The sequence below is a fragment of the Salidesulfovibrio brasiliensis JCM 12178 genome, from assembly GCF_001311825.1.
In the GTDB taxonomy this organism is placed as follows: domain Bacteria; phylum Desulfobacterota; class Desulfovibrionia; order Desulfovibrionales; family Desulfovibrionaceae; genus Pseudodesulfovibrio; species Pseudodesulfovibrio brasiliensis.
Genome location: NZ_BBCB01000006.1, coordinates 1 through 57017 on the forward strand (window position 1 = coordinate 1; position 57017 = coordinate 57017).

General features: G+C 58.3%; 52 protein-coding genes, 3 tRNA genes and 3 pseudogenes (1 of these 58 running past the window's edge). 35 read left to right on the plus strand and 23 right to left on the minus strand.

The window, feature by feature from the left end; all coding sequences use genetic code 11:
• Nucleotides 1-23 precede the first annotated feature (23 nt).
• Both JCM12178_RS03470 and JCM12178_RS03475 read right to left on the minus strand, forming a co-directional pair.
• Nucleotides 24-902, minus strand: a complete 879-nt coding sequence (locus JCM12178_RS03470) for an alpha/beta fold hydrolase (protein ID WP_054648793.1) — start codon at nucleotides 900-902, stop codon at nucleotides 24-26.
• A 602-nt stretch (nucleotides 903-1504) separates the two neighbouring features.
• Nucleotides 1505-1867: a hypothetical protein gene (locus JCM12178_RS03475; protein WP_054648795.1), complete on the minus strand. Its 363-nt coding sequence runs from the start codon at nucleotides 1865-1867 to the stop codon at nucleotides 1505-1507.
• A gap of 267 nt (nucleotides 1868-2134) precedes the next feature.
• Here JCM12178_RS03475 and JCM12178_RS03480 point away from each other — a divergent pair, with 267 nt between their 5' ends.
• Nucleotides 2135-2572 (plus strand): hypothetical protein, encoded by a 438-nt coding sequence (locus JCM12178_RS03480; protein ID WP_245628592.1) that lies wholly within the window; start codon nucleotides 2135-2137, stop codon nucleotides 2570-2572.
• A gap of 57 nt (nucleotides 2573-2629) precedes the next feature.
• Here JCM12178_RS03480 and JCM12178_RS03485 read toward each other — a convergent pair whose 3' ends face one another.
• The gene (locus tag JCM12178_RS03485; protein ID WP_054648797.1) at nucleotides 2630-3997 is read right to left on the minus strand and encodes an amidohydrolase; all 1368 of its coding nucleotides are present in this window, start codon (nucleotides 3995-3997) and stop codon (nucleotides 2630-2632) included.
• Nucleotides 3998-4488: 491 nt separating this feature from the next.
• Between JCM12178_RS03485 and JCM12178_RS03490 the strand changes: the two are divergent.
• Nucleotides 4489-6322, plus strand: a pseudogene (locus JCM12178_RS03490) (UbiD family decarboxylase).
• A 10-nt stretch (nucleotides 6323-6332) separates the two neighbouring features.
• Entirely contained in the window at nucleotides 6333-6833 is a 501-nt protein-coding gene (locus JCM12178_RS03495) for a hypothetical protein (protein ID WP_054648801.1), read from the plus strand.
• A 76-nt stretch (nucleotides 6834-6909) separates the two neighbouring features.
• Here JCM12178_RS03495 and JCM12178_RS03500 read toward each other — a convergent pair whose 3' ends face one another.
• Nucleotides 6910-7305: an Hpt domain-containing protein gene (locus tag JCM12178_RS03500; protein WP_054648804.1), complete on the minus strand. Its 396-nt coding sequence runs from the start codon at nucleotides 7303-7305 to the stop codon at nucleotides 6910-6912.
• Entirely contained in the window at nucleotides 7302-8252 is a 951-nt protein-coding gene (locus tag JCM12178_RS03505; protein WP_054648806.1) for a chemotaxis protein, read from the minus strand. The genes JCM12178_RS03500 and JCM12178_RS03505 overlap by 4 nt, the downstream gene beginning before the upstream one ends.
• Before the next feature lie 214 nt (nucleotides 8253-8466).
• Here JCM12178_RS03505 and JCM12178_RS03510 point away from each other — a divergent pair, with 214 nt between their 5' ends.
• The 26 genes and pseudogenes from JCM12178_RS03510 (at nucleotide 8467) to JCM12178_RS03635 (ending at nucleotide 36566) form a co-directional block, all read left to right on the plus strand.
• Nucleotides 8467-11427: an NAD-glutamate dehydrogenase domain-containing protein gene (locus JCM12178_RS03510; protein ID WP_054648808.1), complete on the plus strand. Its 2961-nt coding sequence runs from the start codon at nucleotides 8467-8469 to the stop codon at nucleotides 11425-11427.
• A 19-nt stretch (nucleotides 11428-11446) separates the two neighbouring features.
• Nucleotides 11447-12532: a hypothetical protein gene (locus JCM12178_RS03515; protein ID WP_054648810.1), complete on the plus strand. Its 1086-nt coding sequence runs from the start codon at nucleotides 11447-11449 to the stop codon at nucleotides 12530-12532.
• A 148-nt stretch (nucleotides 12533-12680) separates the two neighbouring features.
• On the plus strand, nucleotides 12681-13199 hold the full coding sequence (gene tpx / locus JCM12178_RS03520; RefSeq protein WP_054648812.1) for a thiol peroxidase: 519 nt from the start codon (nucleotides 12681-12683) through the stop codon (nucleotides 13197-13199).
• A 103-nt stretch (nucleotides 13200-13302) separates the two neighbouring features.
• Nucleotides 13303-13659, plus strand: coding sequence for an ArsR/SmtB family transcription factor (locus tag JCM12178_RS03525; RefSeq protein WP_054648814.1), 357 nt, complete (start codon nucleotides 13303-13305; stop codon nucleotides 13657-13659).
• Nucleotides 13660-13752: 93 nt separating this feature from the next.
• Nucleotides 13753-14793 carry an SO_0444 family Cu/Zn efflux transporter gene (locus tag JCM12178_RS03530; protein WP_054648816.1) on the plus strand — a complete coding sequence of 347 codons (1041 nt, stop codon included), beginning with the start codon at nucleotides 13753-13755 and terminating at the stop codon, nucleotides 14791-14793.
• A gap of 86 nt (nucleotides 14794-14879) precedes the next feature.
• Entirely contained in the window at nucleotides 14880-15812 is a 933-nt protein-coding gene (locus tag JCM12178_RS03535) for an ABC transporter substrate-binding protein (RefSeq protein WP_054648818.1), read from the plus strand.
• Between the two features lie 2 nt (nucleotides 15813-15814).
• A complete protein-coding gene (locus JCM12178_RS03540; protein WP_054648820.1) occupies nucleotides 15815-16549 on the plus strand; it encodes an ABC transporter ATP-binding protein in 735 nt (244 codons plus the stop codon).
• Entirely contained in the window at nucleotides 16543-17295 is a 753-nt protein-coding gene (locus JCM12178_RS03545; protein ID WP_054648822.1) for an ABC transporter permease, read from the plus strand. The genes JCM12178_RS03540 and JCM12178_RS03545 overlap by 7 nt, the downstream gene beginning before the upstream one ends.
• Nucleotides 17296-17308: 13 nt before the next feature.
• Nucleotides 17309-18274: a PhoH family protein gene (locus tag JCM12178_RS03550; RefSeq protein WP_054648824.1), complete on the plus strand. Its 966-nt coding sequence runs from the start codon at nucleotides 17309-17311 to the stop codon at nucleotides 18272-18274.
• Nucleotides 18274-18708, plus strand: a complete 435-nt coding sequence (gene ybeY, locus JCM12178_RS03555) for an rRNA maturation RNase YbeY (RefSeq protein WP_054648826.1) — start codon at nucleotides 18274-18276, stop codon at nucleotides 18706-18708. Before JCM12178_RS03550 ends, ybeY begins: the two co-directional genes overlap by 1 nt.
• The gene (locus JCM12178_RS03560) at nucleotides 18708-20240 is read left to right on the plus strand and encodes an AlbA family DNA-binding domain-containing protein (protein ID WP_054648827.1); all 1533 of its coding nucleotides are present in this window, start codon (nucleotides 18708-18710) and stop codon (nucleotides 20238-20240) included. Before ybeY ends, JCM12178_RS03560 begins: the two co-directional genes overlap by 1 nt.
• A gap of 250 nt (nucleotides 20241-20490) precedes the next feature.
• Nucleotides 20491-21392: pseudogene (gene argF / locus JCM12178_RS03565) on the plus strand (ornithine carbamoyltransferase).
• 22 nt (nucleotides 21393-21414) lie between these two features.
• Nucleotides 21415-22653: an argininosuccinate synthase gene (locus JCM12178_RS03570; protein ID WP_054648829.1), complete on the plus strand. Its 1239-nt coding sequence runs from the start codon at nucleotides 21415-21417 to the stop codon at nucleotides 22651-22653.
• 2 nt (nucleotides 22654-22655) lie between these two features.
• Complete coding sequence (argH, locus tag JCM12178_RS03575; protein WP_054648831.1) at nucleotides 22656-24041, plus strand: argininosuccinate lyase; 1386 nt, start codon at nucleotides 22656-22658, stop codon at nucleotides 24039-24041.
• A 7-nt stretch (nucleotides 24042-24048) separates the two neighbouring features.
• Nucleotides 24049-24591: a hypothetical protein gene (locus tag JCM12178_RS03580; protein ID WP_054648834.1), complete on the plus strand. Its 543-nt coding sequence runs from the start codon at nucleotides 24049-24051 to the stop codon at nucleotides 24589-24591.
• A 204-nt stretch (nucleotides 24592-24795) separates the two neighbouring features.
• Nucleotides 24796-26799: an ATP-dependent zinc metalloprotease FtsH gene (gene ftsH / locus JCM12178_RS03585; protein ID WP_054648836.1), complete on the plus strand. Its 2004-nt coding sequence runs from the start codon at nucleotides 24796-24798 to the stop codon at nucleotides 26797-26799.
• A gap of 20 nt (nucleotides 26800-26819) precedes the next feature.
• A complete protein-coding gene (folP, locus tag JCM12178_RS03590) occupies nucleotides 26820-27683 on the plus strand; it encodes a dihydropteroate synthase (RefSeq protein ID WP_054648930.1) in 864 nt (287 codons plus the stop codon).
• Nucleotides 27684-27692: 9 nt separating this feature from the next.
• Nucleotides 27693-28448 (plus strand): diadenylate cyclase CdaA, encoded by a 756-nt coding sequence (gene cdaA / locus JCM12178_RS03595; RefSeq protein WP_054648840.1) that lies wholly within the window; start codon nucleotides 27693-27695, stop codon nucleotides 28446-28448.
• Nucleotides 28449-28450: 2 nt separating this feature from the next.
• Nucleotides 28451-29356, plus strand: a complete 906-nt coding sequence (locus tag JCM12178_RS03600) for a CdaR family protein (protein WP_054648844.1) — start codon at nucleotides 28451-28453, stop codon at nucleotides 29354-29356.
• Between the two features lie 13 nt (nucleotides 29357-29369).
• On the plus strand, nucleotides 29370-30722 hold the full coding sequence (gene glmM / locus JCM12178_RS03605; RefSeq protein WP_054648847.1) for a phosphoglucosamine mutase: 1353 nt from the start codon (nucleotides 29370-29372) through the stop codon (nucleotides 30720-30722).
• 8 nt (nucleotides 30723-30730) lie between these two features.
• Nucleotides 30731-31603, plus strand: coding sequence for a UTP--glucose-1-phosphate uridylyltransferase GalU (gene galU, locus JCM12178_RS03610; protein WP_054648851.1), 873 nt, complete (start codon nucleotides 30731-30733; stop codon nucleotides 31601-31603).
• The gene (locus tag JCM12178_RS03615) at nucleotides 31591-32352 is read left to right on the plus strand and encodes a hypothetical protein (protein WP_054648853.1); all 762 of its coding nucleotides are present in this window, start codon (nucleotides 31591-31593) and stop codon (nucleotides 32350-32352) included. Before galU ends, JCM12178_RS03615 begins: the two co-directional genes overlap by 13 nt.
• 2 nt (nucleotides 32353-32354) lie before the next feature.
• Nucleotides 32355-34694 carry a replication restart helicase PriA gene (priA, locus tag JCM12178_RS03620; RefSeq protein ID WP_054648855.1) on the plus strand — a complete coding sequence of 780 codons (2340 nt, stop codon included), beginning with the start codon at nucleotides 32355-32357 and terminating at the stop codon, nucleotides 34692-34694.
• Nucleotides 34695-34770: 76 nt separating this feature from the next.
• Nucleotides 34771-35271, plus strand: a complete 501-nt coding sequence (locus tag JCM12178_RS03625; RefSeq protein ID WP_245628593.1) for an OmpH/Skp family outer membrane protein — start codon at nucleotides 34771-34773, stop codon at nucleotides 35269-35271.
• Between the two features lie 10 nt (nucleotides 35272-35281).
• Complete coding sequence (locus tag JCM12178_RS03630; RefSeq protein ID WP_157054719.1) at nucleotides 35282-36103, plus strand: SH3 domain-containing protein; 822 nt, start codon at nucleotides 35282-35284, stop codon at nucleotides 36101-36103.
• Nucleotides 36104-36122: 19 nt separating this feature from the next.
• Entirely contained in the window at nucleotides 36123-36566 is a 444-nt protein-coding gene (locus JCM12178_RS03635; protein ID WP_054648860.1) for a hypothetical protein, read from the plus strand.
• Nucleotides 36567-37213: 647 nt separating this feature from the next.
• Here the strand turns inward: JCM12178_RS03635 and JCM12178_RS03640 are convergent.
• The 12 genes and pseudogenes from JCM12178_RS03640 to JCM12178_RS03690 form a co-directional block, all read right to left on the minus strand.
• Nucleotides 37214-37977: pseudogene (locus tag JCM12178_RS03640) on the minus strand (amino acid ABC transporter ATP-binding protein).
• Complete coding sequence (locus JCM12178_RS19265; protein WP_245628594.1) at nucleotides 37977-38282, minus strand: ABC transporter permease subunit; 306 nt, start codon at nucleotides 38280-38282, stop codon at nucleotides 37977-37979. Before JCM12178_RS19265 ends, JCM12178_RS03640 begins: the two are co-directional and overlap by 1 nt.
• Entirely contained in the window at nucleotides 38255-39001 is a 747-nt protein-coding gene (locus JCM12178_RS03645) for an ABC transporter permease subunit (RefSeq protein ID WP_245628595.1), read from the minus strand. Before JCM12178_RS03645 ends, JCM12178_RS19265 begins: the two co-directional genes overlap by 28 nt.
• A 9-nt stretch (nucleotides 39002-39010) precedes the next feature.
• Nucleotides 39011-39802 carry an amino acid ABC transporter substrate-binding protein gene (locus tag JCM12178_RS03650; protein ID WP_054648861.1) on the minus strand — a complete coding sequence of 264 codons (792 nt, stop codon included), beginning with the start codon at nucleotides 39800-39802 and terminating at the stop codon, nucleotides 39011-39013.
• 226 nt (nucleotides 39803-40028) lie between these two features.
• On the minus strand, nucleotides 40029-40673 hold the full coding sequence (gene trhA, locus JCM12178_RS03655) for a PAQR family membrane homeostasis protein TrhA (RefSeq protein ID WP_054648862.1): 645 nt from the start codon (nucleotides 40671-40673) through the stop codon (nucleotides 40029-40031).
• Between the two features lie 121 nt (nucleotides 40674-40794).
• Nucleotides 40795-40871 (minus strand) — tRNA-Met (locus JCM12178_RS03660).
• Between the two features lie 149 nt (nucleotides 40872-41020).
• Entirely contained in the window at nucleotides 41021-41536 is a 516-nt protein-coding gene (locus JCM12178_RS03665) for a CD3072 family TudS-related putative desulfidase (protein WP_054648864.1), read from the minus strand.
• Nucleotides 41533-42354 carry an energy-coupling factor ABC transporter ATP-binding protein gene (locus JCM12178_RS03670; protein WP_054648866.1) on the minus strand — a complete coding sequence of 274 codons (822 nt, stop codon included), beginning with the start codon at nucleotides 42352-42354 and terminating at the stop codon, nucleotides 41533-41535. Before JCM12178_RS03670 ends, JCM12178_RS03665 begins: the two co-directional genes overlap by 4 nt.
• Nucleotides 42344-43006: an energy-coupling factor ABC transporter ATP-binding protein gene (locus JCM12178_RS03675; RefSeq protein WP_083465715.1), complete on the minus strand. Its 663-nt coding sequence runs from the start codon at nucleotides 43004-43006 to the stop codon at nucleotides 42344-42346. The genes JCM12178_RS03670 and JCM12178_RS03675 overlap by 11 nt, the downstream gene beginning before the upstream one ends.
• A 186-nt stretch (nucleotides 43007-43192) precedes the next feature.
• Nucleotides 43193-43993: an energy-coupling factor transporter transmembrane component T family protein gene (locus JCM12178_RS03680; protein ID WP_054648870.1), complete on the minus strand. Its 801-nt coding sequence runs from the start codon at nucleotides 43991-43993 to the stop codon at nucleotides 43193-43195.
• Nucleotides 43994-44043: 50 nt separating this feature from the next.
• Nucleotides 44044-44637: an ECF transporter S component gene (locus JCM12178_RS03685; RefSeq protein WP_054648873.1), complete on the minus strand. Its 594-nt coding sequence runs from the start codon at nucleotides 44635-44637 to the stop codon at nucleotides 44044-44046.
• A 259-nt stretch (nucleotides 44638-44896) separates the two neighbouring features.
• A tRNA-Met gene (locus JCM12178_RS03690) sits at nucleotides 44897-44973 on the minus strand.
• Between the two features lie 89 nt (nucleotides 44974-45062).
• Here JCM12178_RS03690 and JCM12178_RS03695 point away from each other — a divergent pair.
• Both JCM12178_RS03695 and JCM12178_RS03705 read left to right on the plus strand, forming a co-directional pair.
• A complete protein-coding gene (locus tag JCM12178_RS03695; protein ID WP_054648875.1) occupies nucleotides 45063-45788 on the plus strand; it encodes a glycosyltransferase family 2 protein in 726 nt (241 codons plus the stop codon).
• Nucleotides 45789-46029: 241 nt separating this feature from the next.
• Nucleotides 46030-46734, plus strand: coding sequence for a TVP38/TMEM64 family protein (locus JCM12178_RS03705; protein ID WP_054648880.1), 705 nt, complete (start codon nucleotides 46030-46032; stop codon nucleotides 46732-46734).
• A 3-nt stretch (nucleotides 46735-46737) separates the two neighbouring features.
• Here JCM12178_RS03705 and JCM12178_RS03710 read toward each other — a convergent pair whose 3' ends face one another.
• From JCM12178_RS03710 to JCM12178_RS03720, 3 genes are all read right to left on the minus strand, one after another.
• Entirely contained in the window at nucleotides 46738-48813 is a 2076-nt protein-coding gene (locus JCM12178_RS03710) for a GGDEF domain-containing protein (protein WP_054648882.1), read from the minus strand.
• A gap of 144 nt (nucleotides 48814-48957) precedes the next feature.
• The gene (locus tag JCM12178_RS03715; RefSeq protein ID WP_054648884.1) at nucleotides 48958-49551 is read right to left on the minus strand and encodes a phosphatase PAP2 family protein; all 594 of its coding nucleotides are present in this window, start codon (nucleotides 49549-49551) and stop codon (nucleotides 48958-48960) included.
• Nucleotides 49552-49564: 13 nt separating this feature from the next.
• Nucleotides 49565-50488, minus strand: a complete 924-nt coding sequence (locus JCM12178_RS03720) for a DUF1848 domain-containing protein (protein ID WP_054648886.1) — start codon at nucleotides 50486-50488, stop codon at nucleotides 49565-49567.
• A 194-nt stretch (nucleotides 50489-50682) separates the two neighbouring features.
• On the opposite strand from JCM12178_RS03720, the gene JCM12178_RS03725 reads away from it, so the two are divergent.
• Both JCM12178_RS03725 and JCM12178_RS03730 read left to right on the plus strand, forming a co-directional pair.
• Nucleotides 50683-51705 carry a glycosyltransferase gene (locus JCM12178_RS03725; protein WP_245628596.1) on the plus strand — a complete coding sequence of 341 codons (1023 nt, stop codon included), beginning with the start codon at nucleotides 50683-50685 and terminating at the stop codon, nucleotides 51703-51705.
• Complete coding sequence (locus JCM12178_RS03730) at nucleotides 51702-52703, plus strand: glycosyltransferase (protein ID WP_083465717.1); 1002 nt, start codon at nucleotides 51702-51704, stop codon at nucleotides 52701-52703. Before JCM12178_RS03725 ends, JCM12178_RS03730 begins: the two co-directional genes overlap by 4 nt.
• Nucleotides 52704-52767: 64 nt before the next feature.
• Here JCM12178_RS03730 and JCM12178_RS03735 read toward each other — a convergent pair whose 3' ends face one another.
• Nucleotides 52768-53721 carry a UDP-glucuronic acid decarboxylase family protein gene (locus tag JCM12178_RS03735; protein ID WP_054648890.1) on the minus strand — a complete coding sequence of 318 codons (954 nt, stop codon included), beginning with the start codon at nucleotides 53719-53721 and terminating at the stop codon, nucleotides 52768-52770.
• A 131-nt stretch (nucleotides 53722-53852) separates the two neighbouring features.
• Here JCM12178_RS03735 and JCM12178_RS03740 point away from each other — a divergent pair, with 131 nt between their 5' ends.
• Nucleotides 53853-54542 carry a 2-phosphosulfolactate phosphatase gene (locus JCM12178_RS03740; RefSeq protein ID WP_054648892.1) on the plus strand — a complete coding sequence of 230 codons (690 nt, stop codon included), beginning with the start codon at nucleotides 53853-53855 and terminating at the stop codon, nucleotides 54540-54542.
• 8 nt (nucleotides 54543-54550) lie between these two features.
• On the plus strand, nucleotides 54551-55876 hold the full coding sequence (locus tag JCM12178_RS03745) for a two-component system response regulator (protein ID WP_054648894.1): 1326 nt from the start codon (nucleotides 54551-54553) through the stop codon (nucleotides 55874-55876).
• A 64-nt stretch (nucleotides 55877-55940) separates the two neighbouring features.
• Here the strand turns inward: JCM12178_RS03745 and JCM12178_RS03750 are convergent.
• Together JCM12178_RS03750 and JCM12178_RS03755 are read right to left on the minus strand one after the other, a co-directional pair.
• Nucleotides 55941-56027 (minus strand) — tRNA-Leu (locus JCM12178_RS03750).
• A gap of 58 nt (nucleotides 56028-56085) precedes the next feature.
• On the minus strand, nucleotides 56086-57017 hold the 3' portion of the coding sequence (locus tag JCM12178_RS03755) for an alpha-hydroxy-acid oxidizing protein (protein WP_054648896.1). Its footprint extends 91 nt past the window's final position; 932 of the gene's 1023 nt are visible here — the last part of the coding sequence; its start codon lies beyond the right edge, outside the window; it ends in the stop codon at nucleotides 56086-56088.

The following is a 57017-nucleotide window of genomic DNA, read 5'->3' on the forward strand; positions in this document are numbered from 1 at the left end:
TGATGAACGACCCCTGTTCGGTTTTACCGGGCAGGGGTCTTTTGCTGCTTGAGCATATCTGCTTCCGTTTGCAGGAAAGCGTGAATGATGGCCGCGATTCGTTCCGGGTGTTGATATTGGAACCAATGTTTGGCGTTGTTGAAACGGATCAGCCACGCGCCCCGGATTGCCGTAGTCAGTTCCAGGCTTAGCTCAGTGGGGAGGATGTCATCCTGATTGCCCACCATGACGAGCGTCTGCTTGTCAATTTGCTTGATCCGGTCGCATGACCCCGGCCAGTTTACCATGGCTTCAGCCTGCATCTGAACTGAATCCGGTTGTGCCGGAATGCTCGGTTGTGGCAATCGTGAAAAGGCATCTGGATTCTGTGTGGTCCATGCGGGCGGGAAGAAGTGTCCCAGCAATTCTTCCGTTGACATTTTCAAGAGCTTTTTGGTGATGGAGCCAATCGGCTCGGCGTCGCAGGCTGTGCCGAGCAGGATGAGCTTGCCCGTCTCGTCAGGGTGGGCAATGGCGAGTTCCTGTGCAACGAGGCCACCCATGGACCAGCCGAGGATGTGTGGTTTCGCAAGGTTCAGGTAACGAATCAGTGCCAAGCAATCCTCTGCCATGCCTTTGATCGAACTGCGTTGCCTGCCTGATTCGGATAATCCCAGCCCGCTATGGTCGAAGGTAACAACCCGATAATGCTCGGAAAGCCTGTCAATAAGCGCTGGTGACCATATATCCATGGTGCCGCCGAACCCCATTATCATGATCAGCGGATCGCCTTTTCCGGCAGTTCGGTAGGCAAGTTGAGTCTCGCCGAGCGATGCGATCCCTGCAGAAGAGGGTTTGCGAGCACTGCATGCCGGGAAAACCAGCGTCAGTATCAGCAAAAGGATGAAGTGTCTTGTGGGCATGAGCACCCCTTTTACATGGTGTAACAGATGCTGGTTGAGGGTGAAAGGCCGCCCTCGGGCGAAAGGCTGACGGAAGCAGATGCCTTGCTCGGCGAGATTTAATGGATGCTTGGAAAAGCCGATGCGATTCTGCTGATAGAGCCAGTCAAGACAGGGATGTGCGGGAAGTCCTGTGCTTCTGCGTCAGAAAGGCCAGCATTTATCGGCTGTCGTTATCGAAATGGGTGGGAAAAAGAGAGCGTTCTCAACTCGACGACCGGCTTTTCAAGCAAGCCAGACCTTGTACGGAAATAGGCCGCGAAGCAAAAAGAAGTGAGGCGAGTCCGGGCACTGGTGACCACTCCAGCGTCGGTCCCGGCTCTGTTTCACGCCGCCACCGGATCATCGCCTCAATTATATTGAATATAGCACTCGCAAAGGCGGCAGACAAGAGGGTCAACGCTTTGTTACGGCGAATTCTAACGCTGCAAGGCTAAGCCCGAAACATCTGCCGCTTGAAATTGTTGAGACCTTTGATGACCAGCCGGAGCATATTCGTGCAAAGGCAATGAAAAAAGGCCGACCCAGAAGGATCGGCCTGGTGGTCTTTGGTTTGTGGTTGCCTAGCCGCCGAACCAGCCCGGGGCGATGACTTCCATTGCCTTGGTGTAATGGACGCGGAGGTCTTCCAGCTTGCCGGTAATGGCCTTTTCCTGATCGCTGAGGCTGGTGGGGCAAATGTCCTGCATTTGGTCCACGATGCCGTCCAGCTCCTTCATGGTGGACTTGATCAGGGTGATCTGGTCCTTCAGGCCCGACGGATTGTCGTATGCCAGCACGTCGTACAGGCGTGCCTTCCAGGCGTTGAGTTCCATTTCGAGACCCTTGCAGTAGTGTGCGACAGCTTCTTTCTTGGAATCTTCGGTGCTGCAGCCGTCTATGCCCGTACAACTCGGGCAGGGTCCGGGATAATCCATGTTAGCCATTATTCGCCTCCAAAATGAGATAAGGGTTTACGATTGAATCTATCGTTAGCACATGCAGGGTTTTTGCGATAGAATTTTTTTAAACAAAAATCACTCCTTTTTTCTGCCGGGAAAAAACTTGTCGTTTGCAGGCTGCGACGATACACATTCCTTCCCGAGAAAACGAAACGCCTTTGGAGATTCCGTAATGAATGAACTGATTCTGACGGTTCAGCTGAGCTTGATGCAGAGAATCACGAAGACGCTTATATTGACTTCATCCTCTCCGTGGACGGGCAGTACCTGCACGAAGATGGCGGAGCATACATCGACCCGGCGGCGCTGGTTGCCAGCGCGGGTGCGCCCGGTGAGCATTTCATATTTACCTGCAACTGCGGGAACCCTGCCTGCCTTGGCATCGACGAGGGAGTTACGGTGACGCACACTGCCACCGAGGTTCAGTGGAAGCTGCGCCAGCCCATTGCATGGCCGGTTGAGGAGAAGCTGCCAGAGTGGGCGCAGGACGTGACCATGGTGTTCGACAAGGAGAGTTATGTCGAAGCCGTGGATCGCGCATTGCTGCATGCAAAAACACTGGCCAAGGGCTGGGATGGCGATGGCATGCTCTGGGTCGGCCCTGCGCTCAGCTTTGAGGAGCTGCTCGCGCTCGAGATTCCCGATTCAGCCATGATCAGCATGCCTGTGGGCAACGGAACCATTCAGTAGGATTTAACGAGTCGAAAAAGAAAGGCCGCCTTTTGAGGCGGCCTTTTTATTTGAGAATTAGCGGGTCCGGACCGGAAAGCGTTCCGGCAGCGCGATGCCCGCTCGTTTGCGAATGTGTTCGGCGCGTTCCTGCGCCTCTTCAAGAATCCCTTGCTCGTCAAGAGTGAGAACCGTGCGGTCTTGCATGACCCATTTTCCGGTGCACATGACCGAGTCCACACAGCTGGAGCGCATGGCGTAGACAAGGTTTGCCACTGCGTCGTGCACTGGCACGGAACCCGGGTGGCGGCGCATGTCGATCATGATGAGGTCTGCGGCCTTGCCCGGCTCCAGCGAACCGGTCACGCCGCCCATGAGCAAGGCTTCGGCACCCTTGATGGTCGCCATTTCCAGCACTCGCTCGGCGGGCACTGCGGTGGGGGCGAGGGTGCGTCCCTTGTGGATCATGGCGGTAAGATACATCTCGTCGAACATGTCCATGCGGTTGTTGCAGGGCGCGCCGTCCGTGCCGATGGACACGCAGATTCCCCGTTCCAGCATTTCAGGAACCGGCGCGAAGCCGAGCACCTTCATGGCCGCGCCGGGGCAGTGCGACACCTTGACGTCGTGCAGCCGGAACAGGTCCATCTCGCGCGGGGTGATCCAGACCGTGTGTACGGCGAGAAGATTCGGGCCGAGCACGCCAAGCCTGTTCAGATGCTCCACGGTGGGGGCACCGCGTTGAGTCTTGGTGTAGTCGATTTCTTCACGGACCTCGGCCACATGCATGTGCATGCCGACGCCTCGTGAGTCGGCCAGCTCCTTGGTGCGGGTCAGCAGCTCATCGGAGTTGTTGAAGATGGTGCGTAGTCCGAACCACACGCTGATGCGACCATCCGCCTTGCCGTGCCAGTTTTCCATGTGTTCGAGCTGGCGGTCGAGGCATTGGTCGGTGGATTCCCGCTCGTTTTCCGGGATTCCCTCGCCGCAGTCCATGGTGGAGCGAGCGAGGATGCCCCGGATTCCGGCCTCTTCAACGGCGCGGCCCATGGTGTCCACATGCTGGCCGCCGGGCTCCGCGAAGCAGGTTACGCCGGAGCGGATCATCTCAAGGCAGCAGGCCTGTGCCGAGACGAGGTTATCCTCGGCGGTGAGGCTGCGTTCATAGGGCCAAGTGCGCTCGTGTAACCAGGTGATGAGGTCCACGTCGTCGCCGAGGCCGCGCCCGAGTTGCTGGGAGAGGTGGACGTGCGTGTTCACCAGTCCCGGCATCACGATTCTGCCGCAGGCGTCCACAACCTCGGCGTCTTCGGGGATGGATTGCGGGTCAAGAAATCCAGCCGCTCGTATCGTACCGTCTTCAATGAGGATGTCGCCGCCGTCGAAAATCTCGCGCTCGGCGTTCATGGTCAGGATGTATGCGTTTTTGATGTGTATTGCTGGCATGTTGGCGTACCGGTTGAAGGTTGCGTGAAGCGACTCCGTACGCCCGGCCCGGCGGGCTGTCAACAGAATCGGGCGGGGCGGTTTATAATGTCCTTCACGTGAATAATCCTGTTGGACTCTATACTGCGTCAACTGTCCACTGAAACGGAGGAGGTTATGAAAAAGTATGTAAAATCAAACGACTGCATTAACTGTGTCTTTTTCAGAAAACGCTGCGTGCTAGGGGTCAGGCGACCCTGGAACCAAATCGCCTGCAGGGAATTCAGGCCGTACTGTCTTGACTGTGCATACTCCGACTATTTCTGTCATACCTGCCCGAATCGAACCAGCCAACAACTCAAGCCCGGCAATTTGATACCCGACCATAGCCAGATTGAAGTGTACACCTGTGTCTGGGGCGGCTGCTAGGCAACCTTTGCGGATTGCCTCTTAACATTGCCGCCCGGAGCGTATAGATTGCCAGCCGTAAGAACAAGGCAGGTAATCAGTACATGGGATACAGGAATACACGCGAGTGCCTTGCCGCGCTTGAGCGGCGGGGCGAGCTCGTGAGAATCGAAAAGGCCGTTGACCCGAATATCGAAGCGGGAGCCATTCAACGGCGTGTTTTCAAGGCCGGCGGACCCGCGCTTCTCTTTACCAACGTGAAGGGAACGCGGTTTCCCATGGCCGCGAATCTGTTCGGGACCAGAGAGAGGATGCATTTCCTCTTTCAGGACACCATGCGCATGGTCGAGCGGCTCATGCGGCTCAAGCTCGACCCCATGGCAGCGCTGAAACAGCCGTGGAAATACCTCGGTGGACCGCGCTCTGCCTGGCATTCGTTGCCCAAGAAGGTCAAGAACGGCCCGATCATGCGCAACGAGTGCCGGGTGAGCGATCTGCCCGAGCTTGTGTCGTGGCCCATGGACGGCGGCGGCTACGTCACGCTTCCCCAGGTCTATTCCGAAGACCCCGGCAACTCCGGTTTTGGCGGCTCCAACCTCGGCATGTACCGTGTCCAGCTTACGGGCAACGAGTACACTGACCGGGAAGTGGGCCTGCATTATCAGATTCACCGGGGCATCGGGCACCATCACGCAGAGGCGCTCAAGCGCGGCGAGAAGCTCAAGGTCAATGTGTTCGTGGGCGGGCCTCCCGCCATGACGCTCGCTGCGGTCATGCCGCTTCCAGAGGGATTCCCGGAGATTCTTTTCGCGGGCATGATGGCCGGACACCGGATTCCCATGGTCTCGCGGCCGGGCGGGCTGCCTGTTCCCGCAGAGGCGGACTTCTGCATTTCGGGCGTGGTGGAGATGCACGAGAAGCCGGAAGGGCCGTTTGGTGACCATCTCGGCTACTACAGCCTGACGCATGACTTCCCGGTGCTGCGCGTGGAGCACGTCTATCACCGCGACGACGCGGTCTGGCCGTTCACCACGGTGGGCCGCCCCCCGCAGGAAGACACCATCTTCGGCGAGTTCATTCATGAGATGACCGGCGCATTGGTGCCCTCGGTGTTTGCCGGGGTGCATGAGGTCCACGCGGTCGATGCCGCAGGTGTGCATCCGCTACTGCTGGCCGTTGGTTCGGAACGCTATGTTCCATACGCAGCCGAACGTCAGCCGCAGGAGCTTATCACCAATGCGCTCTCGCTGCTCGGGACCACGCAGACCTCCCTCTCAAAGTATGTGCTGATAGCCGCGAAGGAAGACAGCCCGGACGTCAGCGCCCACCATATCCCGGAATTCTTCCAGCACATGCTGGAGCGCATCGACCTGACGCGCGATTTTCACTTCATCACCAGAACCACCATCGACACGCTGGACTATTCGGGCATCAGCCTGAATCAGGGTCCAAGGTGATCGTCTCCGTGGCCGGGGCGGTGAAGCGCGGACTCGGCACCGAGTTGCGTCGGGGCTTGATCTGCCTGAAGGCTTTTCGCAGCCGCAGGTCTTTGCGCCGGGAATCATGGTCATGCAGGGGCCGAAGCACGACCTTGGCCGCGATACCGGGGATCCGCGTTTCGACGCCCTCGGCGAGCACCTTGCCCGCGTGAAAGGGATCGAGGCGTTCCCGTTCATCGTGGTGGCAGACGATGCGGCGTTTACCGCAAAAAACTGGGACAATTTCCTCTGGGTGGCCTTTACCCGTTCCGATCCGGCGACGGACATGTACGGGGTGGGGGCTTTTACTCACTGCAAACACTGGGGAGCCGAAAAGGCGGTCATCGTGGACGCCCGGCTCAAGACGTATCATGCCCCGCCGCTGGAGTCTGTGCCGGAGGTGGAACGCATGGTGGACGATCTCGGCGCGCCCGGCGGGCCGTTGCACGGCATAATCTAGGAGAAGGACCATGGATGAGAGAGTAATGGATCACCTGCGCGAAGGCGTGGCCCTCGACCTGTACCAGACCGTCAAGGCGGCAAGAAAGCTGCGTGACCAGAAAGTGTTTCGCCACACGCTCTACGACGAGGACGGCATGACCGTGTTCATCGGGCTGTTTCCCAAGGCCGAGATGGAGCAACTGCCAGAGCTTGACGAGACGTTTCGCAGCAAGCTCAAGGTGTTCAACGCCATCGGCGTTGTCACTGATGGCAAGACCCGGCTTGATATGTACGCGCTGGCGGGCATGAACAAGCCGTTCACCACGCTTTCCGACTACAAGGAACTCATGAAGATCTTTGATGACGGCCCGCTTGCCGGGTTCCTCGAACAGTATTTTGAGGTGCGCGGCGTGAATCTCGACTTCATGAACATGAACTATGAGCAGTTTATGGAGGCGGTGCAGACCGAAGTGTATGAAAAAACGCCCATGGCCGAGCTTTCCCAAATGGATGAACTGCTCAAGAGCTAGTTTTTTCCGAAACAACAAAAAAACGGGCCGTTCCATCTGGGACGGCCCGTTTTCATTGTGTAGGAGAAAAAAGGGATCAGCCGCTGGCTTCCTGCATCTTTCCGGCAGCCATGTCGAGCATGGCAACGTGCAGGCGGATGCTGATGCTTTCGCTTTGTTCCACGTTTTCCAGCAACTCCCGGAGCTTGTCCACGGTTTCCAGCAGGGCGGTGTAGGTTACGTCCGTGGGCTTGCCCTGATGCTTGCGGATCATCTCGAGAATGTTCTCCAGCTTGTGGGCGAGCGTCTCGATGTTGGTCAGCTTCAGGAGGTTCGCCCCGGCCTTGATGGAGTGGGCGTCACGGAAGATGCCGTGGATCAGGGCGTCATCGACATCCTGCATGTCCTGCTCCATCTTGAGCAGGCCGTTTTCCACGGAATTGAGCCGTTCTTCGGTTTCCTCTATGAAGACTTCCAGTACGGGGTCTCTCATTCAGTGCTTCCTTCGATCAGTTCGATGGCTTTCTGTGCGATGCGGTTGAGTTCGGGTTTTGAGACCTGATAGTCGGCGCCGACGGAATCGCCCTTGTGTCTGAGTTCGTCTGTGATGATTGAAGAGTATAGAATAACAGGAAGTTTGCCCAGTACAGGGTCTTCCTTGACGTTCTTGGTCAGGGTGAAACCGTCCATCAGCGGCATTTCGATATCCGAGATGACCACTTCCACAAAGTCGGTGATGTCCCGTTTTTCCTCTTCAGCAACCCGCTTCAGTTCCAGCAGTGCCTGCAGCGCCTCTTCGCCGTTGTTCAAAATCCTGTGACGGAAGTTGGCGGCGTTGAGATTTGTCTCGAGCATCATGCGGATTGTGGCGGAGTCGTCGCACACCAGCGCCTTGTATTCCCTGTCGCCCACGGTCACCTCGGCGGTGTCGTGGTGTTCAAATTCGGAAAGGATGGTTTCGAGGTCGAGCAATTGTATGAATCTGTCGTTCTTGTCAACCATTCCGACGATGGCGTCAGTACTTTTCGAAATCACGCCGCTTGGCGGAATCACTTCTCGCCAGCCCACGCGGTGGATTTCCGTGACGCCGGAGACGAGGAATCCCGTGACCGACTGGCTGAACTCCGTGACAACGACGATGTCCTGCTCGGTCTTTGGCATGTCGATTTCAAGCCAGACGCTCAGATCGAGCACCGGCAGGATGATGTCGCGCAGCGGGATCGTCCCCAAAAAGGAGGGGTGCGGGGCGGACTCGGGCTGCTCAAGGTTCGGAGTCTCGATCACCTGCATTACCTTGGCCACGTTGATGGCAAAGTAGTGGTTTGTCGGCTCTTTGCCTTCCGGTGCGGCCTCGGTAATGAAAAATTCAAGTATCTCGAGTTCGTTTGTGCCCGTCTCCAGCAAAATGCCGGTATCGACTGGGGAGCTTTTCTGGCTCATGGCAGACCTCATGCTGGGGTTCATGAGTTGGATCGAATTGGTTCAACAGTAGTATTATTCGTTTGGCCCGGCGAAAAATCAAGACCATTCTGATTCCGTTTGCGCGCAAGTGGAATGATTTTTTTTTATTTTCTTGACCTTGTTTCCATAGGTATGCACTAGGGGTAATAGTGGATTGGCCTTTTTTCGTTTTTCTTTGAAAATGGAGCGCAAAATGAGCGATTCTGTATCAATCGACGCCAGAGAAGCACTTGGAAAGCTGAAAAACATGCTATCCGAATCTGCGGAAACGCTTGTTCCGTGGTTTTACGTGAACATGCCGGAATACTATTTCCGGACCCATAATGAAGACGAACAACTTAAACACCTGCATGCGATCCTGTCGGGGCAGGTACGCTCGGAGCGGCAGGCCGTGCAGCTCAGAAGTCCCTGTGGAACGCGGGTGACGCACATCTCTCCGGGCGGAGACATGAAAGCGCTGGCCGGGGTTCTGGAGCAATATCGGGATCAGGCTATTCAGGCCGCACGCATTTATTCCAGCAGGGACAACACCTTGCGGCTCGACACCTTGTTGTTGGGGGAACAGAAACAGTGTGCCGTGGACGGCCGCGATTACAAAAACGCGCTGGCCGCGCTCAGGGAAACCAAGCTGCTCATTCCCGAAGAGCAGGATGAATTTGGCAATTTCCTCGCCGGAACCACAGAAGATTACGTAGAAAAGTTCGAAGCTGCCCGGGCAGTCAGGCATTTTGAGACCTGCAAGTGCGTTGAGGGTACCGAGCGTGTCCACGTCAATCTTGAGAAGGATGTTCATCCGGGTTTCGACCGTATCAGCATGGCCATGGCCAATCCGCCTTCCAAGGCGCTCCTTCTGCTGGCTGTGAAGATTCTCGCTCGTGAGGAGGTCCCGGTGGACCGCGCGTATGGCGATCTCTTCGACAGAGATGAAGGTGAGACTGTTTCGGTATTCAGCTTCTATCTCGACCGGAAGCAGGTGGACCTCGATCCCGATTCCGAGCGCTGGCAGCGGCTTGAGCGGCAGCTCAAGGCCATCAAATGGTTCGCCTTCCATGGCCTTGAAGCGCTGGCTGAGGAGGAAGGCTGGGAGATCGGCAAGGTCATGCTCATGCAGGCCGCAGCCGAATTCGCCCACCAGTTCCTGACCAGCAAGGACATCTACGCGTATTCCTCCAGCAGGATCGTGCATACCATGCTGGACCATCGCGACATTCTCGAAATGCTTTTCAGCTACTTCGAGGCGCGCTTCGACCCGAACGTGGGCGGCGGGCGCGATGCGCTGGTGGAGCATCGCCGCACTGAAGTGCGGGCCGCCATCAAGACGGTCTCCGACGACGTGTGCCGGAACATTCTCATCTATATATACCGGTTCTTCCGTTACACGCTTCGCACCAACTACTACATGCCGGACCGCTTCGGGCTGGCGTTCAGGATGGACCCGCTCATTCTCGCGCCACTGCCCAAGGAAGAGCGGCCCTTCGGTTTCTACTGCTTCCACGGCCCGTACTGCTTCGGCTTCCATGTCCGATACCGCGACATGTCGCGCGGCGGCGTGCGGGTGGTGCGAACCTGGAGTCAGGAGCACTTCGAGTTGGAAAGCAACCGTCTCTTCGACGAAGTGACCAAGCTGGCAAGCGCCCAGCAATTCAAGAACAAGGACATTCCCGAAGGCGGCTCCAAGGCCGTGCTTCTGCTAGGCCCCGAGGGCGAAGTGGACGTGGCCATCAAGAGCATGGTGGACTCGCTGCTCGACCTCATCGTGGTCCCCGAGGATGCGGGACCGGGCAAGTGGACGCATCCGGCGGTGGTGGACTACCTCGACCGCGAGGAGATCATCTACCTCGGCCCGGACGAGAACATCACCCCGACCCACGTACAGTGGTTCGTGGACCGAGCCCGTAGACGCGGCTACAAGTGGCCCGCGGCGTTCATGAGCTCCAAGCCCAAGGCGGGCATCGGCCACAAACAGTACGGCGTCACCAGTGAAGGGGTCATCGTCTTTGCCGACGAGCTGCTCAAGTCCATGGGCATCGACCCGGTCAACGAGCCGTTCACCGTGAAGCTCACCGGCGGTCCGGCCGGAGACGTGGCTTCCAACGTCATGAAGTTCCTCATGCGTGAATACGGCGGGAACGCCCGAATCCTCGCCATGTCCGACGGCCACGGCGCGGCTTTCGATCCGGAAGGGCTCGACCACGAAGAGCTCATTCGTCTCGTGGAGGGCAACTACAAGGCTTCGCACTTCGACCCGGAAAAGCTCTCCGGTCCCGATGCTTTCGCCGTATCCACCGATGATGTGGAGGGCAGGACAATTCGCGACAATCTGCACAACGAGGTTGTTGCCGATCTGTTCATCCCTTGCGGCGGCCGTCCGGACACCATCAACATGCAGAATTGGCAGCGGTTCCTGAAGCGCGACGGAAAGCCGTCCGCCCGGGGCATTGTCGAGGGGGCCAATATCTTCATCTCTGCGGATGCACGGACCAAGCTCGAAGAATCCGGCGTCCTCGTGGTCCCCGGTCCCAGCGCCAACAAGACCGGCGTCATCTGCTCGTCCTACGAGATACTTGCAGGACTGGTCCTTTCCGAGGGTGAGTTCATTGATCTCAAGGACCGTTATGTGGATCAGGTGGTGAAGATCCTGCGCAAGCGGGCCCGCGACGAAGCCCGGCTGCTCATGCGCGAATACAAGAGCTGCGGCGGCAAGAGGACTGTCACCGAGCTGGCTTACGAGCTCTCACAGCATATCAACCAGCTTGCGGACCTCGTGGTCGAGATGCTTTCGGAAAACGGCGTCTCCGTGGCGGGCAACCCGATCATGAAGGAACTGGTCTATGATTACTGCCCTGACTCCCTTGTGCAGAATTACGGGGAGCGCATCTTCGAGAGGGTGCCCAAGGCACACCTGCATGCGCTGCTGGGGGCATACATATCCGCAAGAATCATGTATCAGGAAGGTCTGAACTGGGCCGAGCGGCTGGCCGATGTGGCCGGGGTCAAGAACCTCATTATGGCCTATCTCCAGCAGGAGCAGGTGGTTGCCGAATGGGTGCGCGAAGTACGCGAAAGCGGTCTCGGCCACTCCGGTGACATCGCTGACGTTCTGGAGGCGTCCGGTCGCAAGTATCTGACCCTGCGCAGCCTCGGCTACGCATAAGGACGAATACGGAGAGCTGATGACGGATACGTTCCGAAATAACGACTCGAAATTGAAGGCCGAGGTTCGGCGCGTGATGGACTCGCGCGCCGCCTCCGGCCTTGAAGGCATGATCGGCGGCCTTGAGGCCATCGTGATAAACGTGCAGCCGGAACGACAGAAAAGCGCTGTTCAGCAGCTTCTGGAAACAACCGGGCACGGCTACCGGACCGCTTTCGAGCGAGGTGGTGTTCGCACCTGCGTGCTTGGCCTTGAGGGCAGCGCGGATATTCTGGTTACTGCCCGGCAGGAGGGGGACAATCCTTTCCGTCCGTTCAACACCGGGCCCAAGGGTGACGCGCTGCCGGACACCCGTCTTGAGACGCTGGTGTTCAAATGCCCCGAGCTTGAAAAGGTCGTCGAGATCCAGAAGGGCAGGGGCGTGCGGTTCATGACCGACCAACCTGTCCGCACCGATGCGTGGCTGTTCATCCAGACCGAACCTTCGCCCTACACGGGCAACTCCGTGGGCTACATTCAGTGGCTCGGCGATGAGGGGCAGTATGTGTGCGAAGGGGCTAGCGGGCTGTCGTGGACCTTCGACAAACCGGATTGGCCGCATCTGGCCGACATCCGCGAGCTTGACCATGCTGCCACCCGTGTCCGCGCCGAGGAGCGTGACAAGGCCATCATCGAGTTCATGGAGCTGACCAACTACCACTTCGATTTCGCCATCTACGTGGAAGCGCTCAATTCCATCACCAACGTGGCCCGGCTGACCCATGACGATTACGCCATGGTTTTCACTTCGGGGATCGAGCCGTTTCGTTCCGTGGAGGAGTCCGGCCCGACAGAGCTCTTTATCCATAACTACAACACGCGGGTGCATCACCTGGCGTTCAGGACTGAAAACATCGTCGAAACCTTCGAGGCGCTCGGCAGGCATGGCATGAAGTTTCTCGTGGAGCTGGTGGGGTCGCCCGAAGAAGGACTCAGGCAGACCTTTACCGAAGGCTTTGAGGATACCTTCATCGTCAACGAGTATATTCATCGCTACGGCGGGTTCGACGGCTTTTTCACCAAGTCGAACGTAACCATGCTCACCAAGGCCACCGAACGGCAGTAAGGCTTTGCAAAGCAAACCAATACCGGTTCGCTCCGAGCGGGGCGAACCGGTTTTTTGTTTCGTGCGCCTGAAAAATCGTTCAATCCCGGTGTGCGTTTCCTGATTTATCTGATATGGTCCCCGTAAAACTGCATTCAAGGAGAATGATATGACTGAACGCAAAGACGTTATTACGTTTCAGGGCAATCCCCTCACGCTGGTCGGCAACCCTTTGACCGTGGGTGACAAGGCCCCGGATTTCAAGCTGCTCGACAATGGACTCGGTGAAAAGACCATGGCGGACTACAAGGGCAAGACCCTCGTGGTGGTCACGGTGCCTTCGCTCGATACGGCGGTCTGCGACCTCGAAGCCCGCCGCTTCAACAATGAGGCCGGGAATCTCGGCGACGATGTCCGCACTCTTGTTGTCAGCATGGACCTGCCGTTTGCCCAGAAGCGCTGGAGCGATGCCGTGGGCGTGGAGGCTCTGGAAACCCTTTCCGATCATCGCGAGGCGTCTCTCGGTGAAGGCTGGGGGCTTTTGATCAAGGAACTTCGGCTGCTTGCGAGGACCATCTATATTGTGGACGCCGAGGGCGTGGTCCGATATGAGCAGCTGGTTTCCGAGGTTACAGAAGAACCTGACTACGAGGCAGTCCTGAATGCTGTCAGGAAAATCACATCGTAACGGGAATCATCCGTTATAATGCTGTGCCTTTTTCCGGTCGGCATGCTATGGTGGCTGCATAAATCCATCGGTCGGCCGGAAAAAGGACCAAAAAGGGTGAATCATGAGTACGCAAGCCTGTAGCCATACGTCATCGCATCACGATAATGTGGACAAGGTGCACAAGAACATGCTCACGGAGAAGGAGTTCCTTTTCATGGCAGAGCTGTTCAAGGCGCTCGGCGACTACACGCGTGTTCGCATCCTGCATGCACTCTCGGTTTCCGAGCTTTGTGTCTGCGCTCTTGCCGAAGTGCTTGAAATGTCCCAGTCCGCCATTTCCCATCAGCTCAGGTTGCTGCGTGCGGCCCGGTTGGTACGCTACAGGAAGGAAGGGAAGAACGTTTTCTACGCTCTGGACGACGAGCATGTCGAAATGCTTCTCAAACAGGGCTTTGCCCACATTTCCGAGGAGGCCTAGCGGCCTCCTCCCTCTTTTTTTACGCACAACATATTGACGTATGAGCAATCGTTCATATATTCTTAATCCAGACTAAAAAGGAAGGGATATAGAATGATGTTGCAGATACTGGCGGAGTCCTGGCATGTGCTGGTGGAGGCCGCTCCGTATGTTCTTCTCGGCTTTTTCGTTGCCGGGGTTCTCAAGGCGTTTGTCCCGGACAGTTTCATGGCCCGTCATTTGGGCGGTAAGGGTACCACGTCCGTTTTCAAGGCCGCCATGTTCGGTATTCCGCTGCCGCTTTGCTCCTGCGGGGTTCTTCCTGCGGCCATGGGCATGCGCAAGCAGGGGGCCAGCAAAGGTGCGGCAACGGCGTTCATGATCTCCACGCCCGAAACCGGTGTGGATTCCATCGCAGTAACCTATGCGCTTCTCGACCCCATCATGACCGTGGTCAGGCCAGTTTCCGCCTTTGTGACCTCCATGGTCGCAGGGGGTCTGGTCAACATCGGCGACAAGGGGGACGAGCAGGAACCGGCTGCCTCGCCTGATGCCGAGCCAGCGTGCGGGTGCGGCTGCTCCGAGTCGTGCGATATGGGAAGCAATCCGAGCCGCATGGAGCGGTTGCGCTCCGGAATGGACTATGCGTTCGGCGAGATGATCGCCGATATCGGCAAGTGGCTGCTCATAGGCGTTGTCATTGCCGGTCTCATCGGGACGCTCATCCCCGATTCGTTCTTTAGGGAATACGTGGGGCAGGGTTTCATGCCGCTGCTCATCATGCTTGCTGTGGGGCTGCCGCTTTACGTCTGCGCCACGGCATCCACCCCCATTGCGGCCTCGCTGGTGCTCAAGGGGCTTTCCCCGGGGGCGGCGCTGGTCTTTCTGCTGGCCGGTCCCGCAACCAACGGGGCAACGCTCACCGTGATGTTCAAGGTGCTCGGGCAGCGCGCGGCGGTTGCCTATCTTGTCGCCATAGCAGTGTGTTCTGTGGCCCTCGGGTGGCTTACCGACAGGCTTTATGCTGCTCTTGATCTCGACATCACTGCCGTGCTGAGCGGGGCGGAAGAGGCCCTGCCGGAATGGGTCGGCGTGGCTTCGGCGCTGGTACTTCTGGCGCTTATTGTCCGAACGTTTCTAGTTCGGCGAAGCTGAGGATGATTTGGGGCCCCGCAAGGGGCCTTTTCTTTTCTTCCGGGGGCTTTCGTGATAAAGAGTGCGAAACAATTCGGGGGACGAATATGAAATTCCGCTTCTTGCTTCTGGCGCTCACGCTCATGCTGGCTGTTCCTCAGGGAGCCGCAGCCGCAAATTCGAAAATCCGCTTCGGAATTCTGCCTGTTCTGGACACGCTGCCGCTTCAGGTGGCCAAGGCTGAAAAGCTTTTTGAAAAGAACGCCATCGAGGTGGAACTGATTCCCTTCTCGTCCGCGCTGGAACGCGACACCGCGCTCAAGGCCGGGCAGCTCGACGGCTTCTTCGGCGACCTGGTGGCAACCTTCATGCTTATCGACAAGGGTGCGCCCATGCTCATCGCCACCACCAGCTACAGTACCACGCCCGGTCAGCCCATGTTCGGCATCGTCTCCTCCCCGGAAGAGAGCGGCAAAGGGTTGAGCAACCTTGAGGGAGCGTCCATCGCCATTTCCCGCTCTACGATTATCGAATTTCTGCTCGACAAGATCATGGAGCGCAACGAGCTTCCCAAGGATTATTTCAACCGGGTTGAGATCAAGAAGATTCCCATTCGTCTCCAGATGCTGCTTTCAGATGAAATCGATCTCGCATTGTTACCGGAGCCGCTCATGTCCCTGACCCGCTTCAAGGGCGGCTGTATCGTGGTCACGGCCGAAAATCTCGGCATTCCTCTGACCGTGCTGAACCTGCATCGCCGCTATTTTGAAGGCAAAGGCAAGGACTACATGCGTTTCATGTCCGCGTATGTCGAGGCCCTTGAGATGCTGAAGAAGAACCCGGAAACGTATCGTGATCTCATGGCGAAGACCTGCCGTATCCCGCCGCCGTTGGCCAAGGATTTCCCCATCTATTCCTTCCCGATGCCGAGCCTGCCGTCTGCCGAGCAGCTCAACGAGGTGCAGGACTGGATGATCGGGCATGAGCTTTTGGAAAAGCGCATTCCGCGCGACTGGGCCGTTTCGCCCATAGCCCCGTAACCATGCTGCGGGCAGAGGCACTGGAAAAACGGTTCGGCGCTGAAGCCGTCCTGAACAACGTCTCCTTTTCCCTTGGGGAAGAGGAGACGATTGCCGTTGTTGGGCCGTCCGGCTGCGGCAAGACAACGCTTCTCTACATGCTGTGCGGCCTCAGTGCACCGTCCGCCGGGCAGGTCCTGCTCGACGGAAAGCCCGTCAACGGCCCGCGTTCGGATATTTCCATTATTCTGCAGGACTATGGCCTGTTGCCGTGGAAGACGGTGCTGGATAACGTGGCGCTCGGTCTCAAGGTGCAGGGCGTTGGAAGGCGGAAACGGCTTCAGCGGGCCGAGGCTGTGCTTGATGAACTGGGCATCGCCGCCAAGGCTGGTGATTATCCCGGCACGCTCTCGGGCGGACAGCAACAGCGGGTGGCCATAGCCAGAGCCTTTGTGACACGGCCGAGGCTGATGCTGCTTGACGAGCCGTTTTCCTCGCTGGACGCCATGACCCGCGAAAAGATGCAGGGCATCATGCTCAACGTCTGGAGCAGGCGGCGCGTGCCCTCGGTGTTGGTGACCCATAGTCTTGAGGAGGCCGTAACCCTCGGGCGCAAGATTCTTGTTCTCGGCGGCAGTCCCGCCACCCCGGTTGCCTGCTTTGACAATCCCGGCTTCGGCGACCCGGACCTCAAGACCACGGATGCAGGCTTCGCCATGCTCCGCGATATCCGCAAAACGCTGGAGGAACGGTGGTAGCGCTCCTTCGATACGCCGCCGTGATCCTCGTCATCGGCGTTCTCTGGAAAATCGCCTCGGTGGCGCTCGGCAACATGATATTGCCGGACCCGCTCGACGCCATGGGTGCGTTTCTCTCTGCCATGGGCACCGCCGGATTCTGGAAGCATTTTGCGGCGAGTGCGTGGCGGGTTGTGGCAGCCATGGCCCTTGCGTGGGGCATCGCGTTTCCGCTCGGACTGCTCATGGGCAGCGTCAGGCGGCTGGACGCCATGCTCGCACCATTTGTTTTTCTGACGTACCCGATTCCCAAGATCGTGCTGCTGCCGGTGTTTCTACTGATTCTCGGTCTCGGCGACTCCTCAAAGATCGCCATGATCTCCCTGATTCTGGGGTACCAGATACTCGTCACCACCCGCGACGGGGTGCGCGCGATACATCCCAAGTATTTCGACTCCGTTCGTTCGCTGGGCGGCAGCCGGTGGAATCTCGTCACCGAAGTACTGGTTCCGGCAGCCCTGCCGCACGGGTTTACGTCGCTTCGGCTCGGCACAGGGGTGGCCGTCGCAGTGCTTTTTTTCGTGGAATCCTTTGCCACCACCAGCGGACTCGGGTACATCATCATGGACGCATGGGGTGCCATGGACTACATTAGAATGTTTACGGGAATCCTTGGTATGAGCCTGCTCGGCGCGGTACTTTACGAAGCCGCGAATCTGCTGGAAAAACGGCTCTGCCGCTGGATGTTCCTGAGAAAGAAAAGTTGATCGGAGAAATTGATTGACGACCAGAAAACTGGAATTTGACGACAGTCGCAGGGCTTCCATCCTGTTCGGCCCCGAGAATACCCATCTCAAACTGGTGGGCGAACGCTTCAACGTGCGCATCGAGACCCGTGGCAGCATGGCTGTCCTGACAGCCGGGGACGACAACGAGACCGAGGTGGACACTGCGGCTCGGGTGCTGACCCAGCTCTATGGAATGCTGCGACATGGGCGAAAACTGGCTCCGCAGGACGTGGACCTTGCCTGCCGTGTCATCGATCGCGACCCGGCGGCCGAGCTGCATCGCGTCTTCCGCAAGGAAGTGGACGCCGGTTCGCCGCGCAAGCCCGTCACGCCCAAGACCATCAACCAGCGGGCTTATCTTGATGCCATACGCAACAATGACCTGACCTTCGGCATCGGCCCCGCCGGGACCGGCAAGACCTATCTGGCCGTTGCCATGGCTGTGGGGGCGCTCTTGCGGCGCGAGGTCAAGCGCATCGTGTTGACCCGCCCTGCGGTGGAGGCCGGAGAGAAACTCGGGTTCCTTCCCGGCGACCTTGCCGAAAAGATCAACCCGTACCTCCGCCCGCTCTACGACGCGCTTCATGACATGCTGGACTTTGAAAAGGTGCAGGACCACATGGAGACCGGCGTGATCGAGGTCGCGCCGCTGGCCTTCATGCGTGGACGTACGCTCAACGACGCCTTCATCATTCTCGACGAAGCCCAGAACACCACGCCGGAGCAGATGAAAATGTTCCTGACCCGGCTCGGGTTCGGCTCCCGCGCAGTGGTGACGGGCGACGTCACCCAGATCGACCTGCCGCGGGAAAGCAGCTCCGGGCTGCTTAACGCCCGCAGGGTGCTTGCCGGGGTGGAGGGCATCGCTTTTACCGAGTTCGACGACCGCGATGTCATCCGCCATCCGTTGGTGGCCCGTATTGTTGGTGCCTATGACCGCACCGGGGAGGGCGACTGATGCCCGCGCATATCGTGCGAAACACCGTAGCCGATCCGGCGTTTCCGCTCGGTAACGGCGAGCTGCACGACATCTGCGACGATATTCTCGACGCGTTGGGCATCGGGGATGCTGAGTTCTCCCTGAAGCTCGTGAATGATAAGGGGATCGCCTTACTCAACGAGGAGTTCCTCGGTTGTAGCGGGCCCACCAATGTCCTGAGCTTTCCCGCCCGCAGTGAGGGCGAAGAGGGGCCTTACATCGGAGAGATCGCGCTGTCCGTGGATACGCTGGCCCGCGAGGTCCGGCTGTACGGTCAGGATGAGCGCGAGCATCTGGTACGGCTGCTGGCCCATGCGGTCCTGCATCTTGCCGGGTACGATCATGGCGAAGAGATGGACGGACTGACTGACCTCGCGGTGGCCGCTGTCGGCCTTTCTTCGGAGGGTGCCTGATGGCGCTTCAGGGGAGGCCGCTCTATAAGGTGCTCGTCGGCGCGGTGGTGCTGACCGCGCTCAGCGTCGGTCTGATCGCCGTGTGGGGTGTGCGTTCGCTTCGCAACGAGGCCGCGTCCATGGCGGTCAAGAACGCGGTTCAGCAGCTTTCCGGCACGGTCAACGTGTTGGTCAACGTCATTTCCGAAGGCGGCGATCAGGGCCAGTTCTCCGGGCTCGACGCCCATGACCTGCAGGAGCGGGTCAAGGCCGTGATGCGCGATCGTCCCATGATCGGCAGCGTGCTCGTTTCCGGTGATGACGGTTTGGAGCTGGCGGTTATCCGAAAGGGCAAGAAGTTTGCGGTGGGTAAGCCGCAGTCAGGCTCTGTAGTCTGGAACTCACCCCCGGAAGTCAAGCAGCCCGATCTGCCCACTATCGATCTGACCACTCTGGAAGGAAAGCTTACCAAGGAGCGCCATTCGCTCAAGCCTGGGGAGTTCAGTTGGACCAGCGCATACCGCTTTCACGGACACGGCGAGTCGTGGATGACCATCTCCTGGCTGGTGGGCGACGGCAGCCGGATGCTGACCTTCGTGCTGCCGGTTTCCGCAGTGGTCAATCAGCTTTCCCATGCTGATCGCGGCGAGATTCAGGAGCTGTTCGTCTTCTGGGACAGCGGCAAGGTTATGGATATCCCGCGCGGTCAGGCTGACGAGGAATACCGTGATGCCGTGCTTCCGTCCGAACTGGACGACCCCGTGGTGGCGCAGGCCACCCGTATGCTCGTGGACGACAAGTCCCTGCGCGGCGAGACGTTCAGTTTTCCGCTTGACGGCGAGGTCTGGTGGGCCGCGTCCCGGCCCCTGTCGGCGTTCGGCGATACCATGTATCTCGGCGCTGCCGTGGCGCAGAGCCGCGTCAGTACCGAGCTGACCAGCGACCGTTTCATCTACGCCTTTGCCGTGTTCATCATAGTTTTCGGTGGCGCGGCGCTGTATTTTCTCCGCCGGTTCAGGAGCCGCATCGAAGGTGCGGGCCTGCGACGGGCTTATGTCTCGGGCAGCGAACTCCGTGAACTCATCGCCGAAGGGGAGAGTGACCGTCTGGAGTTCAAGCAGACGCTCAGATACAACGTGAAGGCCGGGAAAAACGGCCGCGAGATCGAGCTTGCCAGCATCAAGACCGTCACGGCCTTTCTCAACACCAACGGCGGAACGCTGCTCATCGGCGTCAGTGACGAGGGTGAAATCCTCGGTCTCGACGATGACAAGTTCGAGAACGATGACCGCGCGCTCCTGCATTTTACCAACCTGCTCGGTCAGCATGTGGGCGTGAAGTTTCAGCCGTTCGTCAATGCGCGCGCCGTGGTGGTGGACGGAAAGACCGTCATCAGGGTCAACTGCGTTCGCGCGGATCAGCCAGCATTCCTGATCAACGGCCAGAACGAGGAATTCTACGTGCGGTCCGGTCCGGCCAGTCGCAAGCTTACGGTGCGACAGTTCTACGAGTACATACGTTCATCGGGAAAAAGGACCGGCGGCCTGTCCTGATTCCGCTCAGTCGCTGCGTTTTTCGTGTTTTGGGCCAACAGCGAACCTGCTTTTGTCGTACGTCGCTGTTTATTTGGCGAAATCCGTCCACCATTTTGGCCGCAGCGCCGTTTCCGTTTGTTCTGTATGACGCAGGAAACCATGCCCAGCCGGGCAATCCCGTCGCACAATGCTTTACAATCGGCCCCGATTGGGACAAACTCCGTCGTTTCCGCACCAATTAGTAGGTATTGAACCATGGAGAGTGAGCATGCCTAACCACTTTTTGACCATCTTCGACATTCCCAAAGAGGAAGCCCTTGCGGTCGTGAAGCGCGCGCATCAGATGAAGGCCGAAGGTCTGCGTCTTGATACGCTTGCCGGAAAGACCCTTCTTCTCATTTTCGAAAAGGCTTCCACGCGTACCCGCGTTTCTTTTGAAGTGGGCGTCCGCCAGCTGGGCGGCGACGCGGTCTTCATCGCCTCGCGCGACTCCCAGCTGGGCCGCAGCGAACCGCTTGAAGACACCGCGCGGGTGCTTACCCGATATGCCGATGGTCTGGTGGTGCGAACCTTCGGTCAGCACAAGCTCGACGTGCTGGCCAATTATGGCGACATCCCGGTCATCAACGCGTTGACCGACGAATATCACCCCTGTCAGGTCATGAGCGACATGCTGACCATGTACGAACGCACGCCGGAGCTGGACAAGCTCAAGGTGGCGTGGATCGGCGACGGCAATAACATGGCGCATTCCTTCATCAACGCCAGCGCGTGGTTCGGCTTCGAACTGGCAATTGCCTGCCCCGAAGGTACGACCCGGACCAGAAGATTCTGGACAAGGCCGTTGATCTTGGCGCGAAGGTGACCATCACCCGTGATCCGCAGGAAGCTGCGTCCGGCGCTCATTACATCAACACCGATGTCTGGGCCAGCATGGGGCAGGAAGAAGAGCAGCGCATTCGCGCGGAGGCCTTTGCGGGCTTCATCGTGGACGAGGCCATGATGAACAGGGCCGCATCAGACGCCAAGTTCATGCATTGCCTGCCCGCGCACCGGGGCGAGGAAGTATCCGAGGGCGTCTTCGAGTCGCCCGCGTCCATCGTCTTCGATCAGGCTGAGAACCGCCTGCACATGCAGAAGGCGATCATGGAATGGGTCTTTAGTAAATAACGAATTGTTTCGGAGAGATATAATGAACAAGAAAATTGATAAGGTTGTACTGGCATACTCCGGGGGGCTTGATACCTCCATCATCCTCAAGTGGATCAAGAACCAGTACGATTGCGAAGTGATTACCATGACCGCCGACCTCGGTCAGGGCGAAGAGATGGACGGCATCGACGAGAAGGCGCTTTCCACCGGCGCCAGCAAGGCCTACGTGGAAGACCTGCGCGAGGAGTTCGTGCGCGATTACGTGTTCCCGACCTTCCGCGCCGGTGCGCTTTACGAGGGTCGTTACCTGCTGGGCACCGCCATCGCCCGGCCGCTCATCTCCAAGCGCATGGTCGAGATCGCCGAACTGGAAGAGTGTCAGGCCGTGGCCCATGGCGCCACCGGCAAGGGCAACGATCAGGTCCGTTTCGAATTGGCGACCATGGCCCTGAACCCGCGGCTGGTCACCATCGCGCCGTGGCGCGACTGGGAACTCAAGTCCCGCACCGATCTCATCGAGTTCGCCAAGGCCAATGACATTCCCATTCCCGTGAGCCGCAAGAAGCCGTGGTCCATCGACGCCAACCTGCTGCACACGTCCTTTGAAGGCGGTGAGTTGGAAGATCCGTGGAACGCTCCGGGGCCGGACTGCTACCGCAACGTCACGCCCATCGAGAAGTGCCCGGACGAGCCCGAGGAAATCACCATCGATTTCGAATCCGGCGACCCGGTAGCCATCAACAATATCAAGCATTCCCCGGCCTCTCTGCTGGCAAAGCTCAACGAACTGGGCGGCAAGCACGGCGTCGGCACGGTGGATATGGTGGAGAACCGCTTCGTTGGCATGAAGTCCCGCGGCGTCTATGAGACTCCGGGGGGCACCATTTTGCACATCGCCCATCGCGACCTTGAAGGCCTGACCATGGACCGTGAGGTCATGCATCTGCGTGACTCGCTCATTCCCAAATATGCCGAGATGGTTTATTACGGATACTGGTTCAGCCCGGAACGCGAGGCCCTGCAGGCGATGATCGACAAGACGCAGGAAAAGGTGACCGGCACTGTCCGTCTCAAGCTCTACAAGGGTAACTGCATTCCGCTCGGCCGCAAGTCCCCGTACTCGCTCTACAACGCCGACCTCGCCACCTTCGAGGAGGACTACGTGTACGACCAGGCTGACGCCGCCGGGTTCATCAAGCTGGTGGGGCTGCGTCTCAAGGGCCGCATGCAGCAGAGCAAGTGGGGCGGCAGGGAAACAGACGAATCCTGCGAGAACTAGACATGGCAGAAAAGAAAATGTGGGGCGGTCGTTTTGCCGAAGCGACGGCCACCCTCATGGAAGAATACTCCGAGTCCGTCTCTTTCGACTGGCAGCTTTTTGCCGGGGACATCCGCGGTTCGCAGGCTCATGCCCGCGTGCTCGCCAAGCAGGGGTTCCTCACCGAAGACGAAGCGAAGACCATCGTGGACGGGCTTGACGCGGTGAAGGCCGAGATCGTGGCTGGCGACTTCGAATGGAACACGTCCATGGAGGACGTGCACATGAACGTGGAGTCCCGGCTGACCGAGATCATCGGACCGCTGGGCGGCAAGCTGCACACGGCCCGAAGCCGCAACGATCAGGTGGCTCTCGATTTCCGGCTGCATGTCTCAGCAAGGCTGCGCGTCTGGCGCGAGCTGTTGCGCGACGTTGTAGCAGCGTTCGTGGAGCAGGCCGAGGCGCACACCGAAACGATTCTTCCGGGCTGCACCCATTTCCAGCCAGCGCAGCCGGTGCTTCTGGCGCACCATCTTTTGGCCTATTGCCAGATGTTCATGCGCGACGCGGCCCGTATTGAGGACTGCCTGAAACGTACCGAGGTTTCGCCGCTGGGCGCGGCCGCGCTTGCAGGGACCACCCATCCGGTGAACCCGCAGGCCGTGGCCGACGACCTCTGCATGGGCGGCGTGTTCGCTAATAGCATGGACGCGGTTTCCGACCGCGACTTTGTTCTTGAGGCGCTCTTTGCCGGGTCCGTGGTCATGGCGCACCTTTCCCGCTTCTGTGAGGAGATTATCATCTGGGCCAACCCCAATTTCGGGTTCGTCAAGCTGCCGGATGCCTACTCCACCGGCTCGTCCATCATGCCCCAGAAGAAGAACCCGGACGCCTGCGAGATCATGCGCGGCAAGACCGGGCGCGTGTTCGGCTCGCTCATGAGTCTTCTGACCGTGCTCAAGGGCCTGCCCATGACCTATAACCGGGACCTTCAGGAAGACAAGGAGCCGTTCTTCGATACCGACAGGACCGTATCCATGTCGCTTGCAGTCATGGCCGATATGGTTCCCGGTTTTACATTTGTGCCGGAGCGCATGCGGGCCACGGTCCGGAGCGGGTTCCTCAATGCCACCGAACTGGCTGATTACCTTGCGGCAAAGGGTGTTCCTTTCCGCGAGGCGCATCACATCACCGGTGCGGCGGTCGCTTTTGCCGAAGATGCAGGCAAGGGACTTGAAGATCTGACGCTTGACGAGTTCAAGGAATTTTCGGACAGCATTGGAGAGGATGTCTACGAGGTGCTGGACTATGACGCCTGCATCAAGCGTAGGACATCCCCCGGCGGTACGGGGCCTGACTCCGTTGCCGCGCAACTTGCCTTGGTCCGGGAGTGGATCGGGCGGGAGTAGAGGAGCTATGAAGCTAAGCAGCAGGGATCTCGGAGTTCTGAAGGATATCCAGAACTATTCCAGAATCGAGCGCTATCACGGGATGTTGCCCGCCAAGCTCGCCGACGTGTATGACGAGGGCGTGATCGCCCGACTTGTCGACCTTGAGCTTATCGAGGAGGGCGCGATCCTGACCAAGTGTGGTTCTAACCCATCGGGCTACCGGTTGACGGATGATGGCAAGGCCGCACTCAGTGATTCCGGATTCTGTGCACGAGACTCCCGCTGGGCCAAGCTGACCGCGTCCGAGCATCCCGACGTGGACAGCCTCGACGAAGGGACTCTCGATGTGCTCGCGGACCTGTATCACCTGAGTCGCCTCAGGCGTTCAGGTGGTTTGGTACGCAAGGAGTTTCTGGAAGATTATGACAACTCCAGTCTCAGCGCGCTTTACGACCTCGGGCTTGTCTACTGGGTCAAGCTCAAGGGCAAGAAGGTTGAAAGCGGGAAGGGATACATGATTTCGGACAAGGCCATCCGGATGCTTAAACTTGTCGGAGAAATCGATTGACCCGGTTGCCGGGGTGCGTGAATTTCGATAGATTGCATGAGTGGGCGAAAAAACTGCCCCTTTCGCGGTCAAAATGCGCTACGGGACTTGCCTTTTCTCCGGCCCGCATTATTTGTTTTCGACGATACTGTTCATACGGCGGCCCAACTGACGGGCCAGAGCTACACCGGGGTGTCCCGCACCCTGTCTACCGAGGAGTGATCCTTGAATAATTTTACGAAAAATCTTGCCATCTGGCTGATCATCTCCGTGTTGATGGTCGTGCTGTTCAACCTGTTCAGCCAGCAACCCTCTCCCAGCCTGAAAATGGGATACAGCGAATTCCTCACCCGCGTCGAAGCGGGCGAGATCATGTCCGTCAAGATACAGGGACAGTCCATTACCGGCGTTACCGCACAGGACAAGCGTTTCCAGACCTACGCTCCCAATGACCCGAAGCTGGTGGACACCCTCATCAGTCGCGGCGTTCAGGTTGAAGCCGAGCCGCCGGATGACGGACCGTGGTACATGACCCTGCTCGTCTCCTGGTTCCCGATGCTCCTGCTCATTGGTGTCTGGATATTCTTCATGCGCCAGATGCAGGGCGGCGGTGGAGGCGGCCGCGGGGCCATGAGCTTCGGTCGCTCCCGCGCCAAGCTCATCAACGAGGAGAGCGCCCGCGTCACCTTTGAGGACGTTGCGGGTGTTGACGAGGCCAAGGAAGAGCTCTCCGAGGTCGTGGATTTCCTGCGCGAGCCGCGCAAGTTCACCCGTCTCGGCGGTCGCATTCCCAAGGGCGTGCTGCTGGTCGGCTCTCCGGGTACCGGTAAGACCCTCATGGCCCGTGCCGTGGCAGGGGAGGCCGGTGTTCCGTTCTTCTCCATCTCCGGTTCCGACTTCGTCGAGATGTTCGTCGGTGTCGGCGCATCCCGCGTGCGCGACCTTTTCGAGCAGGGCAAGAAGAACGCTCCGTGCCTCATCTTCATCGACGAAATTGATGCCGTGGGCCGTCAGCGCGGCGCCGGACTCGGCGGCGGGCATGACGAGCGCGAGCAGACGCTCAACCAGCTGCTCGTCGAGATGGACGGCTTTGAATCCAACGAAGGCGTCATTCTCGTGGCAGCCACCAACCGTCCCGACGTTCTGGACCCGGCGCTGCTGCGTCCCGGTCGATTTGACCGTCAGGTAGTGGTTCCCACGCCGGACCTTCGTGGTCGCGAGCGCATTCTGAAGGTGCACACGCGCCGCACGCCGCTTGCCCCGACCGTCGATCTGGCCGTCATTGCCCGCGGTACTCCCGGTTTCTCGGGCGCGGACCTTGAAAACCTCGTCAACGAGGCTGCTCTCCATGCCGCCAAGGTTGGCAAGGATCGTGTGGCCATGGACGACTTCGAGGAAGCCAAGGACAAGGTCATGATGGGCAAGGAGCGCAGAAGCGTCATCCTGTCCGACGAGGAAAAGAATATCACTGCGTACCACGAGGGCGGTCACGCGCTCGTGGCCAAGCTTCTGCCCGGGACCGATCCCGTGCACAAGGTCTCCATCATCCCGCGCGGTCAGGCCATGGGCGTGACCATGCAGCTTCCGGTGGATGACCGCCACAGCTATAACCGCGAATATCTTGAGAACCAGATCGCCATGCTCCTCGGCGGCCGTGTGGCCGAAGAGGTTGCCATCGGCAGCATCACCACAGGCGCGAGCAACGACATTGACCGTGCCACCAAGATCGCCCGCAACATGGTCTGCATGTGGGGCATGAGCGAGAAGCTCGGCCCGCTGAGCTTCGGCGACAATCAGGAGCAGGTCTTCCTCGGCAAGGAACTCATCCACGACAAGAACTACGGCGAAGAGACCGCGAAGATCATCGACGCCGAAGTCCGCCGTTTCGTTGAAGAAGGACACGCCAAGGCCCGCAAGCTGCTTGAAGAAAACATGGAAACACTCAAGAAGATTGCGGATGCGCTGCTTGATCGCGAAACCATCACCGGCGCGGATATCGACCTGATCATGGAAGGCAAGGAGTTGCCGCCGGTTCAGGAAAACGGCGCTATTGCCCGTAGCCGTCCCGGAGCTTCAGAGCAGAAAGAGGCGGGATATACGCCGGTTAGCGAAGAGGGCGAAAGCGGAAGCGCGGAAGTCGAAAAGGATGAGTCCGGCGAGGACGAATTCCTCATCGAAGACGCTGACGACGACAAGGACGGCGGTGACGGCGGCCCGAAAGTTCAGTAGCTGGACGGCGACGTGTGACCATGACCGATACCATATGGACCATTCAGGGGGGCAGGGTGCTTGGCCCGGCCCCCTTTTTCATTGCCGGCATCGTGAACGTGACGCCGGATTCGTTTTATGACGGGGGGAGCTATCCCGCTCCGGAGACAGCCGTTGCGCATGCTCGGCAGCTGGTCTGCGATGGCGCGACGATTCTCGACATCGGCGGGGAGAGCACGCGTCCCTATGCTGACCCCGTGGACGCTCCCGAAGAGCTGGACCGGATCATGCCGGTCATTCGGGAGTTGGCAGGAAAGCCCGTGGAGCGACACGACTGCATCGAGGTCGTTCCGGCAATTTCGGTGGACACGTACAAGGCCGGGGTTGCGGCAACCGCACTTGATGCCGGGGCGGACATCATCAATGACGTCTCCGCCTTCGAGTATGATCCTGAATTGCTGGACGTGCTCGGTCAGTACAAGCCGGGTTACGTGCTGATGCACAGTCTCGGCAGGCCGGAAAGCATGCAGGACGCGCCCAGGTATGATGACCCTGTTGAAGACATCTGCCGGTTTTTCGAGCGAAAACTGGAGCAGCTCGACAAGGCCGGGGTTCCTTCGGACAGAATTGTTCTCGATCCGGGCATCGGTTTCGGCAAGCTGCTGGAACACAATCTCGCCATTCTTGCCGGGGTGGAGCGGTTCACCCGGTTCGGACTGCCTGTTTTCATGGGGCTGTCCAACAAATCTTTGTGGCAGGGGCTTCTGGGACTTGACGTTGGGGAGCGCGGCAACGCCACACAGGTGGGCACCGCCGCGACAGCCATGAAGGGTGCCGCCATTCACCGCGTTCATGACGTGCGTTCAGCCATGCAGACATTGACCATTGTGCATGCTCTGGCATAGGTAGTATCAATGTTCGAGATATTCGGGGTCCAATTCGTCTGGCAGGCCATTCTCGATATCGGCCTGGTCGCCATCATTTTCTATAATCTCATTCTGCTGGTGCGCGGCACGCGCGCGGTTGCCGTGGTCTACGGCCTCATGCTCGTGCTGGTGGTCTATTTCGTCTCCAGCAGGCTGAACCTCTTTACGCTGAACACGTTGCTCGGCGAATTTTTGGACGCGATCTTTCTCGTCATCATCATACTTTTTCAGAAAGATATCAGAAAGGGCCTCTCGCAGCTTGGGACCGGCCGTTTCTGGTTCATGAAGTCGCAGCAGATTGAGGATACGATTCTCGACGAGCTTGTTCATGCGGTGACAGCCATGGCCAAAGAGCGCGTCGGGGCCATCATCGTTCTGGAAAAGAACGTGCCGCTCGGCGACATCATAGAGCGGGGCGTGGAGATTGACGCGCGCGTCAAGGACGAACTGCTCCGCACCATTTTCAACCATGAGACCCCGCTGCACGACGGGGCTGTGGTCATCAGTCGCAGCCGCATCTCTGCTGCGTCCTGCATCCTGCCGCTCTCCAGCAAACTGCGCGGCAACAGTATGTTCGGCACCCGTCACCGCGCGGCGCTGGGTATCAGTGAAAGCACGGACGCCATTACCATCGTCGTTTCCGAGGAGCGCGGGGAAATCTCCATCGCCATCGGCGGCAGACTGACAACCAGCCTCGACGAAGTGCGCCTGCGTCGGGTCATCAAGAACGCTTTGGAGCGATAGCCGTGTGGAAGAACTGGAAATACATGCTGCTGGCGCTCGTCATGTCGGTATTCTCATGGTTTCTTGTCAATGGACAGGAGACCGTTGAGACGGTGGTTGACATGTCGGTAATCATGAGCAACCCGCCCAAGGGACTCATGGTCGAGAGCGGGCTTGTGGACACAATCCGCGTTCGCCTGCGCGGTCCAAAGGGGCTTTTGCGGACCCTCAGCGGCAAGCAGCTTGTCTATGATGTGGACGCCCGTGACTTTCATGTGGGCGAAAACGTCGTGGAAGTGGATGTGGACAGAATTCCAGTGCCCTCGGCGTTCACCATCGTGGAGATAATGCCCAACAGGCTCTCCCTTCAGGTGGATCGCATCGCAGTGAAGACGATTCCGGTGGAAGTGGACTGGATCGGTGAGCTGGATAGCTATTATGAATTTGACGGGGTCAGTGTCGAGCCGTCCGAGGTGGAGATTCGCGGCCCTGAAACCCAGCTTCGCAAGATCATCAAGGCTCGCATCACGGTGAGGGAAGACTTCCCGCGCGACGTGCCCAAGGTCTGGATCGAGCATTCTGGCCTGAACCTGCCGGACGAGATCGAGCCTGATCCGGCACAGGTCCGCATTGCCATCAAGTTCAAGCCCAAGACCAAGGAAATATGGGTCAAGATACCGCTGAACGTGGTGGCGCCGAAAACACTTGCCGTGACGCCGCGTCAGGATTACGTACGCCTGCTCATTGACGGGCCGCTTCTGTGGTACCGTGACAACTCGTTTAGAAAGGATATTTCCGCACTCCTCGACGTGCCGAAGGATATCGGCCCCGGAGAGTATGATATGGAATACAAGGTGGTGGTGCCCGACGGAGTGAAGGTTGAGAAGCTCAACCCCGAAACCGTTGGCGTGACCATTGAGAGAAAGTGACCGGAGTAAAACTATGAATCAGAGACTGTTCGGAACCGACGGCCTGCGTGGGCAGGTCAATATATTCCCCATGACACCCGAGGTGGCCCTGCGTCTTGGCCTTGCTGCCGGCCAGTTCTTCCGTAACGGCAAGAAGCGTCACCGCGTGGTCATCGGAAAGGACACCCGCCTTTCCGGCTATGTGTTTGAGACCGCGCTCACGTCCGGTTTCTGCGCCAACGGCATGGATGTCTTTCTGGTGGGCCCCATGCCCACCCCGGCCATTTCCTTCCTGACCCGAAACATGCGCGCCGACCTCGGGGTGGTCATTTCCGCCTCGCATAACCCGTTCATGGACAACGGTATCAAGTTTTTCGATCATGAAGGGTTCAAGCTGGCAGACTCGGTTGAGGATGAGATCACCTCGCTGGTGATGAACACCGATACCCAGTGGGATTATCCGCCATCCGAGCGGGTGGGGCGCGCCCATCGCATTCAGGATGCTGGTGGTCGCTACATCGTGTACCTGAAGCACAGTTTTTCCAACACGCTGACCCTCGACGGTATGAAGATCGTGCTGGACTGCGCCAACGGCGCGGCATACGGCGTTGCCCCTTCGGTGTTGGAGGAGTTGGGTGCCAAGGTCATCCGCGTGGGCGACAAGCCCGACGGCATCAACATCAACAGCAAATGCGGTTCCCTGTACCCCGAGGTCATTTCGCACGCGGTGCGCGAGCACGGCGCCGACATCGGGCTTGCGCTGGATGGTGACGCAGACAGACTCATCGTCTGCGACGAGAACGGCCGAATCCTCGATGGCGATCAGATCATGGCCCTTTGTGCCGACGAGCTGCTCAAGAAGGAGATGCTCCCCGGCGGTATGCTCGTGGCCACGGTCATGAGCAACATGGCGCTGGAATTGTTCATGAAAGAGCGTGGCGGCAAGCTGCTTCGCACCCCGGTGGGCGACCGCTACGTGGTTGAGGTCATGCGCCGCGAAGGTGCGGTCCTTGGCGGCGAGCAGTCAGGGCACCTGATTTTCCGCGAGCATAGCACCACGGGTGACGGACTTCTTGCAGCACTGCAATTGTTGCGTATAATGCAGGAGATGGAAAAGCCGCTGTCCGAGCTTTCGAACTGGCTGGAACCGTTCCCGCAGGTGCTCAAAAACGTTCATGTCGAACGCAAGATTCCCTTTGAGGAAGTGGAGCAGGTGCAGGATGCGGTCCGCAAGGTCGAGGACGCGATGGCCGGCAAGGGCAGGGTTTTGCTTCGGTATTCCGGCACTGAAGCGGTGGCCCGCGTGATGGTCGAAGGCGAGAATCCCGACAAGGTCGAGGAATACGCCGACGACATCGTTGAAGCACTCAAGAAGCATTTGCGCTAGGAGGTCATATGCAAGTCAGGAAAGCTGTCATTCCCGTGGCTGGCTGGGGAACTCGCTCCCTGCCCGCAACCAAGAACATCCCCAAGGAAATGCTTCCCATCTTCCGCAAGCCGATCGTTCAGTACATCGTTGAGGAAGCCATCGGGGCCGGTCTTTCCGACGTCGTGTTCGTGACCAACCAGAACAAGAAGATCATCGAAGACCACTTTGACCGCAACTTCCTGCTGGAGCAGGTGCTTGAGCGTGGCAGCAAGACTGAACTGCTCAAGGAGGTGCGCGAGGTCGCAGAGATGGTCGATATCATTTCCGTCCGTCAAAAGCGCCAGCTCGGCCTTGGTCACGCTGTTTTGTGCGCCAAGGAAGTCTGCAAGAACGAACCGTTCGCCGTCATGCTCGGTGACGACCTCATGTTCGGCAAGAATTCCGGAATTTCGGAACTGCTGGAGGCCGCAGAGACCGAAGGCAAGGCTGCTGTCGGCGTCATCGAGGTACCGGAGGACCGGGTTCACCGCTACGGCATCATCTCCGGCGAGGAGTTCGCACCGGGCGTCTACCACGTTGACAAGTTGGTGGAGAAGCCCAAGAAGGAAGATGCTCCGTCCAACCTCGCCATTACCGGGCGTTATGTGCTGCTGCCGCAGATTTTCGACATTCTTGAAACTCAGGAAGCCGGTGTGGGCGGTGAAATCCAGCTTACCGACGCGCTTCAGGGGTTGGCCGATCAGGGCAAGCTCATCGCCGTCAAGATGCAGGGTCAGCGCTTTGATGCGGGCGACTGGGTGGAGTACCTGACCGCGAATATCTACTTCGCGCTGCATGACGAGGAGCTCCATGACGACCTTGTCAAACGCATTCAGGAGATCCTGCCTTGCAAAGACTAGTCTTTCTGCTGTCTGCGACCCTTCTGCTGCTCGCGGCGACAGCCGCGTGGGGGTTCACTCCCGATGAGGATGAACTTTCAGGGCGCATGGCCAAGGAATACGGCACGCTGTCATCCTGGAGCGTGGATGTGTCCTTTCCCGGTCATCCGGGAGTTATGGCTACGATATGGCAGAACGGGTCGCAGTGGCGGCAGGAGTGGACTGTCCCGGGACAAAAGGGCAAGGCGGTTTCGGTGGGCTATGCTGGACAAGCCGTGGCTTCCTGTCCGGAGTCCTTTCCGCTCCCTTTGACGCTCCTTTGGAACATGCCGTCGCCGTTGAAAGCGTGGAAGCAGCTCGGCATAGACAGCTCCATGAGCGGCTTCGGGTTTCATGGGGATTCCCCGAGCTTCATCCTTGGCTCGGAGACGGGTGACGATGACAGGCCCCAAGTCTGGCTCAATAATGAAGACATGTCCCTGCTGCGCATCCGCGTGGCTGTCCCTGCAGGGAACATCGAATTTCTCTATTCAGAATACACCATGCTCGGCGGATTCATGGTCCCTGAGGCTGGTACAGTCCTTCTGCCGGACGGCAATGCTCTTGATTACTCCATGAAATGGAGTCGTCTCAACAAGGCGGCTGATCCCGCGTTGTACGACGCGCAGACGGTGCGGCAGAACGCGGCTCCGGAAGGGTGTCTCCAGCCTCCCGACCCGTTCGGAACCCTTGCCAGACAGTTCTCAACGCTGCCGTCCCTGAGGGATTAGCCATGGACCGGCTGTGGCGGGTCGCTGTTGTTTCGCCCCCATATCAAACGCTGACGTACAAGGAACCCAAGTGGTTCGGTGACGTCTGTGCCGGAATGCGGGTGATCGTGCCGCTCGGCCGGATGCGTCGCGTTGGTGTGGTCGTTGGCGAGGCCGATGGTGCGCCGGAGGGCGTGACACTCAAGCGCATCGGCTTGCCGTTGGAGACTGGCCCCATGTTCACGCCCGAGCATCTCGAAATGTGCGAGCAGCTCGGCTATCGACAGATGGAACCGCTGGGCCGCATTCTTGAAGCTTCACTTCCGCGTGGCCTGCGAACCGCAGACGTTGTGTTCTCTCTGGATTGCGGTCCGGGCGAGGATTTTTCCGCCACGCTCAAGCCGCGTGATTTTTCCGGATTGACTGATTCCCAGCGCAAAAAACTCGCTCGGATGTGGCGGGAAGGGCGGATGCGAGTCCGGCTGGACCCGAAACGTGAAGCCGAGGAACGGCACGTCTCGCTCAAGAAAGATCCGCCGTGGCCGGTGCGCCCAAACGCCCGCAGGCAGCTGTCCATTCTCGAATTCATCCATGACAACGGGGCCACCAGCCTTTCATGGCTTCGGCAATCCCTCGGCGACTGGGTGCCGACGACGGTTCGCGCGCTCGTCAAGTCCGGCCTGCTCGCCATTGGCGAAGGGGAGAGCGCCACGCTCCCGGAATGTGCTCCGGCAGTTCCGCTGCATGAACCGAACGAAGAGCAGTCCGCAGTGCTTGAAACACTGCTGCCCGCGCTGGAAAACGGCGGCGGGAGTCACCTGCTGCATGGCGTGACCGGCAGCGGCAAGACACTGGTGTATTTGCATCTTGTGCGGCGGGCGCTGGAACTCGGTCGTTCGGCGGTTGTGCTCGCCCCGGAGGTCGCCATCGCCTGTCAGCTTCACAAGGCCATTGCCGACGCGCTGCCCGGGGCAACCATTCTTTTTCATCACGGCTACCTGAGCCCCTCGGTGCGGGAGGAGGTCTTCCGGGTCGCGGCCAATGCCCCCGGCCCTGTATGCGTTGTGGGCACACGGTCCTCGCTGTTCGTGCCGGTTCGCAATCCGGGCCTTGTGGTCGTGGATGAGGAGCACGACGAGTCCTACAAGCAGGAAGAACGTCTGGCCTATCACGCCAAGGAAGTTGCCCACTTTCTAACCTCCAAGTTCAAGGCTCTTCTACTGTTGGGATCGGCAACGCCCGACGTCAAAACATTCCATGCAGCCGGGGAAGGGCGGATTCCGGTCCATTCCATTGTCAGCAGAGCTGGTGCAGGGATGCTGCCCAGCGTGGAGCTGGTGGACATCTCCGGCCTGAGTGACCCGTCCGATCATTTTTCCGAGCGCGTGACCGAGGCGCTGCGTGAGACCGTGAAGAACGGCGAGCAGGCCATCGTCATGCTCAACAGGCGCGGGTATGCGCCGGTCATGTACTGCACGGACTGCGCCGAGGCCGTGAAATGCCCGGAGTGCGAGGTGGGACTGACCTACCATAAGGGCCGTGAGCGGCTTTTGTGCCACTACTGCGGGTTGTCGCTGGATTATCCGCTGCTGTGCAGAAACTGTGGTGGAGCAAATTTCATCCCCATGGGCGAAGGCACGGAACGGCTGGAAGAGGCCCTTCGTGACGCGCTGCCGGAAGATACGGCCATCCTGCGTATGGACCGCGACACGGTTCGGCGGCAGCAGAGCATGGAGGAGATTCTGGACGCGTTCAGAAAGGGTGAGGCGCAGGTGCTCGTCGGGACGCAGATGCTTTCCAAGGGCCATGATTTTCCGCGCGTCACACTGGTCGTGGTAGTGGACGGCGATCTCGGGCTGAACCTGCCCGACTATCGTTCCACCGAGCGCACGTTTCAACTGCTGGTTCAGGTTTCGGGCCGCGCCGGACGCGGTGAGATGCCCGGTCGGGTGCTCATCCAGACGCGCAACCCGGACCATCCGGTCTGGAAGGAAGTCGTCAAGGCGGACTACAATTCATTCTTTGAGCGTGAGGTCAAGCGGCGCAAGATGTTCTCCTATCCGCCGTTCTCGCGGCTCGGCCTGCTGCGCATCAGCTATCCGGACGGCTGGGCTGACGGACCGCAGGTACTGACCATGCTGACCAACACGGTGCGCGAACGGTCCAAGGCGCTGGGTGTCACCGCGCTCGGTCCCGCCCCGGCACCAATGGGCAAGCTGCGCGGGCGGTTTCGCTTCAACTGCCTGCTCAAGGGTGAGTCGTGGCTGGCCATGCGCGAGCTGTACTCCTCTGTGCGGGCCTATGCCAAACCCGGCGGAGAGCTGCGCGTCTCGCTGGATCTTGATCCGGTCAACATGCTCTGATCGCTTTCCGTCTCGACAGGCAAACGACGAAGCGGTACAACCTGTCCTCATGAAAACAGTACACAACAGGAGCACCATGCTCAGATACTCCGTCATATTTCTTGCGGTCCTGTGCCTCTTCGGCACGGTCGAGGCCGCCTCGGCAAAGGTCGGGTTCATCAACCCGCAGGTGATTGTCAGCGAATCCAAGGTGGGTAAACTGGCGCAGGAAGACCTCGCCCGGCTTGGTCGCATCAAGGACCAGCAGATTCAGGAGAGTGCGGAAAAACTCAAGGCCATCAAGGCCGAGATGGAGTCCGGCCTGCTTTCCGAAGCCGAGCGCGACATCAAGGAAGACCAGTTCAAGCGGGAGCTTCGCAAGCACGAAAAGCTTGTGACCGACAGCAATATTCAGATTCGCGAGGAAGAGCGCAGGCTCATTCAGTTCGTGATGAAGCGTGCGGACAAGATTCTGCGGCGGCTGGCAAAGTCCATGGGTTTCACCATGATCCTGACCGATCCCGAGGCAATCGGCTACATTGACCTTTCCGTGGACCTGACAGAGCGGGTTCTCAAGGAACTGGACGCAGGTATATAGGGGGATGACGATGAGACGACTGCTGACGCTTTTCATTGCCGTTATGTGCCTCTTCGTGGCCTCGCAGGCCATGGCTTTCAGCGAGGTCCGGTATCCGGACCGTCCGCTCAACCTGCGCAAGGCGCGCTCTCCCAAAGCATCGTGGGTCGGTGTGCTGCAACCGGGCCAGCAGGTCAGGATCGCATGGATTCAGGATGGCTGGGCTGCCGTGTTCGAGCCGTGGATGACGGACGCGAACAACGTGCGAGTGGCGGGTTTCGCCAACGTGAAATATCTCAAGAAGCGCCGGGGAGAGGTGGAGAAGGAGCCGTGGGGTGAGTGGATGCGCTCCGCCACGACGCTGAACGTCCGTTCCGGTCCAGATCGGGCCGATAAGAAAGTCGGGCAGCTTTCGCCCGGCACCGTGGTCCGTGCCGATTTCCCCGAAGACGGCTGGTTTGCGGTTTTCGAGGCCCGCTCCACCATCCGCAGCAAAATGAACGCCATGGGCTGGGTCAAGGCCGACTATCTGGAACCGACCAGCAAACCGGCTGCCGCTGCGCCAAAGCCTGCACCAAAATCCATGCCTGCGCCGAAACCCGAGGCCAAGCCCGAATCAAAACCGGCCCCGCAAAAGGTCAGCGAACCGAAGAAAGCACCAGTTGCTCTTAAACGTGAGGCCTCCTCGGGATGGGGCAAGCTGCTTGTGGCACCCATGGAACTGCATCTGCGCTCTGAACGTCGCAGCGGGTCCAATTACGCCACGACCGTACCCAAGGGCGAGACAATCAAGGTCGATTTTCTGGACAAGCTGGTACGCGGTCTTTGCGCCAAGTGCACCGGTTCGCAATGAATCGCGGGCGCTCGGTTATGTGCTTCAGCGTCTGGTGGAGCCGGACGGAGTAAAGACCAAGCCAGTCATCAGCAAGAGTGAAAGCGGCAAGAAGACCATCGTCATCCCGCGCAATCCCTCGGCCCCGGTGCATCGCTCCGAGCCCAAGGTGAACAGGCGCGCACACGGCTTCCAGTACGGAATCATGGAGCGCGCCGAATCAACGCTTTTAGGTACGCCGGTTGAGATCGTGAAGGTGTACGTGAAGGTGGACCGCCTGCCCAAGGCGACGGTCATGCAGGACTTCGCCAGCACGCTCTGGAAGGAATTCCGCAAGAGCGGCAGGGAGTTGCATCTGGAAATCTACGTGCCTGATATGGATCTGGACGATCTTGCATTCATCTCTGCCAAGTACACCTACGAGGAAGAGATCGAGTTCTGGGCCCGAAAGGCCGTTCTGTACGGGACCAAGTACCTTCGTTGATCCCGTACGGTTAGGCGTACTCTCGGTCCATGAACAGCGGAAGCTGCTTTTCGGCGTGCGCGTTCTGGCGTGCGCTTGGCTGCTCGGGCACCGTCTCAAGGAAGATGCTCTTGCAGTGGCTGCACTCCCATTGCGGTCCGCGCGCTTGCAGGTGGATGAGCAGTCCGTCGCGGTCGTAGCAAACCTGGCAGAAAGGCCGGTGATCTCGCCGTCCTCGTCGAGCCAGTACTTGCGCCCATCGAATCGGATTCTTTCGGAAAGATCCAGAATCTCCGCCACTTCGCCGAGCTGTTTCTTCAGGACGTCGTTTTCTTCGCACAGAGCCAGAAATTCGTCCTGCAAACCCTTGAGAATCATTTCCGCTTCCCTGAAGCGTCCAGCCTTGCAGAGTTCAAGAATTCTCTTGAAGCCGGTAGCCTGAACCATCTTGGTAACCATGTCTTTACCCCCGGATAGCCGTGTCGAGTCTTACCCTTAATCGGCTAACCGCCCGAAAACTTTAGGGTGTGCAAAGCTTGCCCGAAAATGGGATTTCGCAGGTTTCGGCGATCGATGTTGTCTGTGCAACTATTTAGTATGCCGAACTTTTTTTGTGGATGGATTGCGAGCTGTCTGCAAGTGATGAGGCTGGCAGCTTGCGCTGGTCGCTAAAAAATCCGGTCGATGAAGGTCTTGATGCGCGGGTCGTCCACCTTTTCTCCGAAGAATTCCTGCGGGGAGCCTTTGGCAAGGAACGAGCCGTTTTCCATGAACACCACCTGATCCGCCACCTCGCGGGCAAATCCCATGTTGTGGGTGACGATGATCATGGTCATGCCCTCGTTGGCGAGCTGCTTGATGGCGTCAAAGACTTCGCCGACCAGCTCCGGGTCCAACGCGGAGGTCGGTTCGTCGAAGAGCATCAGCTTCGGGCGCATGGCAAGGGCGCGGGCGATGGCCGCCCGTTGTTTCTGACCGCCGGAGAGCGAAGCAGGGTGGCGGTCCGCAAAATCGGCCATGCCGACCTTCTCCAACATGTTCAGGGCGATGTCGCGCGCTTCGCTTTTGTCCATTCCCTGCACCGTGACCTGCCCCTCCATGGCGTTCTCAAGGACGGTCATGTGCGGGAAAAGGTTGAAATGCTGGAAGACCATGCCGATCTGGGCGCGCAGGCGGCAGATGTTTTTGGCTTTGTCGAGCACCTGTTCGCCCTTCACCTGCCTGTAGCCGACCTCTTCCCCTTCGAAGCGGATGGTGCCGGAGTCGATGGTTTCCAGAAAGTTGATGGTGCGAAGCAGGGTGGACTTCCCGGAGCCGGACGACCGATGATGACGGTCCGTTCGCCGGGTTCAAGCGTGAGGTCCACGTTATCCACGGCGCGATGTTCGCCGAAGGTCTTGACGATGTTGTTGAGTTCCAGAAGCGGTTGCATCAGCGGACCTCGTAGGCGCCCACCTTCTCTTCAAGATGCTCGAAGAGGAAGGTGAAGACGGTGGTGAAAAGAAGATAGATGCAGGCGGCGAGGCCGAGCACCGTGATGTTGAAGGACGCGTTGAAAAGCTGGTCCGCCGTGCGCATGAGTTCGACCATGGCGATGGTGGAGACCAGCGCGGTGTCCTTGATGAGGGCGATGAATTCGTTACCCACGGGCGGGAGGATCACGCGGTATGTCTGCGGGATGATGACCCGCCGCATGGCCTGCCAGTAGGTCATGCCCATGGCCTCGGCGGCTTCCATCTGCCCCCTGTCGATGGACAGGATGCCGCTTCGGATGATCTCGCAAGGTAGGCCGAATAGTTGAGGCCAAGGCCGATGAGGGCTGCCGGGATCGGCTTCAGCGTGATGCCGAGGGCGGGCAGCCCGTAGTAGATGAAGAAAAGTTGCAGCAGGAGCGGCGTTCCCCGGAAGAGCCAGATGATGAACCAGCAGAGTTTGCTGACCGGCTTGAAGGTGCCGATGCGGCCGAGGGCGATGAACAGGCCGCCTATCGGGGAAATCACCATGGTGAAGACAACCAGCAGAAGCGTCATGAGGCTGCCTTTCAGCAGGTGCGGAACGAACTTGACTGTGTCGTTCATCAGCCGTTTCCACTGGGGCATCATGGATTCCTTCACCGAATCGCGGAATTGTTTGGCCTCGATGTTGTCCGGATAGACCGAGAGAAGTTCTTCGATGATGGTGAGCGCGGCGTCATAATCCTTTACCGCGAATTCGAGGCGGGCCGCCTGCATGCGGCTGGCCACGAACTGGCCCTGATCCCCTTCGGGACCGGGCTTGGGGACTTCGAGATATACCTTGACCGCAGCGTCGAGGTCGCCGGTGGCCATGATGTTGTTGGCGCGTTTCATGAGCGCGTCGGCATCGGCGGCCTGCGCGGGCAGGGCGGTCAGGATCGTGAGAAGGAGGAGCACCGCAACGGCGGCGCTCCTCACTATGGCGTCAATGCGTGTTTTCACGGGTCTCGTCTACCACTCGGCGGGGTTGGTGACGTCTTCGCCGAACCACTTACGGGAGATCTTGCCCATGGTTCCGTCGGCGATCATTTCGTCGATGGTTTTCTGGATCATGGCGCGCAGGGCGTTATCTTCCATGCGGAAGGCCACGCCGAAGGCTTCCTTGGTGATGTAGCCGGGCAGGGCGCGGAACTTTCCGGGACGGGAAGCCATGTAGTAGCGGCCGGTCACGTTGTCCACGACAACGGCGTCGAGGCGGTCGGCCTCAAGGTCGAGGAACGCCTTGGGGTTGGTGTCGTATTCGCGAATTTCGCCTGCTTCCTTGGGCAGCTTCTTGGCTGCTTCAAGCGCCGGGGAACCAGCCTGAACGCCAACCTTCTTGCCGCCGAGGTCTTCGTGCTTTTTGATGGCCGCTTCATCCATGCGAACGGCAGCGATCTGGCCGTCCATGATGTAGGGCTTGGTGAAGGCGACCTTCTGCTGACGCTCCGGCGTGATGGTCATGCCGTTCCAGATGCAGTCAAACTTCTTGGCATAGAGAGAGTTGATGACACCCTTCCATTCGGTGGGCTGCCAGACAATGTCGATGCCGAGACGTTTGCCGACTTCTTCAGCCGCGTCCACGTCGAATCCGACGATCTCACCGTCAGCGTTGCGGAATCCCATGGGCGGGAAGGCATCGTCAAGACCGATGACCAGCTTTCCGGCGTTCTTGACGCGATCCCAGGAACCGTCACCGGCAAAGGCGACGGCGGCGCTCAGGCACATGACCATGACCAGCACTGCTGCAAAAAGACGTTTCATCCCAAATACCTCACTGTGTTTCAAAAATGGAAAATATCAGAACAGCGCGGATTTACAGGAAACATTGAGGCTTTGCAATATGAAATTATAATGAATGATTACAGCGTCTTGCTGTTGGTGGTGGGTGTGCCGAAATGTATAGTCATTGCTCCTTTCGTTGCAAAAGGGCTTTTGGGGCGTGATACGCGAGCGGCTAAGGGGGCTGCTTTGCGAAAATCGAAGGGGGTCAGGCGATGTAGCGGTACATTACTATATAATGGCAGAGGGTCCCGCCCATGACGAAGACATGGAAGAGTTCGTGGAAACCGAACTTACGGGGGAAGGGGTCGGGCCAGCGCAGGGCGTAAATGACTGCACCAACGCTGTATGTCAGGCCACCTGCCACGAGCCAGAGGAGCGCGCCCGTTTCAAGGTTTGTCACGAGCGGGTAGATGCCGACAAGAACCATCCAGCCCATGCCGAGATAGAACCCGGTGGAAATCCAGCGAGGGGCGTGAAGCCAGAAGAACTTGACGATGATCCCGGCTACGGCCAGTCCCCAGACGCTGCCGAAAATGCTCCAGCCCCACGGCCCGCGAAGCGGAATGAGACAGATGGGCGTATAGGTGGCGGCAATATAGATGAAGATCATGCTGTGGTCGATGCGCCGCATGGTCTGAAGGGCACGATCGCGCAGGGGGAGCCAGTGATACAGAGTGCTGGTGAGATAGAGCAGCACCATGGCCACGCCGAAGATCGAGAAGGTCACGATGTGCCATGGCTGAACGGGGGAGACGGAGCGGAGAATGAGCATGATCGTTCCCCATACGGCAAGGCAGGCACCGATGAAGTGGGTCAGTCCGCTGACGGGGTCTCTGAAAATGCGGGTCATGATCTTGTCCTCTTGGACAAATGATCGACTACTCTTTCACGCTTGTCAAACGGATGATTGATCCGGAAAGCGGGGGAACGAAAAAAGGACTTAAGCGCATGCTTAAGTCCTTGAATTCTTTTGGTAGCGGGGACAGGATTTGAACCTGCGACCTTCGGGTTATGAGCCCGACGAGCTACCGTACTGCTCCACCCCGCGCCATTGGAAGAACGTGTCTACGTGGATGCCTGACGGAACGCAACCCCTTTTTTCGATTTTTCCGAAAATCGTATCTTGAAGCATCGAAACGGGCTGTTTATACGTTTGGTTTTTAGGGAGATCTTGATTGGCGCAACGCAGTGAGGCGGTCAGCCTTCTTCGTCAATGCCCTTAAACGGTATCTTCAGGGCGTGCCGTTCAAGCATTTCAGCGAGCATGTCCATGAAAACCCCGCGGCCCGGTGTCATTCGTAGTTGTTCCTGCTGCTTCGCCAGCACGTCGGCGTCCTGTGGAATCTCGCCGCCGCAATAGCCGGTGCAGGTCATTTCCACACCACAGCTCGGACTGCCGTTTATGCCGAGAATGCTTTCGATTTCATAGCCTGCATCCGTGTACGCCAGCATCTCCAGAAGCGGTGCCCGCAGAATGGATTCGCAGTGCTCCCGGTGGGCGAGGGTGTCCAGCTGTTCTTTGGTGACACCCCAGCGGCGCATGCCGAGATAGCTCGTTTCCGGGCAGGGAAGCTGGATCAGGCCGACGTCGTCCCGCAAGAGCGGCTCGATCACCGTCCGGTTTGCCCCCGGATAAAACGCGTAGGGCTGTATCTTGGCGTTGGCGTTCAGCAGGCAGTTTGCCACGACGCAGATTTTTTTTCCCCGTTTCATGGAGTATCCCCCGTATTCCGGACGGCAGTACGTAGGGCCGTCATGAATGATTCGGCTGTGCATGCCATGGGCAGTCCCGCCCGTTTCAATAGTTGCGTTGCTCGAGGTAAGGTCAGGCCCATGGTGCTGAGTGCGTCTTCATCGTCAAAGAATGCTTCCGGCGGTCCATCCCGAAGGATCGCCCCGTTGTGCAGCCCAATGACACGGCTCATGGTTTCAGCACAGAAGTCCATGTCATGGGTGATGGTCACGGTGGAGACGCCCTTCTTCCGAAGATGATCCAGCGCGGCAGTAAGCACGGCTTTTCCCGACATGTCCAGCCCTGCGGTTGGCTCATCAAGGATCAGACATCTGCAGCCCATGGCGACCACGGACGAAAACGCGACCAGCCGACGCCGGGACAGGGATAGGTCGTGCGGGTTGTGGTCGGCGAGTTCGGAGATTCCCGTTATTTCCATTGTTTCGTCGACGCGCCGGTGGATTTCTGATTCTGAAAAGCCCACGTTTTTCGGTCCGTATTCAAGCTCCTGACGGACCGTGGCCGCAAAAAGCTGTGACGATGGATCCTGAAATACATAGCCGATATTGCTGGCTCTTTCTGGTGCGGAGAGTGAGCGCACGTCGGTGCCGTTCAGGGTTACGCTGCCACTAACCGGCGCAATGAGGCCGCAGCATATCTTGGCAAGGGTACTTTTGCCTGCACCGTTTCGTCCGACAAGCGCCAGACGTTCTCCGGGCTCGACGCTCAAGGAGACATCGTCAAGCACGGTGCGGACGTCATCATAGGAGTGGGTAAGGTTTCGTACTTCAAGGCGCATGCCCGGCCTCTCTGACGATTGTGGCGAGAGTCTCTGCGGCTTCTCCCATGGATAATGGTAATGGAAGGTCTTCGGGCCAGAGTCCCTCGGCGCGTGCCTTGAGTGCGAGTTCCATGCAGATCGGACGGGCTATGCCGTTGTCCGGCAGGAGGTTCGAGGCGAATGCGTTTCGGGTGTCATCGAGCATGGTCAGCTCGCCGTCCTGCATGATGGCGACCTTGTCGGCCTGTTCCGAAAATCCTTCCGGGGTTGTGGCAGCAATGATGACGGCGGTTCCCTGCCGGGCTAGTTCGCTTACTATGTCCATGACGTCCTGTTCGCCCACCGGGTCGAGCTGGGATGTGGCCTCGTCGAGAACCAGAAGGGATGGGCGCAGAGCAAGAATGGAGGCCAGCGCGAGGCGTTGCTTTTCGCCGCCTGAAAGCGTCAGCGGGTTGCGATCCGCAAGGTGAGTCAACTTCGTGCGCTCAAGGGCGTCTTCAACCCGTTCGATGATTGCATTCCGATGCAGGCCAAGATTTTCCGGGCCGCAGGCCACTTCTTCCCGGACGCTGAACCGAGTGCCGGTGATCTGTGTCTCCGGCCGCTGAAAGACCATGCCCGCGCACTGGATCATCTCCAGAAGCGTGCTCTGGCGAGGTCCATGCCGCATACGAAGATGTCGCCTTCAATGCGGCATGATAAAAGTGGTTCAGGAAGCCGCAGAGCAGTCGGCAGAGCGTGGACTTGCCGCTGTCCGAGGCTCCCAGCACGAGCAGGGTTTCACCGGCGTCGAGCGAAATATTAGGCACCCGCAGCGCCGTTTGTTCCGTGCCGCGATACCCCGCCTCCACATTATTCAACGATACCAGAGTGATGTCATCACCTGCCATGTCCTTAATCCGATCATGCCGACCATGATCGTGAGGCAGCAATACCGGAAAACCCGTTCGCCTGCCGGGTCAGGGATTTCAACCAGAAAGGAGCGGCTTCCCTTTCGCATGACTGCGCGAGATTCCAACGCGAGGGCGCGGTCCTCCACGTCAAGCATGATGCCGTAAAAAAGCGGACCCACGAGCGGCAGAAGCGACTTGAATCTTGCCATGAGCGAGCCGCCGGTATCCAGCCCTCTGGATTGCTGGGCTTCGAGAATGGTGCGGACCCGCTGGCGGATAAGCGGCAGAATCTGGAGGGTCGAGCAGACGATATACGGGATCGACCAGTGCAGCCCGCGCCGTTGCAGGTCCTGCATGAGTCGGCCCGGATGGGTGGTCAGAAAGAGCAGTACGCAGCTTGAGAGCATCACGAGGACCTGACCGGCGGTTTTTGCAGCATACAGAAGTGCTGATTCCTGCACGGAAAAGATCCAGATGCGAAGAAGCTCGTCGTCAGATGCGGGATGAAAGAAGCCATGAATGAGGAAAAGGAAGAAGGCGAATGGCAAATACATCGCTGCAAGCGCTTTCAGAAATGGTGTCGCAACCCTGCCGATTATAGCCAGTGGCAGTATGAACGCGAAGAACATCGCAAACGGTGCCCACGGCCACGGTGAAGCGAACCCTGCGGTCATCAGGGTCAGGGTCACCGTGAGCTTGGTCAGCGGGTTGCGCGAGTGCAGAAAGCTCTTGCGGTCGATGTAAAAGGTCAGGGAGTGGTTCATGGCATGAAAAAGGGCCGGGATAGTCCCGGCCCGTATTGTTCATGATGCGATCAGGCCGCGAAGTTTTCCACCCGCGGAAAGCGGGAAATGAAACGCGCGGGCATCTGCTTGGCGAGAACCCAAGCGATCAGGGCGCTGGGAATCTTGTCCAGCGGTTCGACCATCAGGTTCTTGTAGAACGCGGCCGAACTGATCTTCATGCCGGACTTGATGAGAACGCCGGTGATGAGCGAGGCACCGCTGCCTTCGACGCCGCCGTAGACGTATACAACGATGGGTGTGGCGATGAACGGCGTGGTCAGGGCGATGATGAGACCTGCGATGATGACTTTCCACCACGTTTTGTAAAGGCCCCAGATGCCGCACCAGCCCGCGATGAAGCCGATCCACGCCGCCACCGGGAAAAACGGCAGCGCGCCTGGGGCGAAGAGCCCCCAGATGATGTTGGACAGAGCGCCTGTCAGGGCTCCGGCCCAGGGACCGCATACAATGGCCACAAGAATGGTACCGATGGTGTCGATGTAGATAGGCAGCTTGAGCGCCGAGGCGATCTGGCCCACTACAATATTAATACAGATGGCCAGCGGGATAAGCGCCCAGGTGACGGACGTGAAGTCGCGTTTGACGGATGATGCAAGTCCCATGATAACCCCCCTTAACATGGTTGGTAGGTATAATTATATCCGATGATTAGGGGATAAATAGATATGGGGGCAAAGTACAATCGATTGATCGGATTGCTTGCAGGAGAGCCTATAGTTTTTTTGTATGTGTTGAGTTGCGGAAGAAGGACTGTCTGTTCCGCCCAAAATACACCAGTTGAGGGTGACAGAGTAAGGAGGGTTCTCGAGAAACGCTAAACGAAAAAAGGACTTAAGCTTGAGCTTAAGTCCTTGAATTTTCTGGTAGCGGGGGCAGGATTTGAACCTACGACCTTCGGGTTATGAGCCCGACGAGCTACCGTACTGCTCCACCCCGCGTCACGTTGCGAAGAGGTTTCTAGGCTTTCTGGTAACGACTGTCAACCACTATTTACAACTTTCCCCAAATTCCGTATTCCTTTTCGGCTATGCCAAACATCGATAAATTCGCCGTGGTCCTGCCGGTGTTCAATGAGCAGGACAATCTACAGGCGCTGTTTCGCGAAATCAGGACAGCTGCCGAAAAGACGGGCAGGGACTGGGAAACGGTTTTCGTGGACGACTGCAGCACGGACCGTAGTCTTGAAGTTATCCGTTCCATTGCGGAAGAAAACCCGGAAACCGTCCGGTACGTCTCCTTTGCAGAGAACCGTGGCCAGTCCGCCGCGTTCTGTGCAGGGTTCGACGCAGCCGAGGCACCCGTGGTCATCACCATGGACGCGGACGGCCAGAACGATCCCGCGGACATCGGGGCCATGCTTGAGGAATACGCCAAGGGCCATGACATGGTCGTCGGCTGGCGGGCCAACCGCAAGGACACGTTTTCCAAGAAGATCGCCTCGAAGTTCGCCAACCGCATCAGGGACGCCTTCACCGCTGACGGTGTGCGTGATACAGGCTGCTCCCTCAAGGTCATGAACCGCGAGATGCTGCTCAAGCTGCCGCGTTTCCGGAACATGCACCGGTTTCTCCCGGCCCTGATGCGTCTTCAGGGAGCGTCCGTCTCGGAGGTCAAGGTCAACCATCGCCCAAGGGTCTCCGGGGTTTCCAAATACAGCAACTGGGAGCGCGCCGTGCAGGGTATCTATGACCTCATCGGCGTCCGTTGGCTAATGAGCCGACACTTCGATTACGACGTGAAGGAACGGAAATAGGTGACACTCCCCGCGTTCTGGTGGCTGCTGCTCCCGGCTTCGCTGGGACACGGCGTTTTTTCGTGGCAGCGGGGGCTTTGCGTCTGCAGAAAAAAAGGCTACAAGACGCGCCGTGGACGCTGGCGGTTTTTGGTGCGTCGGCCATAGCCGGTCTGTGTTACGGCGTTGTGCAGCGTGATCCGGTGTTCATTGTCGCCGAGATGGCCCTGATCAGTATTGTATTCAGCATTTGGAGATCCCGTTGAACCAGAAAGCCGACAAGGCCAAACAAAGCGGTGTGCGGCAGGCACTCAAGGGTGTGGCCATGCTGTGCCTGCTCGGAGTCGGCGTCTGGCTGGCCCGCACATCCGGTCTGGAAGGGCTGCTGCGCGACACGCAGTGGTTTGATGCCCATGTTTTGGGCAAAGGGCCGCTCTCCATATTCATTTTCATAGGCATCACCGCCATGCTGACTGCCCTCGGGCTGCCGAGACAGCTCTTCGGTTTTCTCGGCGGGTTCGCGTTTGGTGCGTTGGGCGGGACGTTTCTGGCCACGCTCGGATGCGGGCTCGGGTGTGCCACGGCTGCGCTTTATGCCCGGTTCTCAGGCCGGGATTTCGTCATGTCCCGTCTTGGTGGCCGTCTTTCCAAGCTCGATGCATTTCTCAGCGGCCAGCCGTTCCTCATGGCGCTGGCAATCAGGCTTTTCCCGCTGGGCAGCAATCTGCTTACCAACCTTGCGGCAGGCGTCAGCAGCATCCCGCTGCTTTCGTTCGTGCTCGGCTCCTCGCTCGGTTACATTCCGCAAAACTTCGTGTTCGCGCTCTTTGGCGCAGGCATGAACGCCGACTCCACGCAGGGTGTGGCGCTTGCTGTGGGTGTGAGTGTTGTGTTGTTGATCGCTTCGGGCTGGCTCGGCGTGACCCTGTATCGTCGCTACCGGGCCGAGGCGTATCTCGGCGACTAGCGGCTACGAACGCTGGACCTGATTTCTCCCGGCATCCTTGGCCCGATACAGGGCTTCATCTGCACGGCGCAGTGCGTCGTCATATTCCTTGTCGCCTTTCCGGGTGGATGCGACTCCGATGCTGATGGTGATCCGTATTGATTCCTCGCCATGCCGGATTTCTGTCTCTTCCACCGCATGCCGGATGCGCTCGGCGGCCTGTGCCGCGTCTTCCATGTCGGTTTCTGGTAAGAGCACTGCAAATTCCTCACCGCCTATCCTGCCGAGGGAGTCCACTTCACGCAGCATTGAGGAAACGGTTTCCGCAAGCTTTTTCAGCACGTTGTCTCCGGCCTTGTGCCCGTATGTGTCGTTGACCCGCTTGAAGTGGTCGAGGTCGAGCATAAGAGTCGAGCAGGGGCGGTCATAACGCAGAAAGCGTTCCCACTCCTTGGTGGCCTTTTCCATGAAGCTGCGTCGGTTGAGTTGTTCGGTCAGCGGGTCCGTGGTGGCGAGGACCTCCAGCTCGTGTTCAATTCGTTTTTGGTCGGTGATGTCCCGAACCACGCAGAAGATGAGCTTTTCCTCAAGCTGCGGAACCGAGTTCCAGGAAAGCCAGCGGTAGCTGCCATCCTTGCACTGGTAGCGGTTTTGGAACTGGGTGATGGTGTCGCCCTTCAGCAGTTCCTTTCCGGCCTCCAGTGTTTCCGCGATGTCATCGGGGTGGACGAAGTCGATCCAAGGAGTTGAAGTCAGGTCTGATTCAGTCCAGCCAAGCGTTTTTTCCCATGCGGGGTTCACCTTCTTGAGCTTTCCGTCAAAGCCCGCGATGCAGATCATGTCTGTGGAAAGATTGAATATCTTTTCACGTTCCAGCTCAAGGCGCTTTTTTGAGGTGATGTCCTTGAAATGTACGGACAGGGTTTCCTGCGTCGGGTAGGCATGAACCTGAAACCAGACGTCGAACGGCTGAAAATACGCCTCGAATTCGACAACACGCTGCGTCTTCGCCGCCTCGGTGTACTTGTCGTGAAAAATGGTCCCGACCGCCTGCGGAAAGACTTCCCAGATGTTGTGGCCCAATACGTCATGCCTACTGATGCCCAGACTCTTTTCGGCACGTTTGTTGACGTAGGAAAAGCAGAACTCCTCGTCCAACTCAAAGAAGGCATCCGTGGTATTTTCAAGAATGTCGGAAATATGCTTGTGCGCTTTCTGCAACTCGTGCTGGACTTCCTTGTACTCGGTCAGGTCCGTGTGTGTGCCGATGATCCTGAGCGGCTTCCCGTCGGCATCGCGTGTGATGACCTTGCCCCTGTCAAGAATCCATTTGTAGCTGCCGTCCTTGCAAAGTACCCGGTGGGTGTTTTCATAGAATTCGGTCCTGCCTTCAAGGTGAGGAACGAGGTCCTTGAATACGGCGTCCTTGTCATCTGGATGGACTCGCGATTCCCACTCGCTCAGGTCGTCGGAGATTTCTTCGGGTTCAAAGCCGAGCATGCGTTTCCATTGATCCGAGAAAAAGACCTTGTTGGTGCTCGCGTCCCAGTCCCATACCCCGTCACGCGAGCCCTCAAGCGCGAAGTTCCATCGTTCTTCGCTTTCCACTAAGCGGTTTTGCGTTTTTACTTGATCGGTGACGTCAATGACATAGCCGACGAAATGGGTGAGGTCCTCGGCATCATCACGGACAATTACCGTGTGGTCCAGCAGCCAGATTTGCTCGCCGTCCTTACGCGTAATGCGGTACGGCTCATGCGTGAAACGATCTGTGCCGTTTCGGATGCACTGTTTCATTTCGCTCATTACCCGTTTCTTGTCATCCGGGTGAACGAGCTCTTCGTACTGGATCTTGCTTTCAAGAAAATCGCGTTCGGTGTATCCGAAAATGTGTTCAACGTTTTCGGATACATATTCAACAGGCCAGTTGTCTTGCCTGGCCCATTTGAAAAGCACCACCGGACCGGACGCGAAAAGGCGCTGGCCGTCACGCTGCCTGATGGAGTCGTCTTCGCAGCTGCTCAGGACGCTCTCCGTCTTCGCTAGACGTTTCTTAAGAGCATCAAGTTCCGCGTGAAGCTGTTCCTTGGTTGGTGTCATCGCCGTCCTTGTGAGCCAATGGTTGTCGGCATATCGTTATGCTGTGCTGATTATCCAGTGATTATCATTATGCACAAATGCCGGGATGCCTGTCAAAGCTTACAATACAATCAAATGGCTGTTTGTGGGGGACAGACGAAGAGGTCATCGGCCGGGCAGTATTCTGGGTCGAATGAATCTATCCCAGACCAGCCAGACGATCGTGGCGGTGACTAGGCCGAACAACCAACCCATGAGCACGTCCAACGGGTAGTGCTTGCCCAGATAGACTCGCGAATACCCTACCAGAAGCGGCAGGAGCAACGGCCACGGGCGAACCCCGGGCCAGAGCAGGCAGGCAAGAACGGCAATGCACATGGTGTTGGCGGCATGGGCAGAGGGGTAGGATGTGCCGGAGTCCTTGTACTGGGCAAAGTCGGCAGGCCTGCGCTGCCATTTGCCGTCCTCCACGAAATACGTTTCGGCGATGGCGTTGTGCGGGCGTACCCTTCCAACACCTTTCTTGATCGGGTTGGTGGACATGTCCGTGATGCCCGCACCGGCCAGCAGCACCAGAAAGAGCACCAGTTCCTTGGGGCCACGCCTTATGAGCGCGAAGAGCATGAGAACGCCGAGCACCACAAACAGCGCTTTCATGTCGGATAGCACGGGCATGACGGTATCGAAAAAATCGTTTCGCCAGTCCGAATTGACGAGTTGCTGCAGGGTCGCGTCCAGTTCCGGGGTTTCGAAAAGCATTCAGTGGCTCCGCTTAGATGAGATCAAGCAGGGGGAGGTGCGGCTTGTCGCTGTGTCCGTCCAGCCCATGCGCTTCAGGTGCGTGTCGTTCCGCGTTGCGCCGGGAGGTGGAGAAATCGCCGTTTGCATAACAGTACAGGCACCCGTGGGTGCAGGTGTCGTAGACGCCGATGTCGCGGGACTCGGCGCACAGACAGCGTTCCCGCTGTTTTCGGTCCTTATGGCATGGAACGGCACCGTTGAAAAGGCGGTTGATGGCTGCGGCATCGATGCACGGCGCGTTTCGGACTGTTTCAGTGGTACGGTGCTTCGGTTGCGAACAGGTGCTCATGGAAATGCCGTGTTTGCTGGCGATTTCATTGAGTCCTGTCAGCAGTGATTGCGCTTCAGGCGGCCTCGGTTCGACTGGGATGAACCGTCCGTTGTTGGTCTGTGTCATTCGACGGGATCCCTTGGCGTACGCCTCCATAAAGCTCACGATGCAGCGCCGGGTCTGTCCGGCCAGTCGTTCGGCGAGGTGCTCAAAACGATCGAGGTGATAGGCTCCTGTCAATTCCTCTGTCATGACGATTGGGTCGTAGCGCCAGATCACCCGTTCCGGACCGATGCGCTCTGCCAGCCTGTGGAAGGTTTCGATGCGCTCATCAAGCGGCGGAAGGTTTGGCTCAAGGGGGCGTGGATAGTCGAGCAGGGTGAAGAGAAAGAGGTAGCGGTCCAGCCCGCTCGTTTCAATTTCTTCGAGAAACGGCAGCATCGGCAGCGGGTTGCGTGTCCAGAATACCACTGCGTCGACATCTTTGGGGGCGAGCGAAACGGTGGTGCGCCGTGAAGGGGCGAACGGATTGGGGACCGTACAGAATCCGGCCCGAACCCTGTTCATGAACCAGAGCGGGTAGAGGGCCGGGATGTCTGTTCGGCGGCTGGCGCTGATAATCACGATCGACGTTCCTTCCGTTCAGTTGCGGGTTGCCTGTAAAAAATCTTGCGGTCTCCTGAAATGCCTGTCAATCTTCGCGCGTGATTGCCAGTGAATCAAGAATTGCCGTGGTCATGCCACGTTTGAGCCGTTACGGCGGTGCCGAAGGTTTTGCATACCGTTTTGCGAGAATGCTTGCAGATGAGGGGTACGCCGTGGACTTCATCTGTGCGCGTTGTGAAACCGAGCCTCCTGCGGGCGTTCGGCCCGTTGTGCTCGGTCGTTCCGGCCCGTTCAAGTGGATCAAGGTCCTGCGGTTCGCCTTGAAGGCCGCCAAGGCTCGACGCGAGGGAGGATATGACCTCAGCATCGGACTTGGCAAGAGCTACGGTCACGACCTGCTTCGCGTGGGCGGCGGTCCCCAGAGGAACTTCTGGAAACTGTCCAGCCGCGCATGGCCCGCAGGGTTTCCAAGAATCATGAAGCGTGTGCGTCGAGAGCTTTCGCCCGCGAACCACATCGTGCAGTGGCTGGAGCGCAAGCGGCTGCGAAACGGTCCGACCATCGTCTGCGTATCTGATCTGGTTCGCGGATGGGTATGCGAGGCACATCCAGAGGTAGACCCAGCCTCCGTTCACGTCATTTACAATAAGCCGGATTTTGATCGCTTTCATCCTGTTGACCAGAAGCTTCGCGAAGACTTGCGTCATGAAGCGGGCATCGCTCCCGATGATGTGGTTATAACCACGGCGGGAACCAACTTCGCCCTCAAGGGTGTCTCCACGCTCATCAAGGCGCTGCCGCATCTGCCGGGAAACTGGCGGCTGCGGGTTGCAGGAGGAAGGAACCCTTCGAAGTACCGGCGTCTGGCCGGAAGCCTCGGCGTTGGCAAGCGGGTGAAGTTTCTCGGCAAGGTTGACGAGATGCCTGATTTTTATCGTACCGGGGACATCTTCGTCCTGCCCACTTTCTACGACGCATGCTCGAATGCTGTTGTGGAGGCGCTGGCCTGTGGGAGCAGGGTGGTTTCCACCCGTTTCAATGGAAGCTCGGTCTTTCTCCCTCCCGAGAAGGTGCTGGATGACCCGGCGGACGAGCACGAATTGGCTCGCAAGGCGCTTTTGGCCTTCAGCGAGCCACACGAAGCGTTTTTCTGGCCCGAAGATCTGCCATGCGGCATGGAACCGTATCTTGATCTGGTTAGAGAGCTGCTTCATAATAAAAATAGTAATACATGAAGATATTGTTTCTCACTCCATACGGCCAAGATCGACCGAGCGTACGTTTTCGCGTGCTCCCCTTTGTGGAGCGAGGTCGTGCGCGCGGTCATGAAGTCGACTGGGCGCGTATTCCCGCGTCGATCTTTTCCCGCCTGCGGTTTTATCGGACGGTCCCTCGGGCCGATGTTTACGTAATCCAGCAAGAGCTTTTGGCCGACTGGGAGCTCAAGGCTTTGCGCAAGCGTTGCGGCGCGCTGGTTTATGATTTCGTGGATGCTGTGTGGACCATGTCGTCTGATGACCTGATGTCCAGCCGTAAGCGCCGCAGGGCACGAAAAAGTGCAAGCCGTTTTGCCGAGCAGTGTTCCACGGTTGATCTGTGCATCGCCGGAAACACCTATCTGGGCCATAAGGCTTCGGCGTATCAGGAGCGTGTTCGCGTGGTTCCTACCGGACTCGACACGGCCCGGTACGTGTACGGCGAACGCTGCCCCATTTCCAACTATTTTCAAGTGGGTTGGATGGGGTCGCCCAACAGCCTTCGCTATTTGGAACAACCGCTTGATGTGCTCAAGGAATACGTGGGAAGCCTGCAGTTCAGCGTGATTTCAAGTGAGCAGTATGCCGGACCGGCCAAGGAATACGTTTTCTGGGCAAAGTGGACGAGAGAGACCGAGATTTCCCGTCTGCAGTCCATGGATGTGGGGCTGCTTCCTCTGGCGGATGATGAATATACGCGCGGGAAATGTGGTGTCAGACTGCTTCAGTACATGGCTTGCGGGGCTATCCCGCTGGCTTCGGACGTGGGCGTGAACCGCGAAATCATCGAGCACGGCGTCAACGGTTTTCTCATTGAAGAGCCGAAGCAGTGGGGCGAGTATGCCATGCGTCTTGCCAATGATTCCGAACTGTTGGAGAAGATGCGTGTTGCCGCGCGGCAAACCGTGACTGGACGATTCGACGTCGGCGTCGTTGGGCAGGGGCTTTGGAGCGCTCTGGAAGAGGCCGTCGGCTGACTTTCGGGTTTGATTCCGTTCTGTCGTACACTGCCGCCCGCTTGGGCGGCAGCATTTGATTCGATTATTCCTCAAGCATCTTCTTGAAGTATTCTATGGTCGGCTTCAGACCTTCATGCAGGGGAACCGCCGGCTCCCAATCTATGGTGCGCTTGGCATGGCTTATGTCCGGTCTGCGCTGCATGGGGTCGTCGGTGGGCAGCGGGCGCAGTTCTATTTTCGATTTTGAGCCGGTCATTTCAACCACCGTCTCGGCCAACTCCATAATGGTGAATTCACCCGGATTGCCGAGGTTCATCGGTCCGCTGAAATCATCTTCAGTATTGTGCATGAGCCTGATGAGCCCTTCCACAAGGTCGTCCACGTAGCAAAAGCTGCGAGTCTGCTCCCCTTTGCCGTATACCGTGATCGGCTCGCCTTTGAGGGCCTGAATGATAAAGTTGGAGACCACGCGGCCGTCATCCATTGCCATGCGCGGGCCATAGGTGTTGAAGATTCTCGCCACCTTGATGACCAGATCGTGTTGTCTGCGGTAGTCGAAGAACAGGGTCTCGGCGCAGCGTTTGCCCTCGTCGTAGCAGGAGCGCGGACCGATGGGGTTCACATTGCCCCAGTAGTCTTCGGTCTGCGGATGTATCTCAGGATCACCGTATACTTCGGAGGTGGACGCCTGAAGTATCTTGGCCTTGATGCGTTTCGCCAGGCCGAGCATGTTGATGGCACCATGAACCGAGGTCTTGGTCGTCTGCACCGGGTCGAACTGGTAGTGAACCGGCGAGGCGGGGCAGGCGAGGTTGAATATCTCGTCCACTTCCACATAGAGCGGGAACGTCACGTCGTGCCGAAGCATCTCGAAACGAGGGTTCGAGAGAAGGTGCATGATGTTGCGCTTCTGTCCGGTGAAGTAGTTGTCCACGCAAAGAACGTCGTGCCCTTGTTCGAGCAGTCGTTCGCACAGGTGCGAGCCGAGGAAGCCCGCGCCGCCAGTGACGAGTACGGTTTTGTCTTTCATCTGCATTCTATCTCAGAATCTTTAGGTTTTCGTCAACAAGTAAGAGCTGTTAAAAAAAGAACGAAAGGGTTGCGCTCTTTTTTGCGCGATAGTATTGTTGCAAATCAGACACAATTGTTATTTTTGGAGTGATATATATGAAAATTCAAATAGTTGAAGGTCTGGAGGGCGCGGCAGCAGCAGAGGGGCTAGCCGTGGTGATCGATGTGTTCCGGGCCTTTTCCGTTGCCTGCCGGGCTGTGGATAACGGAGCGAGCGAATACTACGCGGTGGCATCGGAAGAAAGCGCAAGGCGACTTGCTTCGGAGCGAGGGGCTTACCTCATGGGCGAGCGCAACGCTGTTCCGTTGCCCGGTTTTGATTTCGGCAACTCGCCGACCGTCATAGAGAATGTGGATTTTTCCGGAAAGCCGCTTGTGCACACCACTAGCGCCGGGACGCAGGGGCTTATTGCCAGCTCCGGGGCGGACGAGATCATAACCGGCGCATTCGTGAACGCCGGTGCCGTGGCCGAGTATATCGCCCGCGGCAACCACGATACGGTCACTCTCGTGGCGCTCGGAACCGGTGGCGTGGAGCGCAGCATGGAGGACACCATGTGCGCCATGTATATCAAGAACGCCGTGGAGGACTATCCGAACAGTTTTGAAGCGCTGAAAAAATTCATGGCGACCATTCCTAGCGCGCAGAAATTCTTTGACCCGGAAAAGGAATACGCGCCTGAACGGGATTTTGAATTGTGCATGGAATTGGACCGGTATGACTTCGTTCTCGGTGCAGAGCCGTTCGAGGAAGACGCGGTTCGGCTCGTTCGCGTCGGAGCATAGGAGGGGCCATGGAAAACCAAAGTCCCATGAAAGTTCTCATCGTCGATGATTCCGAGACCAACCTTGTTCTCCTCGACCATCTGTTGGCCATGGAAGAGTGTGAAGTCGTTCAGGCTTCCAACGGAATGGAGGCCATTGAACTGGTCAAGTCAAACGACTTTGCTCTGATCCTTCTCGACATCCAGATGCCGGAGATGAACGGATACGAGACCGCGCTGGCCATCAAGAGCCTTGACCGTGGCCGCCACGTGCCGATCATTTTCATTACCGCCATTTTTCAGGATCAGGAGAACGTCAATCAGGGCTACGCGTCGGGAGCCGTGGATTATCTCTTCCGTCCTGTTGACGTGCAGGCGCTTAAGAGCAAGGTCAGCATATTTCTTGAGCTGCATCATCAGAAGAAACTCCTTGAGCGCGAGGTGGAGGAGCACCGTAAGACTGCGGAACGCCTGCGTCGGGCCGAAGAAAAATATCGTTCCATCTTCGAACGGGCAGTGGAAGGGATCTTTCGTTCAACGGTGGAGGGGCAGGTCCTTGAGGCCAACCCCGCACTGGTGAAGCTCTTCGGCTACGCTTCGGTTGATGAGATGATTGAGCAGAAAAACGCGGCTGCATCCATCATGTTCGATCGGCAACAGCGCAGGCTGTATCTCGAGAACATTCGCCGCGATGGGCTGGTCACGAACTACGAGTACCAAGCGCTCAAAAAGGATGGGCGGGTAATATGGTGTTCCGAAAGCTCGCGTCTGGTGAAAGACGAGGACGGGGGCGAGACCATTGTTGGTGTTATCGAAGACGTAACTGCCCGCAAGAAGCAGGAAAACGAACTCAAGGTGCTGGCCACCATGGACAGCCTGACGCGTATTCCCAACCGGCATGTCTTTTTTGACAGGCTGGAGCACGCCATCAACTCTGCAAGTCGGTACAACAACAGCTTTGCCGTATTGTTCGTGGACCTCGATAATTTCAAGAAAGTCAATGATACCAGTGGGCACAAGACTGGTGATGTCGTCCTGCGCCTTGTGGCAGAGCGTATCCAGAAGCGCATTCGAGCAGCAGACACACTTGCGAGGATAGGCGGGGACGAGTTCGGCATTTTGCTTGAGCGTCTGGAAGATCCGGATAACGCGATTCAAGTGGCCGAGGGATTGGTTGAGATCGTGTCCCGTCCGTATGTCATTGATGGTCAGGAATTCAAGATCGGAGCCACTGTGGGAATTAGCCTGTATCCGAAGGACGGTGATGATCCCGTAGCACTGCTGACACGTGCTGATGAGGCCATGTACTCTTGCAAGCGTACCAAAGGGGTTGTCTGCGCATTTTATTCCGGTTGAATACAATCAAAAGACAAATAAAAAAGCTCCGATCCAAGGATCGGAGCTTTTTTTACTGTCTGATTGGTGCCGAAGAGAAGACTCGAACTTCCACGGGATTGCTCCCACATGAACCTGAATCATGCGTGTCTACCAATTCCACCACTTCGGCACGCGGAAGACGTATTTAATGTTTCGTCTTCTAGAATGCAAGCGTTTTTTTGCATATTTTAGTAGCGAAAAAGAATTCCCCCGTCCGCGTCGTCGATGGTCTGACAGCCGGTGAGCACCATGGCCTGCGTGAGCTGGCCCTTGAGTATGTCGATGTATGCTTCCACGCCATCTGTCAGGCCGCCGAGCGCTGCGATAGAGAACGGGCGGCCGACCATTACGCAATCCGCTCCAAGAGCGAGCAGTTTGAGTACGTCCACTCCGTCACGCACGCCGCCATCGGCAAAGATCGTCAGGCTTCCCTTGACCTTTTCGGCCACGCCGGGGAGGACTTCCGCAGTGCCGGGGCAGTGGTCGAGCACTCGTCCACCGTGGTTGGAGACAACGATGCCGTCCACGCCGAGATCGGCGGCGAGAGCTGCCTCATCCGGGGCCATGACGCCCTTGAGAATGAATTTGAGGCCCCAGTCGTGCACGGTCTCGATGACGCTCCTGAGTTCCTCGGGCGTCTTGGGGGAGACCGGTCGGCCCATTTTGCGAAGGGTGATCAGTCCGGCCGCGTCAATGTCCATGCCGATGGCCGGGCAGCCGGTTTCATGGGCTTTTTCGAGTTTTTCGTTCAACTCTACACCTTCCCACGGCTTGACGAACGGAATGCCGTGTCCGCCGTTATCCACGATGGCCTTGTTGCCGCACTCGTGAATGAGCGGGGGAACGCCGTCGCCGGTGCAGCCCACGATTCCCTTGTTCTTGCAGCCGCCCACCACGGCCTGCGTGTACTCTTCTTCCTCGATCTGGCCGCCCATGTTGAAGGAAACGCCGCCGATGGGCGCTGCCATGACGGGCATGTCGAGGTCGATACCGAGAATGCTGGTGGCGGTCTCGGGCTCGGTGGCGCCGTGGATCAGCCGCATGTTCAGCCGTACGTCGTGCAGCGCGTTGACGTTGTTCTTGAACGAGCTGCCAGTGCCGAGGCCGCCCATGCCGGGCA

What these genes read in the sequence shown, in the direction of transcription:
- JCM12178_RS03470 (WP_054648793.1), bottom strand. Translation starts at nt 902, where the DNA reads ATGCCCACAAGACACTTCATCCTTTTGCTGATACTGACGCTGGTTTTC.
- JCM12178_RS03475 (WP_054648795.1), bottom strand. Translation starts at nt 1,867, where the DNA reads ATGGCTAACATGGATTATCCCGGACCCTGCCCGAGTTGTACGGGCATA.
- JCM12178_RS03485 (WP_054648797.1), bottom strand. Translation starts at nt 3,997, where the DNA reads ATGCCAGCAATACACATCAAAAACGCATACATCCTGACCATGAACGCC.
- JCM12178_RS03495 (WP_054648801.1), top strand. Translation starts at nt 6,333, where the DNA reads ATGGATGAGAGAGTAATGGATCACCTGCGCGAAGGCGTGGCCCTCGAC.
- JCM12178_RS03500 (WP_054648804.1), bottom strand. Translation starts at nt 7,305, where the DNA reads ATGAGAGACCCCGTACTGGAAGTCTTCATAGAGGAAACCGAAGAACGG.
- JCM12178_RS03505 (WP_054648806.1), bottom strand. Translation starts at nt 8,252, where the DNA reads ATGAGCCAGAAAAGCTCCCCAGTCGATACCGGCATTTTGCTGGAGACG.
- JCM12178_RS03510 (WP_054648808.1), top strand. Translation starts at nt 8,467, where the DNA reads ATGAGCGATTCTGTATCAATCGACGCCAGAGAAGCACTTGGAAAGCTG.
- JCM12178_RS03515 (WP_054648810.1), top strand. Translation starts at nt 11,447, where the DNA reads ATGACGGATACGTTCCGAAATAACGACTCGAAATTGAAGGCCGAGGTT.
- tpx (WP_054648812.1), top strand. Translation starts at nt 12,681, where the DNA reads ATGACTGAACGCAAAGACGTTATTACGTTTCAGGGCAATCCCCTCACG.
- JCM12178_RS03525 (WP_054648814.1), top strand. Translation starts at nt 13,303, where the DNA reads ATGAGTACGCAAGCCTGTAGCCATACGTCATCGCATCACGATAATGTG.
- JCM12178_RS03530 (WP_054648816.1), top strand. Translation starts at nt 13,753, where the DNA reads ATGATGTTGCAGATACTGGCGGAGTCCTGGCATGTGCTGGTGGAGGCC.
- JCM12178_RS03535 (WP_054648818.1), top strand. Translation starts at nt 14,880, where the DNA reads ATGAAATTCCGCTTCTTGCTTCTGGCGCTCACGCTCATGCTGGCTGTT.
- JCM12178_RS03540 (WP_054648820.1), top strand. Translation starts at nt 15,815, where the DNA reads ATGCTGCGGGCAGAGGCACTGGAAAAACGGTTCGGCGCTGAAGCCGTC.
- ybeY (WP_054648826.1), top strand. Translation starts at nt 18,274, where the DNA reads ATGCCCGCGCATATCGTGCGAAACACCGTAGCCGATCCGGCGTTTCCG.
- JCM12178_RS03560 (WP_054648827.1), top strand. Translation starts at nt 18,708, where the DNA reads ATGGCGCTTCAGGGGAGGCCGCTCTATAAGGTGCTCGTCGGCGCGGTG.
- JCM12178_RS03570 (WP_054648829.1), top strand. Translation starts at nt 21,415, where the DNA reads ATGAACAAGAAAATTGATAAGGTTGTACTGGCATACTCCGGGGGGCTT.
- argH (WP_054648831.1), top strand. Translation starts at nt 22,656, where the DNA reads ATGGCAGAAAAGAAAATGTGGGGCGGTCGTTTTGCCGAAGCGACGGCC.
- JCM12178_RS03580 (WP_054648834.1), top strand. Translation starts at nt 24,049, where the DNA reads ATGAAGCTAAGCAGCAGGGATCTCGGAGTTCTGAAGGATATCCAGAAC.
- folP (WP_054648930.1), top strand. Translation starts at nt 26,820, where the DNA reads ATGACCGATACCATATGGACCATTCAGGGGGGCAGGGTGCTTGGCCCG.
- cdaA (WP_054648840.1), top strand. Translation starts at nt 27,693, where the DNA reads ATGTTCGAGATATTCGGGGTCCAATTCGTCTGGCAGGCCATTCTCGAT.
- glmM (WP_054648847.1), top strand. Translation starts at nt 29,370, where the DNA reads ATGAATCAGAGACTGTTCGGAACCGACGGCCTGCGTGGGCAGGTCAAT.
- galU (WP_054648851.1), top strand. Translation starts at nt 30,731, where the DNA reads ATGCAAGTCAGGAAAGCTGTCATTCCCGTGGCTGGCTGGGGAACTCGC.
- priA (WP_054648855.1), top strand. Translation starts at nt 32,355, where the DNA reads ATGGACCGGCTGTGGCGGGTCGCTGTTGTTTCGCCCCCATATCAAACG.
- JCM12178_RS03625 (WP_245628593.1), top strand. Translation starts at nt 34,771, where the DNA reads ATGCTCAGATACTCCGTCATATTTCTTGCGGTCCTGTGCCTCTTCGGC.
- JCM12178_RS03630 (WP_157054719.1), top strand. Translation starts at nt 35,282, where the DNA reads ATGAGACGACTGCTGACGCTTTTCATTGCCGTTATGTGCCTCTTCGTG.
- JCM12178_RS19265 (WP_245628594.1), bottom strand. Translation starts at nt 38,282, where the DNA reads ATGGAAGCCGCCGAGGCCATGGGCATGACCTACTGGCAGGCCATGCGG.
- JCM12178_RS03650 (WP_054648861.1), bottom strand. Translation starts at nt 39,802, where the DNA reads ATGAAACGTCTTTTTGCAGCAGTGCTGGTCATGGTCATGTGCCTGAGC.
- trhA (WP_054648862.1), bottom strand. Translation starts at nt 40,673, where the DNA reads ATGACCCGCATTTTCAGAGACCCCGTCAGCGGACTGACCCACTTCATC.
- JCM12178_RS03665 (WP_054648864.1), bottom strand. Translation starts at nt 41,536, where the DNA reads ATGAAACGGGGAAAAAAAATCTGCGTCGTGGCAAACTGCCTGCTGAAC.
- JCM12178_RS03670 (WP_054648866.1), bottom strand. Translation starts at nt 42,354, where the DNA reads ATGCGCCTTGAAGTACGAAACCTTACCCACTCCTATGATGACGTCCGC.
- JCM12178_RS03675 (WP_083465715.1), bottom strand. Translation starts at nt 43,006, where the DNA reads ATGCGGCATGGACCTCGCCAGAGCACGCTTCTGGAGATGATCCAGTGC.
- JCM12178_RS03680 (WP_054648870.1), bottom strand. Translation starts at nt 43,993, where the DNA reads ATGAACCACTCCCTGACCTTTTACATCGACCGCAAGAGCTTTCTGCAC.
- JCM12178_RS03685 (WP_054648873.1), bottom strand. Translation starts at nt 44,637, where the DNA reads ATGGGACTTGCATCATCCGTCAAACGCGACTTCACGTCCGTCACCTGG.
- JCM12178_RS03695 (WP_054648875.1), top strand. Translation starts at nt 45,063, where the DNA reads ATGCCAAACATCGATAAATTCGCCGTGGTCCTGCCGGTGTTCAATGAG.
- JCM12178_RS03710 (WP_054648882.1), bottom strand. Translation starts at nt 48,813, where the DNA reads ATGACACCAACCAAGGAACAGCTTCACGCGGAACTTGATGCTCTTAAG.
- JCM12178_RS03715 (WP_054648884.1), bottom strand. Translation starts at nt 49,551, where the DNA reads ATGCTTTTCGAAACCCCGGAACTGGACGCGACCCTGCAGCAACTCGTC.
- JCM12178_RS03730 (WP_083465717.1), top strand. Translation starts at nt 51,702, where the DNA reads ATGAAGATATTGTTTCTCACTCCATACGGCCAAGATCGACCGAGCGTA.
- JCM12178_RS03735 (WP_054648890.1), bottom strand. Translation starts at nt 53,721, where the DNA reads ATGCAGATGAAAGACAAAACCGTACTCGTCACTGGCGGCGCGGGCTTC.
- JCM12178_RS03740 (WP_054648892.1), top strand. Translation starts at nt 53,853, where the DNA reads ATGAAAATTCAAATAGTTGAAGGTCTGGAGGGCGCGGCAGCAGCAGAG.
- JCM12178_RS03745 (WP_054648894.1), top strand. Translation starts at nt 54,551, where the DNA reads ATGGAAAACCAAAGTCCCATGAAAGTTCTCATCGTCGATGATTCCGAG.